This window comes from Morganella sp. BCCO 40_0007, from assembly GCF_032989665.1.
In the GTDB taxonomy this organism is placed as follows: domain Bacteria; phylum Pseudomonadota; class Gammaproteobacteria; order Enterobacterales; family Enterobacteriaceae; genus Morganella; species Morganella sibonii.
On sequence record NZ_JAVBIN010000016.1, the window covers coordinates 1 to 57,671 of the forward strand.

46 protein-coding genes (1 of these 46 running past the window's edge) are annotated in these 57,671 nt (G+C 51.1%); 28 read left to right on the forward strand and 18 right to left on the reverse strand.

Annotated elements, in window-relative coordinates; translation table 11 throughout:
* Window positions 1–221: 221 nt before the first annotated feature.
* Complete coding sequence (metA, locus tag R5268_RS17700) at window positions 222–1,151, forward strand: homoserine O-succinyltransferase MetA (protein ID WP_317420203.1); 930 nt, start codon at window positions 222–224, stop codon at window positions 1,149–1,151.
* Between the two features lie 53 nt (window positions 1,152–1,204).
* Here the strand turns inward: metA and R5268_RS17705 are convergent, their stop codons facing one another.
* Window positions 1,205–1,846, reverse strand: a complete 642-nt coding sequence (locus tag R5268_RS17705) for a bifunctional 4-hydroxy-2-oxoglutarate aldolase/2-dehydro-3-deoxy-phosphogluconate aldolase (protein ID WP_052927737.1) — start codon at window positions 1,844–1,846, stop codon at window positions 1,205–1,207.
* Window positions 1,839–3,698, reverse strand: coding sequence for a phosphogluconate dehydratase (gene edd, locus R5268_RS17710; RefSeq protein WP_317420202.1), 1,860 nt, complete (start codon window positions 3,696–3,698; stop codon window positions 1,839–1,841). The genes R5268_RS17705 and edd overlap by 8 nt, the downstream gene beginning before the upstream one ends.
* 321 nt (window positions 3,699–4,019) lie before the next feature.
* On the opposite strand from edd, the gene metH reads away from it, so the two are divergent.
* Both metH and R5268_RS17720 read left to right on the forward strand, forming a co-directional pair.
* Window positions 4,020–7,700: a methionine synthase gene (gene metH, locus R5268_RS17715; protein ID WP_317420201.1), complete on the forward strand. Its 3,681-nt coding sequence runs from the start codon at window positions 4,020–4,022 to the stop codon at window positions 7,698–7,700.
* A gap of 199 nt (window positions 7,701–7,899) precedes the next feature.
* Window positions 7,900–8,484, forward strand: coding sequence for a hypothetical protein (locus R5268_RS17720; RefSeq protein ID WP_054423567.1), 585 nt, complete (start codon window positions 7,900–7,902; stop codon window positions 8,482–8,484).
* 448 nt (window positions 8,485–8,932) lie between these two features.
* On the opposite strand, the gene lysC is transcribed toward R5268_RS17720, so the two are convergent.
* A complete protein-coding gene (gene lysC / locus R5268_RS17725; protein ID WP_317420199.1) occupies window positions 8,933–10,300 on the reverse strand; it encodes a lysine-sensitive aspartokinase 3 in 1,368 nt (455 codons plus the stop codon).
* 281 nt (window positions 10,301–10,581) lie between these two features.
* On the opposite strand from lysC, the gene pgi reads away from it, so the two are divergent.
* The 5 genes from pgi to R5268_RS17750 all read left to right on the forward strand — a co-directional run bounded on the left by pgi (window position 10,582) and on the right by R5268_RS17750 (window position 16,352).
* Window positions 10,582–12,228: a glucose-6-phosphate isomerase gene (gene pgi, locus R5268_RS17730; RefSeq protein WP_317420198.1), complete on the forward strand. Its 1,647-nt coding sequence runs from the start codon at window positions 10,582–10,584 to the stop codon at window positions 12,226–12,228.
* A gap of 164 nt (window positions 12,229–12,392) precedes the next feature.
* Window positions 12,393–12,893: a chorismate lyase gene (ubiC, locus tag R5268_RS17735; RefSeq protein ID WP_317420196.1), complete on the forward strand. Its 501-nt coding sequence runs from the start codon at window positions 12,393–12,395 to the stop codon at window positions 12,891–12,893.
* Between the two features lie 37 nt (window positions 12,894–12,930).
* Window positions 12,931–13,785, forward strand: a complete 855-nt coding sequence (gene ubiA / locus R5268_RS17740; RefSeq protein WP_054423578.1) for a 4-hydroxybenzoate octaprenyltransferase — start codon at window positions 12,931–12,933, stop codon at window positions 13,783–13,785.
* Between the two features lie 399 nt (window positions 13,786–14,184).
* Window positions 14,185–16,083: a colicin E3/pyocin S6 family cytotoxin gene (locus R5268_RS17745; protein ID WP_317420194.1), complete on the forward strand. Its 1,899-nt coding sequence runs from the start codon at window positions 14,185–14,187 to the stop codon at window positions 16,081–16,083.
* 14 nt (window positions 16,084–16,097) lie between these two features.
* Window positions 16,098–16,352, forward strand: coding sequence for a colicin E3-like toxin immunity protein (locus R5268_RS17750; RefSeq protein WP_107680334.1), 255 nt, complete (start codon window positions 16,098–16,100; stop codon window positions 16,350–16,352).
* A 164-nt stretch (window positions 16,353–16,516) separates the two neighbouring features.
* Here R5268_RS17750 and plsB read toward each other — a convergent pair whose 3' ends face one another.
* Complete coding sequence (gene plsB, locus R5268_RS17755; RefSeq protein WP_230059657.1) at window positions 16,517–18,991, reverse strand: glycerol-3-phosphate 1-O-acyltransferase PlsB; 2,475 nt, start codon at window positions 18,989–18,991, stop codon at window positions 16,517–16,519.
* 138 nt (window positions 18,992–19,129) lie between these two features.
* Here plsB and R5268_RS17760 point away from each other — a divergent pair, with 138 nt between their 5' ends.
* Together R5268_RS17760 and lexA are read left to right on the forward strand one after the other, a co-directional pair.
* Window positions 19,130–19,501 carry a diacylglycerol kinase gene (locus tag R5268_RS17760; protein WP_317420192.1) on the forward strand — a complete coding sequence of 124 codons (372 nt, stop codon included), beginning with the start codon at window positions 19,130–19,132 and terminating at the stop codon, window positions 19,499–19,501.
* A 117-nt stretch (window positions 19,502–19,618) separates the two neighbouring features.
* On the forward strand, window positions 19,619–20,233 hold the full coding sequence (lexA, locus tag R5268_RS17765) for a transcriptional repressor LexA (protein ID WP_025155151.1): 615 nt from the start codon (window positions 19,619–19,621) through the stop codon (window positions 20,231–20,233).
* Window positions 20,234–20,312: 79 nt separating this feature from the next.
* Here the strand turns inward: lexA and zur are convergent, their stop codons facing one another.
* Window positions 20,313–20,831: a zinc uptake transcriptional repressor Zur gene (gene zur, locus R5268_RS17770; protein WP_317420190.1), complete on the reverse strand. Its 519-nt coding sequence runs from the start codon at window positions 20,829–20,831 to the stop codon at window positions 20,313–20,315.
* Window positions 20,832–21,007: 176 nt separating this feature from the next.
* Here zur and R5268_RS17775 point away from each other — a divergent pair, with 176 nt between their 5' ends.
* On the forward strand, window positions 21,008–21,478 hold the full coding sequence (locus R5268_RS17775) for a YbaK/EbsC family protein (RefSeq protein ID WP_166706895.1): 471 nt from the start codon (window positions 21,008–21,010) through the stop codon (window positions 21,476–21,478).
* A 43-nt stretch (window positions 21,479–21,521) separates the two neighbouring features.
* Here R5268_RS17775 and R5268_RS17780 read toward each other — a convergent pair whose 3' ends face one another.
* Both R5268_RS17780 and R5268_RS17785 read right to left on the reverse strand, forming a co-directional pair.
* Window positions 21,522–21,872: a helix-turn-helix domain-containing protein gene (locus R5268_RS17780; protein WP_054423574.1), complete on the reverse strand. Its 351-nt coding sequence runs from the start codon at window positions 21,870–21,872 to the stop codon at window positions 21,522–21,524.
* 55 nt (window positions 21,873–21,927) lie between these two features.
* Window positions 21,928–22,170: a helix-turn-helix domain-containing protein gene (locus tag R5268_RS17785; RefSeq protein ID WP_107680339.1), complete on the reverse strand. Its 243-nt coding sequence runs from the start codon at window positions 22,168–22,170 to the stop codon at window positions 21,928–21,930.
* A 728-nt stretch (window positions 22,171–22,898) separates the two neighbouring features.
* Between R5268_RS17785 and R5268_RS17790 the strand changes: the two genes are divergently transcribed.
* The gene (locus R5268_RS17790; protein WP_182107641.1) at window positions 22,899–24,080 is read left to right on the forward strand and encodes a multidrug effflux MFS transporter; all 1,182 of its coding nucleotides are present in this window, start codon (window positions 22,899–22,901) and stop codon (window positions 24,078–24,080) included.
* A gap of 56 nt (window positions 24,081–24,136) precedes the next feature.
* Here R5268_RS17790 and R5268_RS17795 read toward each other — a convergent pair whose 3' ends face one another.
* Window positions 24,137–26,209 (reverse strand): autotransporter domain-containing protein, encoded by a 2,073-nt coding sequence (locus R5268_RS17795; protein WP_317420188.1) that lies wholly within the window; start codon window positions 26,207–26,209, stop codon window positions 24,137–24,139.
* Between the two features lie 856 nt (window positions 26,210–27,065).
* Between R5268_RS17795 and dusA the strand changes: the two genes are divergently transcribed.
* On the forward strand, window positions 27,066–28,112 hold the full coding sequence (dusA, locus tag R5268_RS17800) for a tRNA dihydrouridine(20/20a) synthase DusA (protein WP_218454949.1): 1,047 nt from the start codon (window positions 27,066–27,068) through the stop codon (window positions 28,110–28,112).
* A 64-nt stretch (window positions 28,113–28,176) separates the two neighbouring features.
* On the opposite strand, the gene R5268_RS17805 is transcribed toward dusA, so the two are convergent.
* Entirely contained in the window at window positions 28,177–29,160 is a 984-nt protein-coding gene (locus R5268_RS17805) for an NADPH:quinone reductase (protein ID WP_317420187.1), read from the reverse strand.
* Between the two features lie 230 nt (window positions 29,161–29,390).
* Here R5268_RS17805 and dnaB point away from each other — a divergent pair, with 230 nt between their 5' ends.
* From dnaB to R5268_RS17820, 3 genes are all read left to right on the forward strand, one after another.
* On the forward strand, window positions 29,391–30,797 hold the full coding sequence (gene dnaB / locus R5268_RS17810) for a replicative DNA helicase (RefSeq protein ID WP_182107610.1): 1,407 nt from the start codon (window positions 29,391–29,393) through the stop codon (window positions 30,795–30,797).
* Window positions 30,798–30,876: 79 nt separating this feature from the next.
* Complete coding sequence (gene alr / locus R5268_RS17815) at window positions 30,877–31,956, forward strand: alanine racemase (protein ID WP_046892739.1); 1,080 nt, start codon at window positions 30,877–30,879, stop codon at window positions 31,954–31,956.
* A gap of 55 nt (window positions 31,957–32,011) precedes the next feature.
* Window positions 32,012–33,208 (forward strand): amino acid aminotransferase, encoded by a 1,197-nt coding sequence (locus R5268_RS17820; protein WP_317420186.1) that lies wholly within the window; start codon window positions 32,012–32,014, stop codon window positions 33,206–33,208.
* A gap of 51 nt (window positions 33,209–33,259) precedes the next feature.
* Here the strand turns inward: R5268_RS17820 and R5268_RS17825 are convergent, their stop codons facing one another.
* Together R5268_RS17825 and uvrA are read right to left on the reverse strand one after the other, a co-directional pair.
* Window positions 33,260–33,526, reverse strand: coding sequence for a DksA/TraR family C4-type zinc finger protein (locus R5268_RS17825; RefSeq protein ID WP_036413658.1), 267 nt, complete (start codon window positions 33,524–33,526; stop codon window positions 33,260–33,262).
* A 130-nt stretch (window positions 33,527–33,656) separates the two neighbouring features.
* Window positions 33,657–36,491 (reverse strand): excinuclease ABC subunit UvrA, encoded by a 2,835-nt coding sequence (gene uvrA, locus R5268_RS17830; protein ID WP_317420183.1) that lies wholly within the window; start codon window positions 36,489–36,491, stop codon window positions 33,657–33,659.
* A gap of 276 nt (window positions 36,492–36,767) precedes the next feature.
* Here uvrA and ssb1 point away from each other — a divergent pair, with 276 nt between their 5' ends.
* The gene (gene ssb1, locus R5268_RS17835) at window positions 36,768–37,289 is read left to right on the forward strand and encodes a single-stranded DNA-binding protein SSB1 (protein ID WP_317420181.1); all 522 of its coding nucleotides are present in this window, start codon (window positions 36,768–36,770) and stop codon (window positions 37,287–37,289) included.
* Between the two features lie 68 nt (window positions 37,290–37,357).
* Here the strand turns inward: ssb1 and R5268_RS17840 are convergent, their stop codons facing one another.
* Both R5268_RS17840 and R5268_RS17845 read right to left on the reverse strand, forming a co-directional pair.
* On the reverse strand, window positions 37,358–38,287 hold the full coding sequence (locus tag R5268_RS17840; RefSeq protein ID WP_317423118.1) for a histone deacetylase: 930 nt from the start codon (window positions 38,285–38,287) through the stop codon (window positions 37,358–37,360).
* Entirely contained in the window at window positions 38,284–38,751 is a 468-nt protein-coding gene (locus R5268_RS17845) for a hypothetical protein (RefSeq protein WP_107680350.1), read from the reverse strand. Before R5268_RS17845 ends, R5268_RS17840 begins: the two co-directional genes overlap by 4 nt.
* Window positions 38,752–40,084: 1,333 nt before the next feature.
* On the opposite strand from R5268_RS17845, the gene ilvB reads away from it, so the two are divergent.
* On the forward strand, window positions 40,085–41,776 hold the full coding sequence (ilvB, locus tag R5268_RS17850; RefSeq protein ID WP_107680351.1) for an acetolactate synthase large subunit: 1,692 nt from the start codon (window positions 40,085–40,087) through the stop codon (window positions 41,774–41,776).
* A 17-nt stretch (window positions 41,777–41,793) separates the two neighbouring features.
* Window positions 41,794–42,078, forward strand: a complete 285-nt coding sequence (ilvN, locus tag R5268_RS17855) for an acetolactate synthase small subunit (protein ID WP_004238249.1) — start codon at window positions 41,794–41,796, stop codon at window positions 42,076–42,078.
* Between the two features lie 42 nt (window positions 42,079–42,120).
* Here ilvN and R5268_RS17860 read toward each other — a convergent pair whose 3' ends face one another.
* A complete protein-coding gene (locus R5268_RS17860; protein ID WP_317420175.1) occupies window positions 42,121–42,678 on the reverse strand; it encodes an XRE family transcriptional regulator in 558 nt (185 codons plus the stop codon).
* 170 nt (window positions 42,679–42,848) lie between these two features.
* Here R5268_RS17860 and R5268_RS17865 point away from each other — a divergent pair, with 170 nt between their 5' ends.
* The gene (locus R5268_RS17865) at window positions 42,849–43,598 is read left to right on the forward strand and encodes a sulfite exporter TauE/SafE family protein (RefSeq protein WP_317420173.1); all 750 of its coding nucleotides are present in this window, start codon (window positions 42,849–42,851) and stop codon (window positions 43,596–43,598) included.
* Window positions 43,599–43,604: 6 nt separating this feature from the next.
* On the opposite strand, the gene R5268_RS17870 is transcribed toward R5268_RS17865, so the two are convergent.
* Window positions 43,605–44,396, reverse strand: coding sequence for a M15 family metallopeptidase (locus R5268_RS17870; RefSeq protein ID WP_317420171.1), 792 nt, complete (start codon window positions 44,394–44,396; stop codon window positions 43,605–43,607).
* 264 nt (window positions 44,397–44,660) lie between these two features.
* On the opposite strand from R5268_RS17870, the gene R5268_RS17875 reads away from it, so the two are divergent.
* From R5268_RS17875 to R5268_RS17885, 3 genes are all read left to right on the forward strand, one after another.
* Window positions 44,661–46,007 carry an NCS2 family permease gene (locus R5268_RS17875; RefSeq protein WP_046892749.1) on the forward strand — a complete coding sequence of 449 codons (1,347 nt, stop codon included), beginning with the start codon at window positions 44,661–44,663 and terminating at the stop codon, window positions 46,005–46,007.
* A 271-nt stretch (window positions 46,008–46,278) separates the two neighbouring features.
* Window positions 46,279–47,928: a Na+/H+ antiporter gene (locus R5268_RS17880; RefSeq protein ID WP_046892750.1), complete on the forward strand. Its 1,650-nt coding sequence runs from the start codon at window positions 46,279–46,281 to the stop codon at window positions 47,926–47,928.
* Between the two features lie 3 nt (window positions 47,929–47,931).
* Window positions 47,932–48,831: a carboxylate/amino acid/amine transporter gene (locus R5268_RS17885; RefSeq protein ID WP_317420170.1), complete on the forward strand. Its 900-nt coding sequence runs from the start codon at window positions 47,932–47,934 to the stop codon at window positions 48,829–48,831.
* Here R5268_RS17885 and metR read toward each other — a convergent pair.
* A complete protein-coding gene (gene metR / locus R5268_RS17890; protein ID WP_054426156.1) occupies window positions 48,716–49,678 on the reverse strand; it encodes an HTH-type transcriptional regulator MetR in 963 nt (320 codons plus the stop codon). The genes R5268_RS17885 and metR overlap by 116 nt on opposite strands.
* A gap of 105 nt (window positions 49,679–49,783) precedes the next feature.
* On the opposite strand from metR, the gene metE reads away from it, so the two are divergent.
* On the forward strand, window positions 49,784–52,069 hold the full coding sequence (metE, locus tag R5268_RS17895) for a 5-methyltetrahydropteroyltriglutamate--homocysteine S-methyltransferase (protein ID WP_317420169.1): 2,286 nt from the start codon (window positions 49,784–49,786) through the stop codon (window positions 52,067–52,069).
* Window positions 52,070–52,134: 65 nt separating this feature from the next.
* Here the strand turns inward: metE and prfH are convergent, their stop codons facing one another.
* Window positions 52,135–52,743 (reverse strand): peptide chain release factor H, encoded by a 609-nt coding sequence (gene prfH, locus R5268_RS17900; protein ID WP_317420167.1) that lies wholly within the window; start codon window positions 52,741–52,743, stop codon window positions 52,135–52,137.
* Window positions 52,743–53,879 (reverse strand): RNA ligase RtcB family protein, encoded by a 1,137-nt coding sequence (locus tag R5268_RS17905; protein ID WP_317420165.1) that lies wholly within the window; start codon window positions 53,877–53,879, stop codon window positions 52,743–52,745. The genes prfH and R5268_RS17905 overlap by 1 nt, the downstream gene beginning before the upstream one ends.
* Before the next feature lie 442 nt (window positions 53,880–54,321).
* Here R5268_RS17905 and udp point away from each other — a divergent pair, with 442 nt between their 5' ends.
* The 4 genes from udp to rmuC form a co-directional block, all read left to right on the forward strand.
* On the forward strand, window positions 54,322–55,077 hold the full coding sequence (gene udp / locus R5268_RS17910; protein ID WP_004238238.1) for a uridine phosphorylase: 756 nt from the start codon (window positions 54,322–54,324) through the stop codon (window positions 55,075–55,077).
* Between the two features lie 132 nt (window positions 55,078–55,209).
* Window positions 55,210–55,992, forward strand: coding sequence for a tyrosine-protein phosphatase (locus R5268_RS17915; RefSeq protein WP_046892756.1), 783 nt, complete (start codon window positions 55,210–55,212; stop codon window positions 55,990–55,992).
* Window positions 55,993–56,015: 23 nt separating this feature from the next.
* Window positions 56,016–56,549, forward strand: coding sequence for a DedA family protein (locus R5268_RS17920; protein ID WP_317420206.1), 534 nt, complete (start codon window positions 56,016–56,018; stop codon window positions 56,547–56,549).
* A 138-nt stretch (window positions 56,550–56,687) separates the two neighbouring features.
* On the forward strand, window positions 56,688–57,671 hold the 5' portion of the coding sequence (gene rmuC / locus R5268_RS17925; protein ID WP_317420162.1) for a DNA recombination protein RmuC. The gene runs 441 nt beyond the window's last position; only the first 984 of its 1,425 coding nucleotides appear in the window; the start codon lies at window positions 56,688–56,690; its stop codon lies off the right edge, out of view.

Genomic DNA, 57,671 nt, shown 5'->3' on the forward strand with positions numbered 1-57,671 from the left:
GCGGTAGTTCAGTTGGTTAGAATACCTGCCTGTCACGCAGGGGGTCGCGGGTTCGAGTCCCGTCCGTTCCGCCAACAAACATTAACCCCGATAGGAAACTATCGGGGTTTTGTTTTTTGTATGAAATAAATTCACCTTGCTGTTTTTTCCTCGACTGCCTCGCTCTTTTTCGTTATTTTTAGATGTCCGGATGTCTAAAATAACAAGGAGAGCCCGCCGCTATGCCAATCCGTATCCCTGATGAACTTCCTGCTGTTACCGATCTGCGTGATGAAAATATCTTTGTGATGACATCATCACGGGCACAATTTCAGGATATACGGCCGCTGAAGGTCCTGTTTTTAAATCTGATGCCTAAAAAGATTGAAACAGAACTGCAATTTCTGCGTTTGCTCTCCAATACACCGCTTCAGGTTGATATTCAGTTACTGCGTATCAGTCATCATGAGTCAAAAAATACACCAAGGGCGCACCTGGATGCCTTCTATTGTGATTTTGATAAGATAAAAGAGCAGAATTTTGATGGTCTGGTGATTACCGGCGCACCACTCGGTCTGGTTGAATTTCAGGATGTGGATTACTGGCCGGAGCTGGATGAAATTATCCGCTGGTCGCAGACGCACGTCACATCAACACTCTTTGTCTGCTGGGCGGTGCAGGCAGGGCTGAATACGCTTTACAATATCCCCAAACAAACGCTGCCGGAAAAAATCTCCGGCGTGTATACCCACAAGACACTGATGCCGCATGCTTTACTGACCCGCGGTTTTGACGGGCAGTTTTCCGCTCCGCACTCGCGCTACGCGGCATTCCCTGAAGCCATGATCCGTGAAAATACTGATCTTGAGATCTTAGCTGCTTCTGAAGAAGCCGGAGCCTATCTGTTTGCCAGTAAAGATAAGCGTCAGGTCTATGTGACCGGACATGCAGAGTATGACGCGGATACGCTGGCAGGAGAATATCAGCGTGATTCGGATGCCGGATTAGACCCTGCTGTCCCGGTGAATTATTTTCCGGATAACGATCCGTCGAAAACGCCGGTATCCAGCTGGCGCGGACATGGCCATCTGCTTTATGCTAACTGGCTGAACTATTGTGTTTATCAGATAACACCGTTTGATCTGAGCATCATGAACCCGACAGCGGACTGATAAAAAAAGCCACCGCGGACGGTGGCAAAAGGCAGACTTAATGCATGGTGTCTTTATGCTGCGGCACCGGCAACAGCCTGTGCTGCCAGTGTGGTAATACGATCATAGTCACCGTCACGGAGTGCATCCTCCGGCACCAGCCATGAACCGCCGACACAGGAAACACTGCTGAGAGCAAGATAATCCCGGTAGTTATTCAGGGAAATCCCGCCGGTCGGGCAGAAACGGATATCCGGGAAAGGACCGGAGATGGCTTTCAGTGCTTTCACACCACCATTTGCTTCTGCCGGGAAGAATTTAAAGTTTGTCAGTCCGTGAGCCATACCAGCCATCAGTTCAGAAACAGTGGCGATCCCCGGGATCAGCGGGACAGAGCCCTGATCGGCTGCCTGTAACAGTGATTCTGTCAGACCCGGGCTGATAGCAAACTGTGCACCGGCATCAGTCACAGCTTTCAGTTGTTCCGGATTAATCACGGTGCCGGCACCGACAATCGCCTCCGGTACTTCTTCTGCAATGGCGCGGATTGCTTCTATTGCGCACTCAGTACGCAGTGTGACTTCCAGCACACGGATTCCGCCCGCGACCAGTGCACGGGCCAGCGGGACTGCCTGATGCAGTTCACGGATAACAATGACAGGCACAACCGGCCCTGCATTTAAAACGGATTGCGCATCTAATTTCTGATCATTCATCGCCATTCTCACCTTTATAAAAACGAATACAGCAGGCACCTTCTTCCGCACCTGAGAGTTGCGTGCGTAACGCACTGAATAGTTCACGACCGGAGCCGTCCCGCTCTGCACTGAGGTCAGGGATGATACTCTGACGTTCCGTCAGAACGGCCTCATCAACAAGCAGTGTCAGCTCACCGGTCTGTCCGTTCACCCGGATCATATCGCCGTCACGGACTTTGGTCAGCAGCCCGCCGGTGTATGCCTCCGGAGTAACGTGGATAGCGGAAGGCACCTTGCCGGATGCACCGGATAAACGACCGTCGGTGACCAGTGCCACGCGGTAGCCTTTATCCATCAGCACACCCAGCGGCGGCATCAGTTTGTGAAGTTCCGGCATGCCGTTAGCCTGCGGCCCCTGAAAACGCACCACCACAATACAATCTTTGTTCAGTTTTCCGGCCTCAAAGGCGGGCACGATATCATGCTGACTGTTGAACACGATGGCCGGTGCCTCAATAATCTGGTTCTCCGCAGGTACTGCTGACGTCTTCATCACCGCACGTCCGAGATTTCCGGTCAGCACTTTGGTGCCGCCGTGAGAGGAGAACGGTGTATTTCCGGATGCAATCACGCTGTCATCAAGAGAGCTGAGTGCTCCCTCCCGCCATTTCAGTTCACCGTTATCCAGCCATGGCTCCTGTGTATAGCGCGATAAGCCGAAACCGGCGACCGTATGCACATCTTCATGCAGCAGCCCCAGGCTGAGCAGTTCACGGATAATCAGCTGTAACCCGCCGGCGGCATGGAACTGGTTGATATCTGCGGGTCCGTTCGGATAGATGCGGCTGAGCAGCGGAATAATATCGGACAGCTCAGAAAAATCATCCCAGTTGATGATGATACCTGCGGCAGCGGCCATGGCGATAAGATGCATGGTGAGGTTAGTCGAACCACCGGTGGCCAGCAAACCGACAATGCCGTTCACAATGACTTTCTCATCCACCAGTTGCCCGACCGGCAGGTAATTGCCGCTGTTTTCGGTAAAGCGGACCACCTGGCGGGCTGCGGCATCTGTCAGAGCAGTGCGCAGTGGTGTATCAGGATGGACAAAAGACGCTCCCGGCAAATGCAGCCCCATGATTTCCATCACCATCTGGTTGGAATTCGCGGTACCGTAAAAGGTACAGGTTCCGGCAGCATGATAAGACGCGGCCTCTGCATCCAGTAATGCGCGGCGATCAACTTTCCCTTCAGCAAATAACTGACGGACATGTACTTTTTCTTTATTTGGCAGGCCGCTGGTCATTGGCCCCGCCGGAATAAAAATTGATGGCAGGTGTCCGAAAGAGAGTGCCGCCATCATCATCCCGGGAACGATTTTATCGCAGATCCCGAGGTAGAGCGCACCATCAAACATATTATGAGAAAGCCCGACCGCGGCTGACATTGCAATAACATCGCGGCTCAGCAGAGATAATTCCATACCATCCTGCCCCTGGGTCACGCCGTCACACATGGCCGGAACGCCTCCGGCAACCTGGCCGATGGCACCTACGCTGTGCAGTGCCGCTTTAATCTGTTCAGGATAGTATTCATAAGGCTTATGGGCCGACAACATATCATTGTAAGCCGTAATAATCGCAATATCGTTATGCGCCATATTACGCAACTGCTGTTTCTCATCCGGCTGGCAGGCGGCAAAACCGTGAGCCAGGTTACCGCAGGCCAGCTGAGCGCGATGAACGGTTTTACTGCGTGCGGCGCTGATTTTTTCAAGATACCGGGCGCGGGATACACGGGAGCGCGCTGCAATGCGGGCGGTAATGTCTGAAAGTCGCGGATGAACCGGCGGGTACGCAGAATGTGTCATAGTCATAGCTCCGTGCTGATAATCGGCCTGTTGCAGTATCAAAATCTTATTTTGTTACCGGTAACATTGGCATAGATCAGCCGCGGATTGCAACTTTTATGAGCAATTCTCTTTCCTGAATATGATCCACCTCAAATTTAGCTGAAACGAGAAAGCTTTCGGTGCGGATCGAATAATCAGAAAAAGAGGGTTGAGTACCAGTGCGGATCACATCAACATGAAAAACGCTCAGGTTGCGCTTTAATGCACTCAGGGAAAGTTGTGGTAGTATAGACGTTCAGACGGCTATTTAAACAGGCATTGTAGAGCGGAGTCAGATAAATGGATAATAAAATCAGTGTATTAAAAGAAGCGCTTAATCAACGGATTTTGATTCTTGATGGTGCAATGGGAACAATGATCCAGCGCTATGCACTGAATGAAAAGGAATATCGCGGTGAGCGTTTCGCTGACTGGCCGGTCGATCTGAAGGGAAATAACGACCTGTTATCCATTACTCAGCCGGCGATTATCCGTGAAATTCATCATGCCTATCTGGAAGCTGGTGCGGATATTATTGAAACCAACAGCTTTAACTCCACGGTCATTTCCATGGCGGATTATCAGATGGAATCACTGTCTGATGAAATTAATGAGGCTGCAGCAAAACTGGCGCGTGAGTGTGCTGATGAGTGGACACGCAAAACACCGGAAAAACCCCGCTATGTGGCCGGAATTCTGGGGCCGACCAACCGGACAGCATCTATTTCCCCTGATGTGAATGATCCTGCTTACCGCAATGTCTCTTATGACGCACTGGTTGAGGCTTACCGCAGCTCCGTGCGGGCATTGATCCGTGGTGGTGCGGATATCATTATGATCGAAACTATTTTCGATACGCTGAATGCCAAGGCGGCGATTTATGCCGTCGAAACTGAATTTGAGGCGCTGGGTGTTAAATTACCGGTCATGCTCTCCGGCACCATCACGGATGCCTCCGGCCGGACACTGACCGGCCAGACGACCGAAGCCTTTTATAACTCCATGCGCCACATCCGCCCGATCTCTTTCGGGCTGAACTGTGCCCTCGGGCCTGCTGAACTGCGTCAGTATGTCGCGGAGCTGTCCCGTGTGGCAGATTGCTGTGTCAGCACCCATCCGAACGCCGGCCTGCCGAATGCGTTCGGCGGTTATGATCTGGATGCGGCCAATATGGCGGATTATATCCGCGAGTGGGCGCAATCCGGTTTGCTGAATATTGTCGGCGGCTGCTGTGGTACCACGCCGGATCATATCCGCGCGATAGCTCAGGCCGTGGCGGATATTCCGCCGCGTGTCATTCCTGAACGCCCGGTCGCCTGCCGTCTGGCGGGGCTGGAGCCGCTGACCATCGACGAAAACTCCCTGTTCGTCAACGTGGGGGAGAGAACCAATATCACCGGCTCAGCCCGGTTTAAACGGCTGATTAAAGAGGGTAATTACCAGGAGGCGCTTGATATTGCCCGCAACCAGGTGGAAAACGGCGCCCAGATCATTGATATCAATATGGATGAGGGCATGCTGGATTCACAGGCCGCCATGGTGCGCTTCCTGAATATGATATCCGGTGAGCCGGATATCGCCCGCGTACCCATTATGATTGACTCCTCAAAATGGGAGGTGATCGAAGCCGGGCTGAAATGCATCCAGGGTAAAGGTATTGTGAACTCGATTTCCCTGAAGGAGGGAGAGGCTGCCTTTATCGATCATGCCAAAAAAGTGCTGCGTTACGGCGCTGCCGTGATTGTGATGGCCTTCGATGAAACCGGCCAGGCGGATACCCGGCAGCGCAAGACAGAAATCTGTCAGCGGGCTTACCGTATCCTGACCGAACAGGTGGGTTTCCCGCCGGAAGATATTATTTTTGATCCGAATATTTTTGCTGTCGCAACCGGGATTGCGGAACATAACAACTATGCGGTTGATTTTATTGAAGCCTGTAAGGATATTAAGGCGACACTCCCGCATGCGCTGATCTCCGGCGGGGTATCTAACGTCTCTTTCTCATTCCGGGGAAATGATCCGGTACGCGAAGCCATTCACGCTGTTTTCCTCTATTACGCCATCCGTAACGGTATGGATATGGGAATTGTGAATGCCGGGCAACTGGCCATTTATGATGATTTGCCGTCGGTACTGCGTGATGCGGTGGAGGATGTCATTCTGAACCGGCGTGAGGATGCCACAGACCGGCTGCTGGTGCTGGCGGAAGAATATCGCGGCAGCAAAGGGGAAAATGATCAGCAGCAGCTCGCGGAATGGCGGGGCTGGGATGTTGAAAAGCGTCTGGAATACGCACTGGTAAAAGGGATCACCGAATTTATTATTGAAGATACCGAAGCGGCACGTTTGCGTGCGGATATCCCGATTGAAGTGATCGAAGGCCCGCTGATGAACGGTATGAATGTGGTCGGAGACCTGTTCAGCGAGGGTAAAATGTTTCTGCCGCAGGTGGTGAAATCCGCGCGGGTAATGAAACAGGCGGTGGCGTATCTGGAACCCTATATTCAGGCTGCGAAAGCCAGCGGCACCAGTGCCGGGAAAGTCCTGCTGGCGACAGTCAAAGGCGATGTGCATGATATCGGCAAGAATATTGTCGGTGTGGTGCTGCAATGTAATAACTATGAAATTATTGATCTCGGGGTGATGGTACCCTGTGAAACTATCCTGCGGACAGCGATTGAGGAAAAAGTGGATATTATCGGGCTGTCCGGGCTTATCACGCCATCGCTGGATGAAATGGTGCATGTGGCCAAAGAGATGGAACGGCAGGGGTTTTCTCTGCCGCTGCTGATCGGCGGTGCCACCACATCCAAAGCACATACGGCAGTGAAAATTGAACCGAACTACAGCGGGCCGGTGACGTATGTACAAAATGCATCGCGGACGGTCGGGGTGGTGGCGGCATTACTGTCAGATAAGCAGCGGGATGAATTTGTCGCCCGCACCCGCAAAGAATATGAGGTTGTCCGCGACCAGTTTGCCCGCCGTCAGCCGCGTTCAGCCCCGGTGACACTCGCACAGGCGCGGGCAAACGCCTTTACACCTGATTGGGATAACTACACACCGCCGCGCCCGGCGTTTACCGGGGTGAAAACAGTCAGCGCACCGATTTCGGTATTGCGCCGTTATATTGACTGGACACCTTTCTTTATGACCTGGTCGCTGGCCGGTAAATACCCGCGCATTCTGGAAGATGATGTTGTCGGTGAAGAGGCCCGCCGCCTATTTAAGGATGCAAATGCGATGCTGGATGAGCTGGATAAAACCGGTACGCTGACACCGCGCGGTGTGGCCGGTATCTTCCCGGCTAACCGGATCGGTGATGATATTGCGGTTTACCGTGATGAATCCCGTGAAGAAATCCTGTTATACAGTCATCACCTGCGTCAGCAGACACAGAAAAAAGATAATTTCCCGAATGCCTGTCTGGCGGATTTTGTCGCCCCGCCGGGTATTCCGGATTATCTCGGGGCATTCGCGGTCACCGGCGGGCTTGAGGAGGATACTCTGGCTGCACAGTTTGAGGCGAAACATGATGATTACAATAAAATCATGGTAAAAGCACTTTCTGACCGGCTGGCGGAAGGCTTTGCGGAGTATCTGCATGAACAGGTGCGCAAAACGGTCTGGGGCTACAGCCCGGATGAAGACCTGGATAATGATTTGCTGATCCGTGAAAACTATCAGGGTATCCGCCCGGCGCCGGGTTATCCTGCCTGTCCGGAACATACGGAGAAAAGCAAAATCTGGGAATTGCTGGATGTGGAAAGCCATACCGGTATGCGTCTGACAGAATCCTATGCCATGTGGCCGGGGGCATCGGTCTCCGGCTGGTATTTCAGTCATCCTCAGAGCCGCTATTTTGCAGTGGCTCAGATTCAGAAAGATCAGATGGAGGATTATGCCGCCCGTAAAGGCATGCCGGTGAAAGAGCTTGAGCGCTGGCTGGCACCCAATCTGGGGTATGACCCGGAAGACTGAGTGCCACGGTATAATCATTTTTATCCCGGCCACATTAACCGGCTGGGCTTTTGTCTTCAATTATCATCTGATGTGACAGCCCGCTCTTGTCATTGTTTTTTTCATCCCCATTTATAGAGAAGCAATTATCCCGTACTATGGCTGTCAACAGCCGTGACCGGGCATATCCGATTCAGTCATAAAAGGGAGTGATGAGACAATGTACCGTTTCTATATTCAGGATACTTTACCTGCCGGGTGCCTGCCCGCGTATTCGCTGCCGAAAGCAGATCAGCCTCATTATTATGAGTTGGACGAGAGTATTCTCAATGCTGCACTGAATATCATGCAGATCACCGATGTGCTGGATACCGACAACATACCGGATGATGACTGTTTTAACCGTATCTGGCTGAAAAGCGAACTGACTCCCGCCCGGGCATCAGAAGTGTATCACTTCTTATATCAGCAGCAATTGCCGGAACCGGTACCGTCACCGGATGAAATCGCCGCATTTAAACAGGCGAGAGCGGATGAGCTGGCATTACTGAGCCGGCGCAGCCCGAAAGAGGGATATGTGCCTGTCCACAAATTTGCCACACAGGATGCCTGGCGGATCATGCCGGAAGAATGTCTTATTATTGCCGGTGTTCTGACTGATCACATGCTGGAAGATAATAACCTGGTGGTCAATAACATCGCATCACTGTGTAAGATCAGTCACAAAACACTGGAGTATGCGCTGAGAGGCTGGCGGGAATTTAATTTATTCGCAGCAAAACATGGCGGATATCAGGTTTGCTGATGGTCTGGTCATATTTCAGGCAAAGTAACCAGTCAGACAGATGATGTTACTTTGTGTCATCAGCAAATAAAATTAATTCATCGGGAAGTAATAATACATAGATAGTAATCGTAATCAGCATAATTAATTCCCGCCACTATTGATTAAAAATATTTATGTTGTTTTTGTGGCGACATTAATTTTGTTAATGTTAAAACCCGGGATACACCGTATAATTTTTTGTGAGGGGCAGAGATAATACTGATAAATAATTCATTGTTATTTATGTTTTCTCCCATGATCGTCTTACTCTTCTTTATATGCAGGAGCGCTCAACATTGTGATACAGCGGACAGTATACGGTATGTAAGTACCCGTCCTTGTGTTTCATGTTGACCCCCGTTTCGTGTGATTTGATCGCCTGACGCTGACCGCGTCAGGCGTTTTTTTTATCCGCAATGAAAAGCGCTCAGAACAGATCGCGGTGAAGCGCGCGGATGATGTTTTCGGCATCATTACCCGGAACCAGCAGACACATGTTGTGTCCGCTTGCACCATAACTGATCATGCGGATGTTAAACGGCTCAAGGGCGCTGAAAATCGTTTTACCCAGCCCGTGTGCACGGGTCAGCTCATTACCGATAACGGCGACCAGTGCCAGATCCTGCTCCACTTCTATGCGGCACAGGGCTGATAACTCAGCGGTCAGTTCATCACTGAGCAATGTACCGTTGGTGTGTGTGGAACCGACGGTATCCAGCGTCAGGGCAATGCTGACTTCTGATGTGGTAATGACATCCACGGAAATATTATGGCGGGAGAGGATAGTAAAAATTTCCGCCAGAAAGCCGCGGGCATGCAGCATTTTCAGGCTGTGCAGTGTCAGCAGAGTCTGCTGGCGGCGTAATGTCAGGGCACGGAACAGCGGCGGGTTCGGATCATTGTCACACACCAGGGTGCCGCCCGCGCCACTCTCTTTGCTGGAGCCGACAAACACCGGGATACCGCTGCGCACAGCAGGCAGCAGCGTGGCCGGATGCAGAATTTTCGCCCCGAAGTTCGCCATTTCCGCCGCTTCATCAAAGGTAATATGATCAATCGGATAAGCGTCCGGCACAATGCGCGGGTCTGTTGTGTAGATCCCCGGCACATCTGTCCAGATATCCACACGCTGGCAACCGAGAGCCTCTGCCAGCAGTGCCGCCGTGTAATCACTGCCGCCGCGTCCGAGTGTGGTGGTGCGCCCGGTTGCTTCACGACCGATAAATCCCTGTGTGATCACCGTGCCCTGTGACAGACGCGGGGCAAGCAGCTGATCACAGCGCGTGCGCAGCACTTCGGTATCCGGCTCTGCCCGGCCGAAACAGTCATCTGTCTGCATGACCTCACGGACATCAAACCATTGCGCCGGTGCGCCCTGTTCCCGCAGCACTTCGGTAAACAGCAGCGTCGACATAATTTCACCATGACTGACTATTTCGTCCACCAGCGCGCTGGATGTTGCCAGTGCGGCTGCATCGGACAATGTGGTGATATTACCCAGCAGACGGTCAATCTCATTCTGTACTGCTGCGTTTTCCGGCAGGTGAGACAGGATTTCATATTGCGTATCGCGTATCTGTTTCAGACATTTTTCACGCTGCGCGCGCGGGCATCCCTGAGCTAATTCGATTAATGCATTGGTGATCCCGGCTGAGGCGGACAACACCACCAGTGCCACACCGGGGGTCTGCAGAACGACCCCGGCACTTTTCCGCATGGCGTCATAATTTGCCACACTGGTACCACCGAATTTTGCAATGACCTGCTGAGCAGGCGCGGAAGATGCTGACGCCATAATGAATTCCTTATCCCGTAAAGTGAAAAATGTGAGCTGTGTTACACTGATAGAATTATAGGGATTGCCGGAATGAGTCAATATTGATTAACGGATAATCAATATCTTTCATAATGACAGGCAAATTATCGTTTTTTGCAATATTCCGTTTCTGCTCTGGTTTTGTTTCTGTTTTTTGAGCAACATCACGGAATGACAGATGCATAACGTCTTTATCGTCAGGACAGAGTACACTTTGTTGACACGATTCAGTTTTGGTTTTCAATGAAAAGAGAGCTGCAATGAAAAATATTAACCCCACTGATACTGCGGCCTGGAAGGCGCTGGAACAGCATTACAACACAATGAAAACTGTGCATCTCCGTGACTTATTTGCGCAGGATAACGACCGGTTCAGCCGTTTTTCTGCCACATTCGGCGAAGATATGCTGGTGGATTATTCCAAAAACCGTATCACACAGGAAACGCTTGATAAGCTGCTGGCACTGGCTGATGAGTGTGATGTGCGTGGGGCTGTCCGCAGTATGTTTTCCGGTGAGAAAATCAACCGGACAGAAAACCGTGCGGTTCTGCACTCGGCGCTGCGTCACCGTGATAACACGCCGGTGATGACTGACGGGCAGGATGTGATGCCTGAGGTTCGTGCGGTGCTGGAAAAAATGCGCGTGTTCAGTGAGCGGATTATCAGCGGGGAGTGGAAAGGTTATACCGGCAAAGCAATTACTGATGTGGTAAATATCGGTATCGGCGGCTCTGACCTCGGCCCTTATATGGTGACAGAAGCACTGCGCCCGTATAAAAATCATCTGGAAATGCATTTTGTCTCCAATGTTGACGGCACACATATTGCCGAAACACTGAAACACCTGAACCCGGAAACCACGCTGTTTCTCATCGCATCCAAAACCTTTACCACCCAGGAAACCATGACCAACGCTCACTCCGCTCGTGACTGGTTCCTGGCTGCCGCTGAAGATCCGGCACAGGTGGCGAAACACTTTGCGGCGCTGTCCACGAATGCGGATGCGGTAGCAGAGTTTGGTATTGATACCGCAAATATGTTTGAGTTCTGGGACTGGGTCGGCGGACGTTATTCCCTGTGGTCAGCCATTGGCTTGTCTATCGTGCTCTCTGTCGGTTATGACAACTTCAGCGCACTGCTCGATGGCGCATACGCCATGGACAAACACTTTACCGAAACAGAATTCTCACAGAATATCCCGGTGCTGCTGGCGCTGATCGGTCTGTGGTATAACAATTTCTTCGGCGCGGAAACAGAGGCGATTCTGCCTTACGACCAGTATATGCACCGCTTTGCAGCCTATTTCCAGCAGGGCAATATGGAGTCCAACGGGAAATATGTTGATCGTAATGGCAAGGTGGTTTCTCATCAGACCGGGCCGGTTATCTGGGGTGAGCCGGGCACCAACGGACAGCACGCGTTTTATCAGCTGATCCACCAGGGCACCAAACTGATTCCGTGTGATTTTATCGCACCGGCGCAGAGTCATAATCCGCTGGGGGATCATCACAGCAAGCTGCTGTCGAATTTCTTTGCGCAGACAGAAGCGCTGGCCTTCGGCAAAACCCGCGAACAGGTGGATGCGGAATTTGCCGCACAGGGTAAAAATCCGGCAGATATGGATTATGTCGCACCGTTCAAAGTCTTTGAAGGTAACCGCCCGACAAACTCCATCCTGCTGAGATCGATTACCCCGTTCAGCCTCGGGGCTCTGATCGCGATGTATGAGCATAAGATTTTTGTGCAGGGCGTGATTATGAATATCTATACGTTTGATCAGTGGGGCGTCGAACTGGGCAAACAGCTGGCAAACCGGATTCTGCCGGAACTGGCGGATGACAAGCCGGTTGAGAGCCACGACAGCTCAACCAACGGCCTGATTAACCGGTTTAAAAACTGGCGTTAGTGCTCAATTCGCTTTAACCGCGCGTTTTATAAACAAAGCCGCCCTGCATTGCGCAGAGCGGCTTTATTTTTAACAAAAAAATGTCAGTAACCCGCTCATTTCACGCCGGGTTTTGTTAAAGTGTATCAGAATACATATCATGCCCCTGATAACCGGATATATTCATGCCAAAAACAGTGATAACACCTCCCGTCCGCTGGTTTGATAATGCGGAGACGATCCCCGCAATGGTGCTGGACTGGTTATCAGAATTAGGGTCGATGACGCGGCGCTTTGAACAGCACTGCAATGAAGTGACGGTCAAACCGTCTTGTGAAAAATATATCTCCCGTGAAGCGCTGACTGAAGAAGAGCGGATGCATCTGCCCGGCAGTTCACGCTATTGGTTACGGGAGGTGGTGTTATATGGTGACGGGGTTCCCTGGCTGACCGGCCGGACGGTGGTGCCGGAGGAGACGCTGACAGGGGAAGAGCAGCAGTTACTGAAAATGGGAAATGTGCCGCTCGGGCGCTATCTCTTTACCAGCGGCTGCCTGACGCGGGACTATATCCGCTTCGGGCTATCAGGCACTGACTGGGCCCGCTGTTCGCGGTTGTGCCTGGCCGGTAAACCGCTGCTGCTGACTGAGGTTTTTCTGCCGGCCTCTCCGGCATACCCCGCATAAAATGAATATCTCGGAGAAGAATAACGTGGAACGAAGCATGGTACGCAGCAAGTGGCAGGCATACAGCCGTCTGATGCGGACAGACCGCCCGATTGGCTCACTGTTACTGCTCTGGCCGACCTACTGGGCGTTATGGATAGCGGCCAGAGGTATCCCGGACTGGCACATTCTGATTATCTTTACCATTGGTGTGTTCAGCATGCGCGCCGCCGGATGTGTGATTAATGATTTCGCGGACCGCAAATTTGACGGCTCGGTGGAGCGGACGAAAAACCGGCCGCTGCCGCGTGGTGATGTTACAGAAAAAGAAGCGAAAATTCTGTTTGCCGTACTGGTACTGGTGTCATTCGGGCTGGTGCTGACACTCAATACGATGACCATCTGGCTGTCCGTCGCCGGGCTGGCACTGGCCTGGATTTATCCGTTTGTTAAACGGGTCAGCCATCTGCCGCAGGTGGTGCTCGGTGCGGCATTCGGCTGGTCGATTCCGATGGCGTTTGCGGCCGTCAGTGAATCACTGCCCGCAGTGTGCTGGTTACTGTTTGCGGTCAATATTATCTGGTCTGTGATTTATGACACTCAGTACGCGATGGTGGATCGCAACGATGACCTGAAAATCGGCGTAAAGTCCACGGCTATCCTGTTCGGGCGCTTTGATAAAATCATTATCGGCGTATTACAGCTGGTGATGATTCTGATGCTGTTATGGACCGGCATGATGGCGAATCTGTCCGGGATCTTTTACTGGTCGCTGCTGCTGGCCGGTGCGCTATTTGTCTATCAGCAGCGCCTGATGGCTGATCGTGAGCGTGACCCGTGTTTCCAGGCCTTTATGAATAATAACTATGTCGGATTTATTCTGTTTCTCGGCATGCTGGTCAGCTATCTGTAAATCCGGATAAGCATGTAATAAAGAAAAATCAGTTAACAATTAAGGAATTACATCGGTTTGACGATAAAAACCGAACGAAATAAGGAATATTAAAAGCGGCACCGAACGTGACAGAAATCGTTATAAACGTTCAGGATAGATTTGTGTCACTGAAGGGGGTTGGTGTGTATCCGGACCCCCTGCCGTTTTCCTGTTCTCCCTGCCAGTCTCCAAACCTGTTCCCCTTGCCTGTCCTGCCTGCTCAGACATCTTATCTTTTTTGTTAATCTATTAATTTTAAATAGAAAAGTATTTTCACCGAAAGACTTTTAACATTCTGTACTGTGAGACTTGCAGTCATTTCACTGTGTACATAAACAGTTTTTCGGGCTGGCTTTTTAAGCAAAAAAGGATTTTACGATGGGTAAAAATAACAGCGGCGGTTATGACGGCAGTAACCTGGGCGGTCATACCACTGACCACGGTAACGGCTGGTCAACTACCTCGGATAACCGTGGTGACATTGGTCACCATACAGATAACGGCAGCAGTAAAGGGGAGCATGGCTGGAGCCGTGGTGACGGGGGAAGCGGTAGTGGTTCCTCATCCTCCCGTAATAACGATCAGAAAACACTGAATTACACTGATACTCCGGGAACACCGGTAACGGTGTATGCCGGCGGGGATACACTGAGCCTGGGGCTGGGAGCCACACTGTTTGCTCTCAGTCAGTTACAAAAAGAAGCGCTGATGGCACTTCTTGCCGATGTAACGGTTATCAGCGGACGTGTATTCGGTCTTTTGGGGTTGTTTTATCCCAGCCAGATAGCGCCTGACCCTAAGGTTCACATTCATGTTAAAGATTTTGATATTGATAATCCTCACGTCTTAGTCACATTACCGGCGGAGCAGATGACCCGTGTTCCGGTTGAGGATATTCCTGAACATACGAGTATTCCGGCCGGCATAATAGCGCAGGCAGTAATTGATGATCTGACGAAAGCCCGGCCGGTGGTCTTTACCCCGGTAAAATCCACACCGGTTCCGGTCGTCAGAGCACAGAAAACCGACAAACCGGATGTGTATACCGCTCAGGTGATTCCGGGTATGAAGCCGTTGCGTATCACCGTTGATAATTCCAAACAGGTAAAACCCGCTGCGGCTCAAACGGGGTCACTGCCTGTATCGAAACAGTATCTGTCCGCCCCGGAAGAAAAAGACAATATATCCCATCATGCGGTGATTGATTTCGGCAGTGACCATGCACCACTTTATATTTCGGTTACGAAACAGGTGACGCCTGAGGAGGCCACAAAGCAGGCGGAAAAAGCGAGGGATGCGTGGGTGGCTGATAATCCGGCCGGTGTGAGCCGGTTTCTGGCAGAGATTAACACACAGATCGCTGAGAAGGAGAAGTTGCTGGCAGAAAAGCAGCAGGTACTGAAAAGTAAACAGGCGGAGTTTCAGCCATTCCTGAATAAATATCAGCATAAAGAGCGCATTATTAAAAAAGCAGTTAAGTTTGATGAAAAAGTCCGCGAGTTTAAGTCCGTCACCGGTCAGCTTACCGCCGATATCAGCAGTATTCAGAAAGAACTGGCGGATGCAGTTGGGAATAAAGTACTGAATGAAAAAACACTGGCTGAACTGAAAGAGCAGAATCAGGTTAAAACACCGGATGATGCTGTGAGGGATCTGGCTGCAGCGAATACGACGTTGACCAACGCCCGCTCACTGGTGACGGAAAAGGAAAAACAGTTAGCTGATAAACGTCAGGTACTGCAAAATAAACGGGCGGAGTTCCGGCCGTTCCTGGATAAATACCAGCATAAAGGACGCTTTATTAAAAAAGCGGTTGAGTTTGATGAAAAGGTCCGGGAGTTTACAACCGTCACCAGTCAGCTTTCCACCGAAATAGGTCAGCTGGAAAAAGCCTTGTCGGATGCGATGGAAAGTCGTAAAAAGGCGGAAGACAAGAAAAAAGCCGCTGAGGATAAGGTTAAGGCTGAGCAGGATAAAAAACGACAGGGCGTTAAGGATAAAGGCCATAGTTACCACCCTGAACCAGATGTTGAAGAAATTAAAGGGTTGGGGGAGTTAAAACCAAGCAAAAAGAAAACGCCTAAACAAGGTGGCGCAGGTAAACGTGCACGTTGGGTCGGGGATAAAGGCCGTAAAATCTACGAATGGGACTCTCAGCACGGTGAGCTGGAGGGGTATAGAGCTAGTGACGGAGAGCATCTTGGTGCATTTGATCCGAAAACCGGCAATCAACTGAAACCGGCAGATCCGAAACGCAATATCAAAAAATATTTATAAGGAGAGAACCAATCATGGGATTGAAAGTACATTTACAATGGTTTGATAAAAAGACAGAAGACTTTATTGATAAAGAATATTCAGTAGATTTAGGGGATGACGACATTGTGATTGCTCAGACAGTCAACCCTAAAGAAAATATAATTAATAACGGTTGGTTTGATGTTATTTCTGAGTGGGTTCCTTATCTTCAGAAGCACCTTAAACATAAAATTGACCTGGATGAACACGATTACCAGGTGGCCTTTGCTTATCGCGACAAGTGGTAACTCATTGCTGTCAGGCGCGAATCCCCGTTGCTTACAGATGAATGACGGATATTCCGTTTGATGGCAGACCGATAATACCTGCATATTTTCTGCGTGTTAACCGGCAATAAAAAAGGAGATTGGCTGCCCAATCTCCTTTTTTTTGTACTCAGCACTTACCGCTGTCAGTCAGCCGGATTACTGTCATCACTTTCCGCCGGTACAGATTCTTCCGGCTCCAGACTGACACTTTCGATAGTCAGACGGACTTCCGGAGACATCAGTTCTGCCAGCACGTTATAGAATTCACCGGCGTTGGCTTCAATCACATCATCATTGTCATTGATGTAGCCCTCTTCGCGCAGTGTGCTTACCAGGGTGGCAAATACCGCTTTATCGAAGAATTCCGGTGCGTTGATACCGTGCAGAACGGACAGACGCTGTGCCAGCATCCGGCTCTCTTTTTCCAGTGCGGAACGGCTGATTTCCGGAGTGGCATTCAGCAGCGACAGGGTGATCGCATAACGCTGTAATGTTTCACGGACTCCGGCCGCCAGCAGCTGTAACGGACGGATACGGGCCGGGTTGATCACCAGCATATTATCGTCACGGCGGCAGATCAGTTTCTGACTGCACAGCTCATCAATGATGGTATCGAGGATCGCCGGCAGCTCTTCCTGACTGTAACGCATAAACAGCTCGGCTTTCAGCAGCGGGTAGATCATCCCGATATGCGCACGCAGCGTTTCTGTACTGATACGACGGTGGTGGATCAGGAAACTGGTTACCAGGGATGGCAGTACCAGCATATGCAGAATGTTATTCCGGTAATACGTCATCAGAACCGCATTTTCACGCGGCAGAATGATGATGTCTCCGAGGCTGTCTTTCTCGACCTCGAACTTATTCATCTGTAATGCGTGTTCCAGCAGCTCTTCCGCACTTTTCGCCGGGGTGGTGCTGTCCGGTGAGTACGGTACATTGCGCAGGAGGCTGAGATAGCAGTCAAGCTGCTCGATCAGCTGTTCACGGGTCAGAGAGCGCTGCCGGGATGCCAGCAGTGCGGTGGTGCACAGGTTGATAGCATTGGCGGCAGCAGCATTATTGATGCTCACCATAATGTTATCAGCCAGTGATGTTGCGGTCGGCGTCAGCCAGGACGGACGTTGCGGTTCGATTGGGTCGATTGCTTCACGCCATTCCGGTACCTGTTTTGTCAGGTATTGTGACAGCGGAATCGGTTGTCCGAAGTTCACATAACCCTGACCGAGGTTGCGCAGTTTGCGCAGGCCGCGCACCATCTGCATAAACCCTTCTTTCTGCTTGGTGGCACCGCGCAGTTCTTTGGCGTAAGTACCCACTTCCATCACATGCTCATAGCCGATATACACCGGCACCAGGGTGATAGGCCGCGAGTCACCGCGCAGCATAGCCTGAAGTGTCATCGACAGTGTGCCGGTTTTCGGTTCCAGCAGACGGCCGGTACGGGAACGGCCACCTTCGACAAAGTATTCGATGGAATAACCGCGTGAGAACAGTTCACTCAGGTACTCACGGAAAACGGTGGAGTACAGCTTGTTGCCTTTGAAACTGCGGCGGATAAAGAACGCGCCGAGGCGGCGGAAAATCGGTCCCGCCGGCCAGAAATTGAGGTTAATCCCGGCCGCAATGTGCGGCGGAACCAGCCCCTGATGATAGAGCACATAAGAGAGCAGCAGGTAGTCCATATGGCTGCGGTGGCAGGGCACATATACTATCTCGTGGCCGTCCTGTGCCAGCTGACGTACCCGCTCGGCATTATGGACATTCAGTCCCTGATACAGACGGTTCCAGGTCCAGCTGAGGACACGGTCGGCCACACGCAGGGCATCATAAGTAAAGTTAGCAGCCACTTCGTTCATCATTGAAACGGCATTCTGACGTGCCTTTTCAATGGTGATTTTTTTGGCTTTAGCCTCATCTTCAACCGCTTTTTCAATCGCTTTGGATTTCAGCAGTTTACTGAACAATTCCTGGCGTACCGGCAGTTTCGGGCCGATAGCGGCCATGCGCTGGCGGGAGAAGTGAATACGCGCGACACGGGCCAGTTTATTGGCGATAATAGTGTCAGTACCGTGTTCAGAGGCCATTGCACCCATGGACACCGGCTGTGAGAACCGGACAAAACTGTCACGTCCCAGCCAGAGCACGGCGAAAAATTTCTGGATCCCGTTTAACAGACGTAAATGCGGAACACCGTGGTGCCCTTCGCGGCCCGGTGAGCGTCCGAACATCACGGAAACCGGCAGCATCTGAATATCCAGTGACGGATTATTGCGGTGCAAATCCAGGTAGGCGTGGAAAATATTGACGGAATCTTTACGCGGATTCAGGGAGTAATAACTGAACACCCGCGGGCCGTCATCAATAAAGACATAGCCCGGTAATGTGGTATTACCGATGACATTATCTTCCAGCGGGTCAGGCATTCCCTGTGCGAGACACTGGCGGCGCAGTGTCAGCAGATCCGCCTTAGAGTGATAAGGAAGAACATAGAGTGTCGGACGTTGTGTATCCAGCCCCAGTTCACTGACCGGATCCGTCGGGATCGGCTTGCTTTTTACCAATAGTTTTAATGGTAAATTCAATACGTTATAGTATATTTTACGCCAAAGTGACATAAATGTATGAAGCCTCTTGTTGACAATTCGTCTTCAGCATACCAGAAAGGCGAAGCCAGATCTGTGTTGCGTCAGCAATAAAATCACGGAAAAACGGCGGCAGTCAGCCAGATAATCAGATTATTAACAGTGACGGAAATGAAGAAAAATACCGGATTTACACGATTAATTAAAGCGGCAGGTTATTCAAAAAAGGGACTCACAGCAGCATGGAAAAATGAAGCAGCTATCCGCCAGGAGTTACTGACGCTGATCCCGGCCGTCATTATTGCGTTTGCTTTCTCTTTTACGGCGGTTGAGCGGGTTCTGCTGATCGGTTCGGTGGTGCTGGTGGTGGTCATTGAACTCATCAACAGCGCGATTGAGGCGGTGGTTGACCGCATCGGCACGGAATATCACGAACTGTCCGGGCGCGCGAAAGATATGGGCTCCGCGGCGGTACTGGTTGCCACATTACTGGGGCTGTTTATCTGGATTATGCTGTTTGTCAGCTGGTTCTCCCGCCTCTGATAGACGATTTTTTGTGAAACCTGCGGCGTAACACGTATTTTCCTCATGTTGTGGTTTCCAATCCCGGAATACCTGTATATACTCACAGTCTGACTGTATAAACAAACAGGGGGCGAAATGAAAGCACTGACGGCACGGCAGCAACAGGTCTATGACCTTGTTCGTGACCATATTTCGCAGACGGGCATGCCACCGACGCGTGCAGAAATTGCGGCACGCCTGGGTTTTCGTTCTCCGAATGCGGCGGAAGAGCATCTGAAAGCCCTGGCGCGTAAAGGCGTCATTGAGATTGTTTCCGGGGCATCCCGGGGCATCCGTCTGCTTCTGGAAGAAGAAGAGGATGAAGGTTTACCATTAATCGGCCGTGTGGCTGCGGGTGAGCCTTTATTAGCACAGGAACATATCGAAAGTCATTACCGGGTTGACCCGATGCTGTTTAAACCCAGCGCAGATTTTCTGCTGCGGGTAAATGGTATGTCAATGAAAGATATCGGTATTATGGACGGTGACTTACTTGCGGTGCATAAAACCCAGGACGTACATAACGGCCAGGTGGTGGTTGCCCGTATTGAAGATGAAGTCACGGTCAAACGGTTTAAGAAAGTGGGCAGCAAGATTGAGCTGCATGCTGAAAACGAGGAATTCAGCCCGATCGTGGTGGATTTACGGGAACAAAACTTTACTGTCGAAGGTCTGGCGGTGGGTGTGATCCGTAATAACGACTGGCACTGATTTCCGGGATATCCGTCTGAAAACGGTATCCGCTTAAAAACCACAGTATACCGGAGACGGTTACTGTGGTTTTTGTTTTTCAGCGCCCGCGTTTGCGCGGCTCATCATGTTTATGGTCATGCAGACATTTATCTCTGCGGGTACAGGATTCGATATCATAACAAGGACGGCAGTACCCGTGTGCCTCAATCACACTGTGGCGGATATGAAACTGTGCGGCATCCGCCAGCTGACTGATTTGTGAATCAATCGCCTCACCATCCCGCTCTGTCACACTATTACAGCGATCGCAGATAAACAGTACGGAAGTATGGCTGGGTTTATCAAAATGCGGGCACATCACAAAGCTGTTTGTGGACTCAATTTTATGAATAAACCCCTGCTCCAGCAGAAACTCCAGACCGCGGTAGATTGTCGGCGGTTTTGCCTGTGGTTCTGTTTCGCGCAGCAGATCCAGCAGTTCATAAGCGCTGATAGCACCGGGCTGACCGGCAATCAGTTGCAGAATGGATTTTCGCTGAGAAGTCATGCGTACACTGCGTGACAGACACAGCGCCTCTGCTTTTTTTAATACAGTTTGAATATCAACAGGTTGCATGACATCACCTTCCGCTAATCAATAAATATATGAACAGCCCACTCTAACATGAATTCCGGCAGAATAACTGTTATCCGCGCTATTTTGTCAAAAAAGGGGTGCCAATTCAGGGCAAATTATGGTGAATTGTTGGTGCGAACACATAAAGAGCACATGATAATAAAACGGAGTCCTGAATGAGTATCGAAACGGTTCGTGCCTGGTTTGGCACGCATGCCCCGGATGTCACGATTATTGAAACTGCACAGCCGACCGCGACGGTCACCCAGGCTGCGGAAGTTCACGGTGTCCGCCCCGGCCAGATCTGTAAAACACTGTCTTTTAAGCTGACGGATGATAACGCTATTCTGATTGTAATGGCGGGGGATGCCCGGCTGGATAATAAAAAATTCAAAACACAATTCGGCTGTAAGGCCAAAATGCTGAATGCGGAAGAGGTGATGCACTTTACCGGCCATCCGGTCGGCGGCGTCTGTCCGTTCGGGTTATCTGTACCACTGACGGTTTATGCGGATCATTCACTTCGTGAGTATGACACGGTATTACCGGCTGCGGGTTCGGCTAATTCTGCTGTCCGGCTGACACCCGAGCGGCTGGCGGAGCTGACAAACGCGCAGTGGCTGGATGTCACGACGCTGCCGGTATAAACCAGACCGGCATGCAGCGCCACATCAGCGGCGCTGCATCATGTCAGTGTTCAGGCGGACGGAAATCCGGTTCTGTATTCACACCGGCGTCGGTACTGCCGGTGTGCCCGTTCTCATCAGGCAGATGGTGGCGGGTAAAGAAAAGCAGGCTGTCTTCTATAAAGTAATAAGGTGAGACACCGAAGACCTGAGAGATCCTCAGTATGATTTCCAGTGAAATTTTAGTGCTGCCGATTTCATAGCGGGAGATTTGCTGTTGTGATACACCAATCAGGTTACCCAGTTCTGTCGATGTGACACCGGTGATCCTGCGTATTTTCCGGATTTGCCCGCCGATGATCTTGTACATTTCGTTAATGCTGGTGTTCAGGTTACTATCTGTTTTATTGCTCATTATCATCTGTCAGTCTGGTTAAACAATAACATATTAATGTTTGTCAAATTAAAATTTATTCTTCATCACAACCAATTTCATCAAAAAAATAATTAACATTAATATTCAGTATGTCCGCGAGCATTAATAGTTTATCCAGAGGAATTAAGCTCGCTCCCGTTTCATAGCGGGATAATTGCTGTTGTGAGATATTAATTTTTATTGAAAGCTCTTTACCTGTCAGACAGTTTTTTAGCCTCTGACATTTTATTCTGCCGCCAATAAACATTGCCAACTCATATTTATCATATATTGTCATAAATTATGAAGATAAATGGTTGTCATTAATAATATTGAAATTTAACTTGACGTATTTGTTTCCTCAAATGGTTTCTTTAAAAAGTATAATCGATACCCTTTTAATATGTAATAGATACAAAAAATCAACAAACACGAAACAATAAGAACGAAAATACGATATGGAAGCACGATAACCTCAGCTATTTCATATTGTTATAAAGAATACCCGGTTTTTAACATCTTACATGAATGATGAGTAAGGGGAATATTCTGATATTTAGTCGGGATTATACCTAATATAAAGATATTGATGCTGGTTTTGAGTTGAAAATGGTTAAATTAACTGCCTTTTCATACTTTGGCGGAATGGCAGACAGGGCGTAAGTGTGATTGCGGTCTTACAACATTGCAGGTGATAGTTTGTTAAATTCCCGGACGGCATTATGAGAAAAGAAAAAGACAAAAATATCTGAATGTTTCTGTAAAATACATAAATCAGGCTGGTAATTCTTGTCAGTAATTGTATTAATGTGTAATTTTATATTTACTTATAAAATAAGTAACGTCCGGGTTACTGACCGCCTTATTTAATAATAAAATGACGTTTGATTATAATTTCATTGTATAACGAAATATATAACATTATTTTTCTTTTAATTCACGGGGTTAGTTATTGATGGTAGTTGTAAAAAACAACAATAACGTGTATTTTTTGCTGTCGGAAGATGATGAGTGAAGTTCAACGATATGCGGAATTTATTGTTTTTGTTGTTAGTTATTGTGTTATTAGGGCCGTTGGGTATTGATCTTTATTTACCGGCTATTCCGGCTATTGCAAAAGGGCTGGGCAGCAGTGAGTCATTGATTCAGTCAACTATCTCGTTGTTTATCCTTATATTAGGTGCGGGTCAGCTGATTTCCGGTTATCTTGCGGATAAATTCGGCCGCAGACCGATGGCGATGGCGGGGATGGTATTGTATATCGCCGGTTCCCTGACCGCGGCATTTGCCGTTACTCCGGCGATGTTTATTGCTTCCCGGTTAATCCAGGGGGCGGGGGTCTGCTGTACCTCGGTGGTGGCGTTTACCTGTGTCCGGGACTGCTTTAACGGCAATGAAGCAGCGCGTGCATTTGGCTTTTTAAACGGCACCCTGAATATTGTACCGGCGCTGGCGCCACTGCTGGGCGGTATTATGGCGGAGTATTACGGCTGGCGGGTTCCTTTTGGTTTTCTGGCTCTCTATGCCTTTATTCTGCTGATTCTGACGGCAAAATATCTGCCGGAAACCCGGCCCGAAGGCAGTTTGCAGCATAAAGCTAATCCGCTGAAGAGCCTTGCTTCCGTATTATTTAATAAGCGGTTTTTAATATTTTCACTGGTGAATGCCGGGACGATGGGGATGGTATTAACCTATGTCTCGCTTGCACCGGCGGTGCTGATGGGGGATGCGGCACTCAGCCCGTTGCAGTTTTCGGTTGTGTTCGGCGCTAACGGCTTCTGGATCATGGGGATCAGTATGATCGCCAACCGGGTGATACGTAAAGCCGGGCGTCCGGTTTGTCTGGTATCCGGCGGCGTTCTGATGGCTCTGGGGTGTGCTGCTCTGGCACTGAGCCCGGTGCTGTTCTCCGCACAAATACAGAGTCACTGGCTGATTTACATGCTGCCGGTGGCCGCGGCCTGCGCAGGGCTGGCATTTATTATGGGTCCGGCTACCAGTTATGCTCTGGAACCTTATTCTGATAATGCCGGTGTCGCCTCTTCACTGGTCGGTTTTATGCAGATGGCGGGTGGTGCGGTGCTGACGCTGGTTGCTATCGCATCTCCGCTGCCACCGAAAACAGCGCTTGCCGTCACTATGCTGTGCGGTGCCCTGCTGGCATGGAATGCGTACCGGGTGAGTAAAAACGAGAGTCACGATTCATAACATCAGTCCCCGGCCAATATTCCCCGGAACAGTCTTCCGGGGAGTATTTTTTCGTTTTACCAATGATAAGAATAATTCAGACCAGCCTGAGCTGCGTCATTAGTATAATCTGTCTGATGCCAGCCGATATTTATACCTATTGCAGAGTTTGCCGTCACATTCACATTAACTTCAGCATAAGCATAAGCATACGGTTTCACATTGCGTGAATCGCCGTTATCAAATGCATAAGTCCCGAGGTAATTTACCCGGCTGGTAAATGCATCACGCTGATTACTGAGGTTAATATCAATTCCGGCACCGCCATAGAGATAAATATCCGGTGTCAAAGCCTGCCGTATATCGATACCGGTACGTAAATCGGTACTTTTATTTCCCATCCGGCCATATGTTGCAGCCAGATTGGTATTGCTGTTTTCGGTATAGCCGTCACGGGTTACATTATGGTGACTGATTGCGGCATTCGGAATCAGCTGTGTTGTTTCACTGAGATTAACACCATAATTAACGGCAGCTTTAAAGCGATAGGCTTTTATTGATGAATCACCGCGGCCGGCTTCTGTATTTTTCAGATGATTACGGGTAATGGTGACATCCTGATTTAAGAATGCACCGGATAACTCTGTACCGAACCCGCTATTATCTTTGTTTTTCTGATAGCGGATATAAGCGCCCACGCCCGGGTTATTACTGCCGCGGGTATCATATCCGTCGGTCAGGCGGGTATTATTGGCGAAGTTCAGTGAAGCACCCGCGATCCAGTTTTCTGCCGGGAAGCGGAAAGCACCAAATAACCCGGTGGCAACCCGGTGATTACTGCGGACATTATCAAACTGTGAAAATGCCCCGACGCAATAATTACTATCGCCAATCTGACAGCGGCTTTCTGACAGGGAATATAATGCGCTCTGATACAGGTCTAATACAGAAAATGCGGTTTTACCCGTTTCCGCAATGGCATCTCCGGTCTTACCTTCGTCTATAATAACTTCTTCTTCTGTAACCTTATCGCGGACCCATAAAACCGCCCGCCGGAATTCGGTATCAGACTGCGCAATACCGGCAATCACTTTGCCGTCAGCAGATACCCGGTTTGCTTCAGAACGGCCGGTATTATCTGAGCGCAATGTGCCGAGACCGGTCATTTTCTGATCGCCCTGATAATGCACGAAGGCTTGTTCATCACCATTATCTGTTTCGGCTTTACCGACGACGATACGGCCGTCAGGTGATATCGCAAGTGCATCAGAATCACCGCTGTTATCGCTGCGTAATGTCCCGAGTGAGATCATTTTCGTGTCATTCTCACTGAACCGGTAGGCCTGGCGTGAACGGTTATCGGTATCTGCCGCTCCTGCAATCACTTTTCCGTCAGAAGACATTGCCCGTCCGTAGGAATTACCGCTGTTATCCTGACGTAATGTACCGAGTGATGTCATTCCCGTCCGGCCTTCAGTATGGCGGAAGGCCTGAATATCGTCATTTTCAGTGGTGGCGTAGCCTGTAATCGTACGTCCGTCAGCACTGACAGCCATTGCCCATGAGTTACCTTCACCATCTGCCCGCAAAGTACCGAGTGCTGTCATTTTTGTATCACCGTCGTTATGACGGAATGCCCGGATAATATCACTGCCGTCAACGTTGGAATCACCGGCAATCACCCTGCCATCGGCAGAGATTAATCTGGCATCAGAAGAGCCGGAATTATCACTGCGCAGTGTGCCGAGCCCGGTAATACCGGCATCCCCCTCTTTATAGCGGAATGCCTGTCCTGAAGCTGAGGCATCTGTCTGAGACATACCGGCGATAACCCGTCCGTCAGCACTGGCGGCACGGACATAAGAATTACCGGTATTACCGGTGCGTAATGTACCGAGCCGGGTCATTTTGCCTTCGGCATGGCGGAAATGGAATGCCTGCACCGCACCGTCATCGGTTTCAGCGGAACCGGTAATAACACGGCCATCAGCAGATATTCCGGATGTTATCGTCATACCGCCTTTATCACTGCGGAAAGAATCGATAGCTATCTTTTTTGAACTGTCAGTGTCGTAATAAAATCCATGAGGTAAATCATAATCGATTTCAGAACTGGTATTACCCGTGATAATACGCCCGTCAGCAGACATACCCGTTGTATATGACGAGCCTTCATTCCCGGGATGAAATGTTCCTAAATCATGTATTTTTAAATCACCTGGTGTTTTTTCGTTAACGACAGAAGAACCCGCCGCACTAAATGACAACAATATTGTCGCAGCAGTAATAGCATATATTTTCATTATGTTTATATATCCATTATTTATAATCCGGTATTCCGGTGTGAAAAATTTTAAATCCCGCTGATGTTATTCAGACATAAATATAATAGAAAATGTTATTGCTGCGGTCACTGGCAATAATATGATATGTAATACATTTGATTTTTTTATCCGTAAAACCCGAAAAATGACGGGTGATATTACTGATTGTTGTGATTTTTCGGTTCGTGATGGGATTAACTAAAATACAATAAATATTATTGATGTAATATGTTTTTTCACTGAATAAAAGCAGCGTCATGAGATAATAAGATATATTTTGAAATATCATGCTGTGTTTCTCTGTTGAATTCCAATGTTTTTTTATGTATTTTTGTGAAATTTGTTTTTTACAGAATGATTTTGTCAGCGACGTTATTTAATTCACAAAATTAACCTGACTGAAAAATAAAAGAGACGACACTCTTATTTTTCAGGGTGAAATAATGATGAAGTATTGAGCTGTTAATATCATCAGGTAAGAGAATATACTTATATGACGTTAAATATAAATGTGCTCTGCTGACCTGCCTTCTTGCGTGTACTAAGGTCATACACAGCGGTTTACTATCTGCTCTCTGTGGTATAATGCCGGGCCATTCCGCTTCCCGTCATTCAGGACCCCAAAAATCAGGGGTACTGGCTGGGGTGCCGGTAAAGAAAAAACACACTAAAAAGACCAAATATGCACCAAAATACGCCAACAGAAAAAACCACTGAAACCCGGCAATTACGCGCTGTGAGCGGCTATAAGAACCTTAACCGCTTTTCCGTTGCACCGATGCTGGACTGGACTGACCGCCATTGCCGCTATTTTCACCGCAAACTCAGCCGCCATGCGCTGCTGTATACCGAAATGGTGACAACCGGGGCGATTCTGTTCGGGAAAGGGGATTATCTGGCGTATAACGAGGCGGAGCATCCGGTTGCATTGCAGCTCGGCGGCAGTGACCCGGCGGCACTGGCGAAGTGTGCGAAGATCGCGCAGGAACGGGGCTATGATGAAATCAATCTGAATGTCGGTTGTCCTTCTGACCGCGTGCAGAACGGGATGTTCGGTGCCTGTCTGATGGGCAATGCGTCACTGGTGGCGGATTGTGTCGCAGCGATGCGGAATGTGACAGATATTCCTGTTACCGTCAAAACCCGGATCGGGATTGATGATCAGGACAGTTACGAATTTTTGTGTGATTTTGTCGGTACCGTGGCGGAGCGCGGCGGTTGTGAGATGTTTGTCATCCATGCCCGTAAAGCCTGGCTCTCCGGTCTGAGCCCGAAAGAGAACCGCGAAATTCCGCCGCTGGATTACCCGCGTGTATATCAATTGAAAAAAGATTTCCCTCACCTGATTATGGCACTTAACGGTGGCATCAAAACATTGGAAGAGGCGAAAACCCATCTGCAGTATATGGATGGTGTGATGGTCGGTCGTGAGGCATATCAGAACCCGTCAATCCTGGCACAGGTCGATAATGCGCTGTTTGATGCGGCGCTGCCGGTGACCGATACCGTCGCGGCGGTGGAAGCCATGTATCCGTATATTGAAGCGGAACTGGCGAAAGGAACGTATCTCGGCCACATCACCCGTCATATGCTGGGGATTTTCCAGGGGATTCCGGGCGCGCGTCAGTGGCGGCGTCATCTGAGTGAAAATGCCCATAAAGCCGGGTCAGACCTGCGTGTGATTGAAGCGGCACTGGAATTTGTCACGCGGAAAAATACAGCGGAATAATCAATCAGTGATAAAAATGCCCGCCGTTTCTCAGAACCGGCGGGCATTTTACATTCTGCGTCGATTACGGGATCAGAATGCTGGAGCCGGTTGTTGCACGGCTTTCCAGGCGCTTGTGCGCCAGGGCGGCATCTTTCAGCGGATAAACCTGGTCCGCAGGGATAGAAATAGTCAGTTGACCGCTCAGGATCAGATCAAAAATTGCTTTGCTGGCTTCGTTAAGTTCTTCGCGGTTGGTGATATAACCGAAGACGGAAGGGCGGGTTACATACAGTGAGCCTTTCTTATTTAAGATCCCCAGATCGACACCGGTCACCGGGCCGGAGGCATTACCGTAACTGACCATCAGGCCGCGGCGTTTCAGGCAGTCCAGTGACGGCAGCCAGGTGTCTTTACCGACGGAGTCATACACCACACCGACTTTTTCACCATTAGTGAGTGCCAGCACCCGCTCAGCAATATCTTCTTTATTGTAGTTGATGGTTTCCCAGGCACCGGCGGCTTTGGCTTTCTGCGCCTTTTCATCTGAACCGACAGTGCCGATCATTTTCGCACCCAGTGCTTTGGCCCACTGGCAGGCGATTTGCCCGACACCGCCTGCGGCAGCATGGAACAGGAAAATTTCCCCGGCTTTTACTTCATACGTCTTGCGCAGCAGGTAAAACGCGGTCAGACCTTTCATAAAGCAGGCGGCGGCAGTTTCAAAGCTGATGCCGTCCGGCAGAATAGCGAGTTTTTCTTCCGGAACATTATGGATTTCGCTGTACGCACCCAGCGGTGACTGTCCGTAAACCACGCGGTCGCCGACGTTAATGTGTTTTACATCAGCACCGATTTTTACCACCACACCCGCTGCTTCAGAGCCGACACCGGAAGGGGATACCGGTGCAGGGTACAGGCCGCTGCGGAAATAGGTATCAATATAGTTCACGCCGATTGCTTTGTTTTCCACCTGAACTTCACCCGGCGCCGGATCTGCCGGCGTAAAGTCACGATAAACCAGCACATCGGTGCCGCCGGGTGCATCAAATTCAATACGTTTAGCCATGGAGGGAACCTCATTCGGAAAAAAGAGTGACCACTTACCTGCGAACAGCGCAGAAACAGTAAGCGGGACAGTTAATCATGTGATTTATTGTATTTGGCATAATTGCATGTCACTGAAAATTACTCAAGCTTCGTGCAATCAGCGGCAAAGGAGGGCTATACTACCCGCTCTGTCCCGTTCAGGGACGCAGGTATTCTCCCCGGCGACGCACTGATAAGTAAGAGAGTTTCATGGCCAAATATCCCAAGGACACCAAGACCGATAAACCCCGTGACCATCAGATGGAAGGGCTGAAATTACCGCCGCATTCCCTGGAAGCCGAACAGTCTGTTCTCGGCGGACTGATGCTGGATAACGAGCGTTGGGATAATGTTTCTGAGCGCGTGACCGGCGAGGACTTTTTCAGCCGTCCGCACCGGACGATTTTCGGCCAGATGCAGCGCCTGCTGGAGCAGGGACGGCCGATTGACCTGATCACCCTGTCCGAAGCACTGGAAACCGGCGGAGAGCTGGAAAATGTCGGCGGGTTTGCCTACCTGGCAGAACTCTCGAAAAACACGCCAAGTGCGGCGAATATTAATGCGTATGCTGATATCGTCCGTGAACGTGCGGTGATCCGCGACATGATTTCGGTCGCCAATGAGATCGCCGATGCCGGTTATGATCCGCAGGGGCGTTCCAGTGAAGATCTGCTCGATCTGGCGGAATCCCGCGTGTTCCAGATCGCCGAAAACCGTGCCAATAAAGATGAAGGGCCGAAGGGGATCGAGGCGATTCTGGAAGAAACCGTCGAGAAGATCGAAAAGCTGTATGCCCAGCCGCACGACGGGGTAACCGGGGTATCGTCCGGTTATCAGGATCTGGATAAAAAGACCGCCGGTCTGCAACCCTCTGATTTAATTATTGTTGCAGCACGTCCGTCCATGGGGAAAACGACATTCGCCATGAACCTGTGCGAAAACGCCGCTATGACCGAAGAAAAACCGGTTCTGATTTTCAGTCTTGAGATGCCCGGCAACCAGATCATGATGCGTATGCTGGCTTCCCTTTCCCGTGTTGACCAGACCCGTATCCGTACCGGTCAGCTCGATGATGAGGACTGGGCGCGTATCTCCAGCACCATGGGTATTCTGCTGGAAAAGCGCAATATGTATATTGATGACTCGTCCGGCCTGACGCCGACCGAAGTCCGCTCCCGCGCACGGCGGATTTTCCGCGAACACGGCGGTTTAAGTCTGATTATGATCGACTACCTGCAATTAATGCGCGTACCGTCCCTCTCCGATAACCGTACTCTGGAAATCGCCGAGATTTCCCGCTCACTCAAGGCGCTGGCCAAAGAGTTGCAGGTGCCGGTGGTCGCACTGTCCCAGTTAAACCGTAGTCTGGAACAACGTGCTGATAAACGCCCGGTAAACTCCGACCTGCGTGAATCCGGATCTATCGAGCAGGATGCCGACCTTATTATGTTTATTTATCGTGATGAGGTGTATCACGAAAATAGTGATTTAAAAGGCGTGGCAGAAATCATTATCGGTAAACAGCGTAACGGCCCTATCGGAAGCGTCCGTCTGACCTTCAACGGTCAGTGGTCGCGTTTTGATAACTATGCAGGGCCGAGTTATGACGATGAATAAACCGCCTGAATATAACGCAGGCGGCATAATAACCCTGATAACAAACCTGACATCAACAACCCATAACCAAGGAACCCCTATGAAAGCGGCAACAGCCGTCATTGACCGTGGTGCGCTTCGCCACAACTGGCAGCAGATCCGGGCGCTTGCGCCGGACAGCCGTCATGTTGCGGTGGTCAAAGCAAACGCTTACGGCCACGGATTAGTCGAAATCGCCCGTGAACTCAATGAGGCGGATGCGTTTGCGGTGGCGCGTCTGAGTGAAGCGCACGCGCTGCGCGCCGGGGGTATTGTCAAACCTATCATCCTGCTGGAAGGTTTTTTTGATGCGACCGATTTACCGGTCATTGTTGCCAGTCGTCTGGAAGTCGCGGTTCATTTTGAAGAGCAGTTAATGGCGCTGGAGCAGGCGGAGTTATCTGATCCGGTTAAAGTCTGGATGAAAATTGATACCGGTATGCACCGTCTCGGCGTGCGGCCGGAAGAAGCGGAAGCATTTTATCAGCGGCTGTGTAACTGCAAAAATGTGCAGCAGCCGGTGAATATCATCAGCCATTTCAGCCGTGCCGATGAAGATGACGCACAGCCGACAGAAGCGCAGATCGCCCGCTTTATGGCATTTGCCGCCGGTAAACCGGGGGAAAAATCAATTTCCGCATCCGGTGGTATTCTTTACTGGCCTCAGGCGCACCTCGACTGGGTTCGTCCGGGGATCATTCTGTACGGTGTGTCGCCGAAAAGCGGCACCGAAGCCGGTGATTACGGCCTGAAACCGGTGATGACCCTCAAATCCCGTCTGATTGCCGTGCGCAAACACAAAGCCGGGGAAGCGGTTGGTTACGGCGGTACATGGGTCAGTGATCGCGATACCTGCCTGGGGGTGATCGCGGTCGGTTACGGTGACGGCTATCCGCGCAGTGCACCATCGGGCACGCCGGTGGTGATTAACGGACGCCGTGTTCCCATTGCCGGGCGTGTTTCTATGGATATGATAACTATCGACCTGGGGCCGGATTGCAGTGATAAAGCGGGCGATGAAGTCATTTTATGGGGCGATTCACTGCCGGTGGAGCAAATTGCAGAAGCCAGTGGTATCAGTGCTTATGAACTGATCACCAAGCTGACCTCCCGCGTGGCGATGGAATATCTGGACGAATAAAATGTGACGCGATATGTTCTGATAGTGAGAAAAATAACAATCAGGAGTATCGCTTGTGTTCGAACATGTAGACGCCTACGGCGGCGACCCGATCTTAACGCTCGTTGAGCATTTCAAACAGGATCCCCGGAAGGAGAAGGTCAATCTCAGCATTGGCCTCTATTACGACGATTCCGGGGTGACTCCGCAACTGAACAGCATCACACAGGCGAAACAGCGCTATAACGCGCAGGATACCGGAGCCTCACTGTATCTGCCGATGGAAGGTTTCGCCCCTTACCGCAGTGCGGTACAAACGCTGCTGCTGGGTGATGACAGCGGGCTTATCCGCGAAGGGCGCGTGGCGACGATCCAGACACTGGGTGGTTCCGGCGCACTGAAGATCGGCGCGGATTTCCTGCACCGCTGGTTCCCGGGATCGGATGTCTGGCTCAGTGATCCGACATGGGAAAACCATCAGGCGATCTTTGCCGGTGCCGGATTTAAAACCCATTATTATCCGTATTTCGATCCGCAGACCAAAGGCGTCAGATTTGATGAGATGCTGGCAACATTTGAGACGTTACCGGCAAAAAGCGTCATTTTACTGCATCCGTGCTGTCATAACCCGACCGGCTCTGATCTGACACCGGAACAGTGGGATAAGGTTGTTGCGGTAGTGAAAAAGCGCGAACTGATCCCGTTCCTGGATATTGCTTATCAGGGATTCGGCGGCGGAATGGAAGAGGATGCTTATGCTATCCGCGCCATGGCGGCGGCAGAAGTTCCGTGCTTTATCAGTAACTCGTTCTCAAAAATCCTCTCACTGTACGGTGAGCGCGTCGGCGGGTTGTCAGTCCTCTGTCCGTCACAGCAGGAAGCAGAGCGGGTGCTGGGCCAGCTGAAAGCGGGCGTGCGCCGTGTCTATTCCAGCGCACCGTCTTACGGTGCAAAACTGGTATCTGAAGTGCTGAACGATACCGGACTGAAAGCACAATGGCTGGCGGAAGTGGAAACCATGCGCAGCCGGATCGCGGATATGCGCACGGTGCTGGTGGATACCCTGAAAAATACACTGCCGGAGAAGAATTTTGATCATCTGCTGCATCAGCGCGGGATGTTCAGTTATACCGGGTTCAGTTCGGAGCAGGTCACGGCACTGCGTGAGCAGCATGCGGTGTATCTGGTCGGTTCCGGGCGTGTCTGCATGGCGGGAGTGAACCGTCATAATGTGGATGCGATTGCGCGGGCTTTTGCGGCGGTCAGCCGTTAATCCTCAGTAATGAAATGATGATGCGCGGAATAATTCTGTTCCGCGCCTGTTTCAGCGTAGCTGACTGTCTTTACTGCCGCGCCGGTTATAGCCGCTGAATGCGGCCTGTTTTTTATCTGCTTCTGCCTGACAGTTCACACACAGCTGTACGCCGGGTATCGCGTCACGCCGCGCCTGCGGGATCGGGTCACCGCACTCCTCACAAAACAGCGCACTTTCTCCTGTCGCCAGCTGGCTGCGCACCCGAGCGACCGCATCATCCAGTGTGGCATCAATCTGCTCCTGAACAGCAGAATCACTTGCCCATCCGCTTGCCATTTTCGCCTCCTGTTTCCGGTGGTTGCCCGATACTCTATTTTATCACGGGTTGCTTATTATTTCACCAGAACGGAAAGCGGATAAAAAAATACCGCAGCGGGTGCTGCGGTATTTTCAGAGGCGGGGAAGATTAATATCCTCTTTTCAGAATCGGCTTCAGGAAGCGGGCTGTGTGTGAGCGTTCACATGCTGCCACTTCTTCCGGGGTACCGGCGATAAGGATTTCACCGCCGCCGCTGCCGCCTTCCGGGCCTAAATCCACAATCCAGTCTGCGGTTTTAATCACATCCAGGTTATGTTCGATAACCACAATACTGTTACCCTGGTCGCGCAGCTGATGCAGCACTGCCAGCAGTTGTTCGATATCCGCGAAGTGCAGACCGGTAGTCGGTTCATCGAGGATATAGAGTGTCTGCCCGGTGCCGCGTTTGGACAGTTCCTTCGCCAGTTTCACCCGCTGCGCTTCACCGCCGGAGAGGGTTGTTGCCGACTGCCCGAGGCGGATATAAGAGAGGCCGACATCCATCAGTGTCTGTAATTTACGCGCCAGCGCCGGAACCACATCGAAAAACTCACGGGCTTCCTCGATAGTCATATCCAGCACTTCGTGGATATTTTTCCCTTTGTATTTCACTTCCAGGGTTTCGCGGTTATAGCGTTTGCCTTTGCACTGATCGCACGGCACATACACATCCGGCAGGAAGTGCATTTCCACTTTCAGCACGCCGTCACCCTGACAGGCTTCACAGCGCCCGCCCTTGACGTTGAAACTGAACCGCCCCGGTGTGTAGCCGCGTGAGCGGGATTCCGGTACGCCGGCGAACAGTTCGCGGACAGGGGTGAACACGCCGGTATAGGTTGCCGGGTTTGAACGCGGTGTCCGGCCGATAGGGCTCTGGTCGATATCGATCACTTTATCGAAATGTTCCAGACCTTCGACTGATTTATACGGCGCCGGGGTGACGGTAGTCGCACCGTTGAGCTGTGTCTGGGCAATCGGGAACAGTGTGTCATTGATCAGGGTGGATTTCCCTGAACCGGAAACCCCGGTGATGCAGGTAAACAGCCCGACCGGCAGATTCAGTGTCACATTCTTCAGGTTGTTGCCGCTGGCACCGGTAATGGTCAGCATTTTGGCCGGATCTGCCGCATTGCGTTTTTCGGGGATGGTGATCCGCCGTTCGCCGCTGAGGAACTTCCCGGTCAGGGACTCCGGTGTGCCGATAATATCGTCCAGCGATCCCTGAGCAACAATTTCCCCGCCGTGGACACCCGCGCCCGGGCCGATATCGATAATATGATCAGCGGCACGGATAGCATCTTCATCATGTTCAACCACAATCACGGTATTGCCGAGATCACGCAGGTGAACCAGGGTTTCCAGCAAACGGTCATTATCGCGCTGATGCAGCCCGATAGACGGTTCATCCAGCACATACATCACGCCGACCAGACCGGCGCCGATCTGACTGGCAAGACGGATACGCTGTGCCTCACCGCCGGACAGCGTTTCTGCGGAGCGGGAGAGGGTCAGGTAATTCAGACCGACGTTAACCAGGAATTTCAGGCGATCCTGAATCTCTTTCAGTACTTTTTCGGCGATTTTCGCGCGCTGGCCGCTGAATTTCAGGTTATTAAAGAAGTCCATCGCATGGCCGATGCTGAAATCAGAAATCTGCGGCAGTGTGGTGTCATCGACAAACACAAAGCGGGCTTCTTTTTTCAGACGGGTGCCGCCACAGGAAATACACGGGCGGTTACTGATATATTTGGCCAGTTCTTCGCGTACCGCCATGGATTCCGTCTCTTTATAACGGCGTTCCATATTGTGCAGCACACCTTCGAACGGATGATGACGGACTGTCACATCACCCCGGTCATTGGAATATTTAAATTCAATGGATTCACGACCTGAACCATTGAGGATCACTTTCTGAATTTTGGCCGGTAATTCTGAGTACGGGGATTCAATATCAAACTTATAATGATCCGCCAGGGACATCAGCATCTGATAATAATAGAAATTACGGCGATCCCAGCCGCGGATAGCCCCACCGCCGAGTGACAGATTCGGGTTCTGCACCACGCGATCCGGATCGAAAAACTGCTGTACACCCAGACCGTCACAGGTCGGGCAGGCACCAGCCGGGTTATTGAAGGAGAACAGGCGCGGCTCCAGCTCACTCATGCTGTATCCGCAGACCGGACAGGCAAAGTTCGCTGAAAATACCAGCTCTTCGGCACTGTTATCTTCCATATCGGCGATAACAGCGGTACCGCCGGACAGTGTCAGTGCCGTTTCAAAGGATTCCGCCAGGCGCTGTGTCAGATCATCCCGTACTTTGAAACGGTCAACCACCACTTCGATGGTGTGTTTGATCTGTAATTCCAGTTTCGGCGGATCAGAGAGATCACAAATTTCCCCGTCGATCCGTGCACGGATATAGCCCTGTGCCGCCAGGTTATCGAGCAGTTTGGTGTGTTCGCCTTTACGCTCTTTAACGACCGGTGCCAGCAGCATCAGTCGTTTGCCTTCCGGCAGGGTCAGAACATTATCCACCATCTGGCTGACCGTCTGTGCCGTCAGTGGAATATCGTGATCCGGACAGCGCGGCTCACCCACTCGGGCAAACAACAGACGCAGATAGTCATGGATCTCAGTAATGGTGCCCACGGTGGAACGCGGGTTATGGGAAGTGGATTTTTGCTCGATGGAAATTGCCGGGGAAAGCCCTTCAATATGATCCACATCCGGTTTTTCCATCAGCGACAGGAACTGACGCGCATACGCGGACAGGGATTCCACATAGCGGCGCTGCCCCTCGGCATAGAGTGTATCAAAGGCGAGGGACGACTTCCCGGAGCCGGATAACCCCGTGATAACAATCAGTTTATCACGCGGAATAATGAGGTTGATATTCTTCAGATTGTGGGTGCGGGCGCCCCGTATATCGATATTATCCATGTACCACTTCCCGGGAGTTTCAGATAGCGACCAATTTATTCAGCCTGATATTATTGCACATAATTTACTGAATGGATATCCAGTATCAGAAGAAATCTGTGTATAATCTCAGCAGCATTTGCCTGACAGCTGATGACATTTTGCGCAGCAGATTTTAGAGAAGACACGCAAATATGAAAAGCCGATCGCGGCAAAAGATTACCGATTCAAAAAAGTCACCCAGACGTGTTAGACTAGATCCTTATATGTTTTAAACAATTTCATCGGGAGCATTTCATGGCCAGCAGAGGCGTCAACAAAGTCATTCTTATCGGGAACCTGGGTCAGGATCCGGAAGTGCGTTACATGCCTAACGGCGGTGCGGTTACCAACATCACACTGGCGACATCAGAATCATGGCGTGATAAACAAACCGGCGAAATGAAAGAGAAAACCGAATGGCACCGTGTGGTGATCTTCGGCAAACTGGCAGAAATTGCCGGTGAATATCTGAAAAAAGGTTCACAGGTTTATATCGAAGGCTCACTCCAGACCCGTAAATGGCAGGATCAGAGCGGCCAGGAACGCTACACCACGGAAGTCGTGGTCAATATCGGCGGCAGCATGCAGATGCTGGGCGGCCGCAGCGGTGGCGGTGATAATGCATCACAGGGCGGTGGCTGGGGACAACCACAGCAGCCGCAACAATCCCAGCAGTTCAGCGGCGGCGGTAACCCGCGCCCGGCACAACAACCGGCAGCACCTGCACCGCAAAGCAATGAACCGCCAATGGATTTCGATGACGATATTCCGTTCTGATCTGAATATCTGTTATTTCATATAAAAAATCCCGCGTTGGCGGGATTTTTTATATCTGTGATCTGCAATCAGTCCGCAGTGTCGGTGATAATACCGTTAATGGCGCGCGTGACACAGGTTGCACTGAGTTTTGAGTAACCACCTCCGCCAAGAAAAACAGCGGGAAATTGTTTCTCTGACAGGAACTGCCAGGTTGTTTTGTCTCTTTCTGCAATATCACCGATTGTCAGTGAAAGGCCGCCGAGTTTATCTGCTTCAAGCGGATCTGTGCCGGTAATGACAAATGCTATTTTATAGTTACCGTTTATCTTATTTAAGGCATCACGGTATTGTCTCAGATAATGATTACCACGGGTTTTTTCCGGAAGCGGAACAGGGATATCAACACGTTCACGTGTATATTTTGACTGCGGATAAATATCCTGATTATAAATATCAAGGATCGTCACTCTGTTGTTATCCATAAAATCGACAGCATTACCATTGCCGTGATGTGCATCCGTATCAATAATTAATATTCTGTCATCCGCGGACAGGATATTTCTCCGGCGTAATTCCTGATAGCAAATCGTGATGTCATTATAGATACAGAATCCCTCCATATTCTGGTGAGATGCGTGATGATAGCCACCGGCAAGATTCCAGAAAATGGTGTTCTCCTGTATCGCTTTTTGTGCTCCCAGCAATGTGCCGGCGATACCAAAACGCATGGGAGTTAATACATGCTTATCCAGATATGAATAGCTGAGGAAGGGGGCCGGAGGGAACTCAAGTGCTCTCAGGATACCCTTTTTATTTTTGACTCTGTATTTCATTATCCCGGAAAGATAATCTTCTGTGATCTGCTCATCTATAGCGGAATCAGGCATGTGAAACCGGATTTTACTGTTATTTTTCAAATCATTAAAAATAGATTTGAATTTCATCCCGTAAAACGGATGAAAGTAACTCAACAGTCCGATGTCAAAATTATAATTCTCACTATAGATTACATTCATACTATATTTACCGAGAGTTCCTGTGCATACCGTAAGATATCATGAGGTGTCCAGATCCCTCTACCCAGAGTTGAACCTAAATATTTGGAATAATTACTGGCTGATGGGGTAAAGCCGGGTTTTTTATCACAGGCAACAGCCAGGCATTCAGCAACAATATGAGAGCAGTTATTGCGGGCCAGCTGATATCTCGGTGTGTTACTCATCAGTTCTGCGATATGAAATGCAAGTTTTTCTTCATTGATTTCATTAATAGTGACAACCCGGGGTTGCCTGTTGCCTTCATTTTCAATATCTTCCTTTAACGCGCCCATAAAGGCACCGGGATGACTATTGGATTTAATTTTAAGATCTTTTTTTCCTGCACTGTCTTTTGGCCAGAAACTGACGTAGTTTCCCTGAAACGAAAGAGATGCATGTCCGATATATTTTCCTTCCGGCAACCAGATATAAACTTTTAACATGTAACACTCCTTGTTTTTAACTGAGTGCTAAATGTATTTTTTTATCCGTAAAGCGAAATAATGATTAGTCTTAATCTTATTTTTTCATGCATATCGTCTGCATATGAAACATGAAATGTACTTTGCTGAAATATCACAGATGAAAATAAGGTGTTATCAGCTCAGAATAAATAAGAAAAAAATTACTTTTCTGCGTAGTTCTGCATAGTCAGCGGCAAAAAAATACCCCTTACGTCGGGTGACAGTAAGGGGTGATGTCTCATGCCGTTGGATGAACACATGAGATTGCCCGGGGTTAACAGGCAGTACAGCTTATGTTTTTATAAGTCCTGTTTTTATCCTGTTTGTCTGATTTTTTATCAGAACGGGTATTTTTATTATAAATATCTGTCGTAACCGGATGTGTGTTTGCTCTTTTTAAAGAAAAAACCCAATGAAACCATTGGGTATCAATGCGTTATATACTCAATTTTTATTAAAATATGATAAGAGGCTTAAAGAGCATGTGTCGGATTACGTTTTATCTGTAAACCTGAAACGTGACAATCACAGCAGTAATTATATGTGATCAATATCACGTAAAAACACCTGTTTTAGCTGTATTTGTAATTTCGATGTAACTTGTCAGATTATTTTTAACCAAATAATCACATTTTAACGTATTCTGTTAATCGGCCCGGTAATTGAATAAATCCTGTTTTTTATTGCACTGAGCAATAAAACTGATAAAAAAATGATTTTTAGTGACTGACAGCGATAATGTGAACAGGCGCTGTTTTCAGTGATCTCCCTGCGATATATTCCGCTGTGATTTTCGTTCCATGGTTTGTATAGCTCCGGATAATTGTTTCTTTTCCCTTTTTTATCGCTGTTTTTTAGCGGAAACAGTACTGTTTCCCGCTGTAACAGTAAATTGAGTATTTTGATATTTTATTTTAAATCAATAGGTTAGTTATTTTTGATTTTTATGGTAGTGATTTATTAGTGATAATGATCACAATTCAGCGGCTGAATAAAAAATAAATGAAAAAAGGCTTGTACAGATTTCATTCTTATGTTTTTTTAAAGTACGAACCGAATTTATTCATACACAATTTACTGTTGAGAGATACCCCGTGAAACCATTCACCCGTCCGCAAAACGTACTACTAACAACCGCGCTATCAGACGCGGTTGTCGTCGTGCGTGTGGTAGTGGTGGTGGTCGTCGGCAGCGCGCCGTAACGGGCTGGGATCAGCAACAGGATCACTAACCCCGCCGGCGTAAACCGAGCGGGGTTTTTTTATGTCAGGCTCCGCGAAACTGAACCGGTTGTTAAGAAAAGGATGATGTTATGGGAGCTTCACAGCAGACTCAGGCAAAAACCCGGATGACGGGGGCGGAATTAATTATCCGCATGTTAGAACAGCACGGGATCACTTCTGTCTCCGGGATTCCGGGCGGGGCGGCTCTGCCGCTGTATGATGCGCTAGGCAAAAGCCGCATCCGCCATATCCTCGCCCGTCACGAACAGGGGGCCGGGTTTATCGCGCAGGGTATTGCCCGCACAACCGGCAAAGCGGCGGTATGTATCTCCTCCAGCGGGCCGGGTGCGACCAATCTGATGACCGCGATTGCGGATGCCAAACTGGATTCGGTTCCGCTGGTTTGTATCACCGCCCAGGTCTCTTCGCCGATGATCGGTACTGATGCCTTCCAGGAAGTGGACACTTACGGCATGTCTATCCCTATCACCAAGCATAATTATCTGGTACGCAACGTTCAGGATCTGCCGGGTATTATTGCGGATGCATTCCGTATTGCGGAATCCGGCCGTCCGGGACCGGTCTGGGTGGATGTGCCGAAAGATGTTCAGGCAGCCATCATTGAGATTGATGAATTGCCGCCAATCATGCCAAAAGATTCGTTACCACTGTTTGATGCCGAAAAAGTCAGCGAAGCGGCCGCCATGATTAATCAGGCGAAGCGCCCGATCCTGTATATCGGCGGAGGTATTGTGGCTTCACAGTCACAGCAGCTGGTGCAGAGTTTTGCCGAACGTGCCGGGTTACCGACCACCATGACCCTGATGGGGTTAGGTACCATTCCGCAGCAGCATCCGCTCTATCTGGGGATGTTAGGGATGCACGGCGCCCGCTATACCAACATGATTTTGCAGGAATCTGATTTGCTGATTGTGATCGGGGCGCGTTTTGACGACCGGGCCATCGGCAAAGCCGAGCAGTTCTGCCCGGATGCCAAAATTATTCATGTGGATATCGACCGTGCGGAGATCAGCAAGATCAAGCAGCCGGATATCGCGATCAACGCGGACGCCGGACAGGTTCTCGCCATGCTGCTGCCGCAGATTGAGGTGAATACGCGTCAGGCGTGGAATGATCATATCACGCAGATCAAGCAGGAATTCCCTCTGGAGCAGATCAACAAGAGCAATCCGTTAAGTCACTTCGGGCTGATCGCTGCGGTGGCGGATGCGGTGGATAACGATGCCATTATCACCACGGATGTCGGTCAGCACCAGATGTGGGTGGCGCAGGCGTATCCGTTATGCCGTCCGCGCCAGTGGCTGACCTCCGGCGGGCTGGGAACCATGGGCTTTGGTTTACCGGCGGCGATTGGTGCCGCACTGGCGGAGCCGTCACGCAAAATTATCTGCTTTACCGGTGACGGCAGTATTATGATGAATATCCAGGAGATGGCGACAGCCGCAGAGCATAATCTGGATATCAAAATTATTCTGATGAATAACCAGGCGCTGGGGATGGTTCACCAGCAGCAGACGCTGATGTTCGATGAGCATATTGTGGCATCTGCCTATCCGTATCAGACTGATTTTGTGACGATTGCCAAAGGTTTCGGATTGCATACCTGTGATCTGAATAAAGAGAGTGATCCGCATGCTGCATTGCAGGCGGCGATTGACCATCCCGGGCCGTGTCTGATCCACGCATTAATCGATGTCAGTGAAAAAGTGTGGCCGATGGTATTGCCGGGTGATGCCAATATCGATATGGTCACAGCCTGATGACAGAGGACAGAATCATGGAAAAAAATAATCAGCCTATCGCTCTGGAACTGGTCGTCCGTAACCACCCCGGTGTTATGACGCACATTTGCGGTCTGTTTGCCCGCCGGGCGTTTAACGTGGACGGTATTCTGTGCCTGCCGCTGCCGGGACAGGATCACAGCCATATCTGGCTGCTGGTGAAATCGGATGATCGACTAAGCCAGATGGTCAGTCAGGTGGAAAAACTGGAAGACGTGCAGGACGTGAAGTACAACGAAGATATCAGTATCTTTGAACAACTGAATAAATACATTCAGTAGAGTGATAAAACCGGGCTGATAAGCCCGGTTTTTTGTCCGGAATTACGGCGATGTCTGGCCGATATGGGAATAAGACATAATCAGCGTACCGCTCAGCTCACCTTCCATGCAGATATAAGAGTGGGGAATATCACAGGAGAACGCATAGAAATCCCCCGTTTCCAGCAGTACTGTCTGATCTTCATTAAAGCGCATCATCAGCGTACCCTGATGGATAAGAATATGTTCATGGGTACCGGTACTGTGCGCGGGACTGTTAATAATCGCACCGCGGATCATCTTCAGGTGCCAGATCTCCGAAATATTCCCCATACCGACACGGAATTTAAAATCTTCCGCATATTCCCCTTTAAAGACTTTATTTTTTTCGTAACGGGGATAACCTTCATTACTGGCGGTAAACAGATCGCCCAGCGGAAAACGCAGTGCAACGGCAATGGCCTCCAGTGTATCGATACGCGGATTGGAATCACCGGATTCCAGTTTGGACAGCGCGGCTTTCGAGATGCCGGAGAGTTTTGAAAGATCATTGAGCGACAGGTTACGCGCCTGGCGCAGCAGTTTGACTTTCTGGCCGATGTGGGCACTGGTTTTAAGCATAATGTAATTGATACCAATGAAATTTGCAGGGAAACCCTGTTAGTATTGCACACTTGTTGTACAACAGTAAGCCGTGATTTTCCGGAAAGACAGGTCTGATAAATGATGTTATCAGATGAAAGCGTCCGGCATGGTGATAATTAACATATGTCATTAAACGGGTGCTCACCATGATCTACACCCTGCCATGGGCAGATTTTTTCATCTGTTTTACCGTGCTCTTCGCCGGTTATCTGGTCTTCGGGATGGTCGGATTCGGATCTGCGCTGATCGCAAGTCCGGTGCTGGCTTTCTTTATTCCGGTTTCGCACATTGTGCCGATGCTGGCACTGATGGATCTGGGCGCGGCGGTGATTAACATTACCCGCGACGGGCGCAAAGCCGATTTTGCCGAGCTGAAATGGATGGTGCCGCTGATGATCGGCGGCAGTCTGATTGGTGCGGCGATTCTGCTGAAAACACATCCTGATTTGCTGGCGGTGCTCCTCGGAGCGTTTATTGTTCTCTATGCGCTTTATTCTCTCTTTATTAAGAAGACGGCACGGCATTATCCGCAGAAATACATTATTCCGTTTGGTATCGGCGGCGGTATTCTGAGTGCGCTGTTCGGGGCGGGCGGGTTTGTGTATGCCATCTATTTTGCCGGGCGGATTGAGGACAGAAACCGGTTCCGTATCACGCAGACCACGCTGATTGGCTTCAGTACATTAACCCGCGTGATTATTTTTCTGATCATGGGCATCTATTGGAACAGCGAAATCGCTATTACTGCGCTGCTGTTTCTGCCTGCGATGGTGGCGGGGATTGTCCTCGGGCGGCATATCACCATGCGTATTCCGAAAGAGGCCTTTTTCCGTTTCCTGAATATGGTGATCCTGCTGGCCGGGCTGACGCTGCTGATCAGTAACCTGGTGCACTGACGGCGGTCAGCGCAGGATTTTTTTAGCGCATTGCCGGGCGCGCAACAGCTCATCACCGGTTTTGCTTTTACGGAAACAGTCGCGGTAGCGGGCGGCATAGGCACGGTATTCTGCCTGTGCGTCCGGCAGCGGCAGTGACAGCAGATGATTAATAAAGGTAAAACTGCCGATCTCCGCATGCTGAAAATCCACCGGATTTTTCCATTCCCCGCCCCAGCGGAGAAAACCGTGGCTGAAAACCAGCGGCAGCACCGTTTCCATTTTTCCGTTACGAATGTTTTCTCTGTTGGTCAGCGCCGTGGCGGATTGCGGCGGGCTGATGGTCACACGGCCGTTTTTATCGCGGAAGCGGTAAGGGTTTTGCTGCGGATTAATATCGATCGCCATGCCGTAAGCGTGTTTTGACCAGGCTTTCTGACTTGCCTGACGACGGCCGTTAAATGCCGACGTATTATTGGCGGCCATGGATGCCTCATCATCACCGCCGAAATCCTCTATCGGCAGCACACTGTGCAGCGGAAATTTCTGCCGGTACAACTCACCGAACAGCGCTTCCGTTTCAGGGGCAATAATATCGGCGACAGTAATGGTGCCGGTGCGGGTTTCACCCTCAAAGGTGATAAACCGGACATCCACATTCACCAGCCGTTCACAGGGCACCGGGTTTTCCGGTGTGATAATGCCAAGTGCGGTCATAGCGCGGCAGGTGTCCGGGCTGAGCGGGGTGATCGCGGCATGTGCCGCCGGTAAAACAGCGCAGAACAGGCTCACGGGGAGGAGATAAGCAGTCAGTTTCATTACAGATTCCGTCATCAGGCACCGGGACGGATGATGATAACCCGTCTGTGCGGCAGATGTGAAAAAATTCCCGGATTTGGCCTTGATTATCAGGATTTTTCCTAAGATAATCGTTTGCCTCAAAAAATCACATCTTTTCTCTGTTGAAAGCCAAACGTTTGCGTCGTGTGTATCCGGTTTTTTTACCCGGAAACCGGCAGATTTTTTCTGAAAACGCAATCGTTTACGTGATGTGACACAAAATTCATTAACACAGGTGATGACATGTCTGCGACACAGCCGCAAAGCGGGTGCAAATTAGACCAATTTTTTAAACTGACTGAGCGCGGAACGACTGTCCGCCGTGAAGTTCTCGCCGGACTGACCACATTCCTGGCGATGGTGTACTCCGTGATTGTTGTGCCGGGTATGCTCGGCCAGGCGGGTTTCCCGCATACGGCAGTTTTTATCGCCACCTGTCTGGTTGCCGGGTTCGGCTCTCTGCTGATGGGGCTGTGGGCGAATCTGCCGATGGCGATCGGCTGTGCGATCTCCCTGACAGCCTTTACGGCATTCAGCATGGTGCTTGGTCAGAATATCCCGATTCCGGTCGTACTGGGCGCGGTCTTCCTGATGGGAGTTCTGTTTACCCTGATCTCCGTAACCGGTATCCGGACATGGATCCTGCGTAATATTCCGATGGGGATTGCACACGGTACCGGTATCGGTATCGGCCTGTTCCTGCTGCTGATCGCCGCCACCAATATCGATCTTGTGATTAAAAACCCGAACGCAGGTATGCCGGTGGTGCTGGGGGATTTCACCTCTTTCCCTGTGATGATTGCACTGGCCGGTCTGGCGGTGATTTTCGGCCTGGAACGTCTGAAAGTCCCGGGTGCGGTACTGCTGGTTATTATTGCGATTTCCGTTATCGGGCTGATTTTTGACCCGAATGTGAAATATCAGGGCTTTTTCAAATTACCATCTCTTGGTGATGACGGACTGTCACTCTTTTTCAGCATGGATATTATGGGCGCACTGAAGCCGCTGGTGTTGCCGACAGTCCTGGCACTGGTGATGACGGCGGTGTTTGATGCGACAGGTACGATCCGCGCGGTTGCCGGTCAGGCAAATCTGCTGGATAAAGATAATCAGATCATTAACGGCGGCAAAGCACTGACAACTGACTCAGTCAGCAGTATTGTGGCCGGTGTTGTCGGCGCGGCACCTGCTGCGGTGTATATCGAATCTGCGGCCGGTGCTGCTGCGGGTGGCCGTACCGGTCTGACCGCGACGGTAGTCGGTGTGCTGTTCCTGCTGATCCTGTTCCTCTCTCCGCTCTCTTATCTGGTTCCGGCCTATGCCACGGCACCGGCACTGATGTATGTCGGCCTGCTGATGCTGAGTAATGTCAGTAAACTGGATTTCGGTGACTTTGTCGGTTCGATGTCCGGTTTACTGTGTGCGGTGTTTATTGTGCTGACCGGTAACATTGTAACCGGGATTATGCTGGGCTTTGCTTCACTGGTTATCGGCCGTATCGCCGGGGGTGAATGGCGTAAGCTGAATATCGGCACTGTTCTTATCGCAGCGGCACTGGTGGCGTTTTATGCTGGCGGCTGGGCAATTTAAGTAATAAATCACCACTTAACGGAAGTTGGTGGTGACGATACGCTTTATTTATACGATTTGTCTCAAAATACTAATTAATTGCCCGAATTAATGGCATGAGAAGATAAAATAGCAGTGGCGGATAACGCATCCGCCGCTGCTTTTTTTGTATGATAGTGGCAACCGGCGGTAATTTTTTCTCTTCCGGGGTCTTATTACGGTTTTTTTGCCGTTATTAACAGTGTCTTCTTTGTCAGCGGGCTGATTAAGCCCTAAGTTCAGTAAGGGTAATATGGAAATATTCTTTACGATTCTTATTTTGATTCTGGTCGTGTCGGTGTCCGGTGTTCTCACCAAAATGATTCCGTATCGTATTCCGTTACCTATTATTCAGATCGCAATGGGGGCACTGCTTGCCTTCCCGCAGTTTGGTCTGCATGTCACGTTCGACCCTGAACTGTTTCTTGTCCTGCTGATACCGCCGTTGCTGTTTGTTGACGGCTGGAAAACCCCGACCCGGGAATTTATGCAGAAAGGGCGGGAAATCTTCATTCTGGTGCTGTTCCTGGTGCTGGTCACCGTTATTGGTATCGGGTATCTGATCTACTGGCTGATGCCGGGGATTGAGCTGATTCCGGCCTTTGCTCTTGCTGCGGTACTGTCACCTACAGATGCCGTGGCGCTGTCGTCGATTGTCGGCAAAGGGCGCATTCCGAAACAGATGATGGGCATTCTGGAAGGCGAGGCGCTGATGAACGACGCCTCCGGTCTGGTCGCGCTGAAATTTGCCGTGGCAATTGTCATGGGCACGATGATTTTCTCGGTCACCGGGGTCACGCTGGAATTCTTCAAAGTCGCTATCGGCGGTCTGCTGGCGGGGGTGGCGGTCACCTGGCTGTACAGTAAATCGCTGCGTCTGATGAGCCGCTGGAGCGGGGATGACCCGGCCACGCAAATCGTCTTTATGTTGCTCCTGCCGTTTGCTTCTTATCTGATTGCGGAACATATCGGTGTGTCCGGTATCCTGGCGGCCGTGGCAGCAGGGATGACTATCAGCAAATCCGGCGTGATCCGCAATGCGCCGCTGGCGATGCGTCTGCGGGCAGATAACGTCTGGGGGATGCTGGAATTCGTCTTTAACGGTCTGGTCTTTATTATGCTCGGCCTGCAACTGCCGGGGATCTGGCAGGTGTCCGTTATTGAGGCGGAACTGGACCCGACAGTAGAAACATGGATGCTGTTTACCGCGGTTATCGTGATCTATTTTGCCCTGCTGGTACTGCGTTTCTGCTGGCTGTGGATGATGAAAACCGTCAGCCGCCTGACCTTAAAACGCAAACCGCTGGACTTTACATTCTACACCACCCGTGACCTGTGGCTGGCGTCATTTGCCGGGGTGCGCGGGGCGATAACACTGGCGGGTGTGCTGTCCATCCCGCTGTTCCTGCCGGACGGCACGCCGTTCCCGGCCCGTTATCAGATGGTGTTTATCGCCGCCGGGGTGATTATCTTCTCGCTCTTTATGGGGGTGGTATCACTGCCGTTCCTGCTCAAGGGCATGAATGTCGGGGATAAACAGGCAGATGCCAATGAAATCCGCGCGGCGAAAGCGGCGATGGCGGAAGTGGCGATTGTCAGTATCGGCAAGATGGAAGAGCGTTTGTCCGCCAGTTCGGACGAGGCGCTGGATGCGGAAGCTATCAGCGAGGTGGCTTCGCGGGTTGCCGGACACCTCAGGCGGCGTACCGCCGGGGGGGATGAGATGGAATACAATCTCCAGGTGGAAGATCTGGAACGCCGTTTCCGTCTGACGGCACTGCGTGCCGAGCGCGGGGAGCTGTATCACCAGCGTGCGACCCGTAATATCAGCAATGAAACCCTGCAACTGCTGCTGCATGATCTGGATCTGCTGGAAGCCCTGCTGGTTGAGAAAGAAACATAACCGATGCCGTTACTGATTATTACCACGATTTTATGGGCCGCATCATTCAGCCTGATTGGCGAGTATCTCGCCGGTCAGGTGGACAGCTGGTTCTCTGTATTAGTCCGGGTGTCGCTGGCGGCACTGGTTTTCCTGCCGTTTCTGCGCTGGCGCGGGATCGCCACAAAAGTCATTCTGATGTATATGGCGGTGGGTGCCTGTCAGCTCGGCATTATGTATCTCTTTGTTTTCCATGCCTACAACTACCTGACTGTCGCGGAATTTCTGCTGTTCACCGTGCTGACGCCGCTTTATGTGACACTGATTTATGATCTGCTGGAGCGGCGCGGGTTGCGGTGGGGATATGTGTTCAGTTCGCTGCTGGCGGTGATTGGTGCGGCGGTGATCCGCTATGACCATCTCAGTGATTCTTTCTGGACAGGGCTGATTCTGGTGCAGCTGGCGAATATCTTCTTTGCCATCGGCCAGGTGGGTTACAAGCGGCTGATGGAAGTGCATCCGCTGGTGCAGCGCACGGCATTCTCCTGGTTCTACCTCGGTGCCTGTGTGGTGGCGCTGGCGGGCTGGCTGCTGTTCGGTAATTTCGCCAAAATGCCGTCCACGCAGTTACAGTGGGGCGTCCTGCTGTGGCTGGGGATTGGTGCTTCCGGGATCGGCTACTTTATGTGGAACTACGGTGCCACACAGGTGGACGCCGGAACACTCGCGATCATGAACAACATGATGGTTCCGGCGGGGTTACTGGTGAACTTCGCCATCTGGCAGCAGCATCCGGACTGGCTCACGTTCAGCATTGGCGCAACCCTGATTGTTGCATCGCTGTGGGTGCACCGGGTATGGATACTGAAGCCGTCTTTACAAAAGGCAGATTGTCCACCGCGTGCTGACGCGTCGCACGAATAAACGACTCAACAGCCGGCTGACGCTGTTCCCCGCTGCGGTTTGCGGCATACAGCCGGCTCCACAATCCTTCCCCTAAGGTTTTGGTCACCACCATTCCCTGTCTTTCGAAATTCTCCACCGCCCAGTGCGGCAGTGCGGCGATCCCCATACGGGCAGCCACCATCTGGATCATCAGCAGGGTGTTATCCACGGTTTTTATCTGCGGGGAAACACCGGCCGGTTGCAGGAAACGCCGCCAGATATCAAAGCGCTGACGTTGCACCGGATAAATCAGCAGGGTTTCTGCTGTCAGATCCTGCGGCTGAATATGCAGACGGCGGGCCAGCGGATGATCCGGTGCCACCACCAGTTTCACCTCATAATCAAACAGTGGTGTATACGTCAGCTTCCCGTTGTGCTGCTCATCAATGTCGGATGTCAGCACCACATCGAGTTCGCGTTTCAGCAGTTCCGGCTGCGGATCAAAACTGACGCCGGAAGTGAAATCGACATTAATCTGCGGCCAGCTTTCGCGGAAATGCGCCAGTGCGGGGGTCAGCCACTGAATGCAGCTGTGGCACTCAATCGCCACGCGCAGCGCGGTCAGCCCCGGCTCATTACACTCACGGATAGCATCTTTCACCAGCGGCAGTACCTGCTCTGCCAGTTGCAGCAGCACCTGTCCCTGCGGAGTGAATTGCAGCGGCTGGGTTTTGCGGATAAAAATCCGGTAGCCGAGCCGGTGTTCCAGTTCACTGAACTGATGGGAAAGGGCGGATTGTGTCTGATGTAACGCACCTGCTGCTCCCGCGAGCGACCCTGACTGATTCAGTGCCTGAATCGTTTTTAAATGTTTTATTTCTATCATGAGGAACCTTCAGGTTAGCGATGAAGAATTTGCGCTTGTTTCTTATACAGTACCCGTTGATTATGGATGTGTAAACATCTGGATGGCTAAATGATAGGATTTTTTATGACGACACATAATCACACTCTGGGTTTTCCGCGTATCGGTCTGAAAAGAGAACTGAAAAAAGCGCTTGAAGGTTACTGGGCAGGGCAGATTTCGCAGGATGAGCTGCGCGATACCGGCCGTGAATTACGCCGCCGCCACTGGCAGCTGCAAAAAGAGGCCGGGGTTGAATTATTGCCGGTCGGGGATTTCGCCTGGTACGATCATGTTCTCGGCACCAGTCTGCTGTTTGGTAATGTGCCGCCGCGTCATGCCGGTGCTGACGGGGATATTGACCTCGATACGCTGTTCCGTATCGCCCGTGGCCGTGCGCCTTCCGGTGAACCGGCCGCAGCAGCGGAAATGACAAAATGGTTTAACACCAACTATCACTATATTGTGCCGGAGTTTCAGCGCGGGCAAACCTTCAGCGTGAGCTGGCCGCAGCTGTTTGACGAGGTGGATGAGGCGCTGGAGCAGGGCTTTGCGGTGAAACCGGTACTGCTCGGGCCGGTCACGTATCTGTGGCTCGGCAAAGTGAAAGGCGCTCAGTTTGATCGCTTATCATTACTGCCGTCACTGCTGGCAGCCTATAAAACCGTGCTGGAAAAACTGGCGGAGCGCGGTATTGAGTGGATTCAGATTGATGAACCGGCACTGGTACTGGATTTACCACCGGAATGGCAGTCCGCTTACCGTACCGCGTATGATGCTTTGCAGGGGCATACCAAACTGCTGCTGACCACCTATTTTGACAGCGTGGGCCACCATCTGCCGCTTATCTGTGAACTACCGGTGCAGGGGCTGCATGTTGATTTTGTCGCAGGCAGCGATGATATTCAGGCTATTCATGAAGCCTTACCGGCAGACTGGCTGCTCTCCGCCGGTCTGATTAACGGGCGCAATGTCTGGCGTGCCGACCTGCGGCAAAAATATGATGTGATAGCACCACTGGCCGGAAAACGTGATCTGTGGATTGGCACATCCTGCTCGCTGCTGCACAGTCCGATTGACCTGCGTGACGAAACCAAGCTGGATGAGGAAGTCAAAAGCTGGTTTGCTTTTGCGCAGCAGAAATGTGAAGAACTGGCATTGCTGACCCGTGCGGTCAACAGCGGCTCGGCGGGTGATATTGCCGCGCTGGAGAAATACAGTGCCCCTATCACGCTGCGCCGCCACTCTTCCCGCGTGCATAACGCCGCAGTCGCGGCCCGGCTGGCGGCGGTAACCGCCCGCGACAGTGAACGTGCCGCGCCGTACGCTGAGCGTGCAGAGGCACAACGCAGTCGTTTTAATCTGCCGCTGTGGCCGACCACCACAATCGGTTCTTTCCCGCAAACGACGGAAATCCGCGGGTTACGTCTGAACTTCAAAAAAGGAAATATCGATAAAGCGTTCTACCGTACCAATATCTCTGAACATATTAAGCAGGCGATTAATGAGCAGGAACGGCTCGGACTGGATGTGCTGGTTCACGGTGAAGCGGAACGTAATGACATGGTGGAGTATTTCGGCGAGCATCTCGACGGTTATGTCTTTACGCAGAACGGCTGGGTGCAGAGTTACGGCTCCCGCTGTGTGAAACCGCCGGTGATCATCGGTGACATCAGCCGTCCGGAACCTATCACGGTTGACTGGGCGACGTACGCACAATCCCTCACCAGCAAACCGGTGAAAGGCATGCTGACCGGGCCGGTGACCATTCTCTGCTGGTCATTCCCGCGCGAGGATGTCAGCCGCGAAACTATTGCCAAACAGATTGCTCTGGCACTGCGTGATGAAGTGGACGATCTACAGAAAGCCGGGATCGGTATTATCCAGATCGATGAACCGGCACTGCGTGAAGGGCTGCCGCTGCGCCGCGAAGAGTGGGCGGAGTATCTCACCTGGGCGGTGGATGCCTTCCGGCTCAATGCCGCAGTCGCAGAGAATGACACTCAGATCCACACCCATATGTGTTACTGCGAATTCAATGACATCATGGATTCCATCGCGGCGCTGGATGCGGATGTGATCACCATTGAAACATCACGCTCGGATATGGAACTGCTGGAAGCATTCGAAGATTTTGATTATCCGAATGAAATCGGGCCGGGTGTTTATGATATTCACTCACCGAATGTACCGGAAGTGGAGTGGATTGAAGCCCTGCTGCGCAAAGCGGCGGATAAGATCGCCGTGGAGCGTCTGTGGGTTAACCCGGACTGCGGCCTGAAAACCCGCGGCTGGGATGAAACCCGCAAAGCTCTGGCAAACATGGTGGAAGCGGCGCGCCGTCTGCGGGAAAATCCGCTGACATCCCGCTGAGGAAATCTGCCTTATATAAGAAGAGAAAAGCCGGTCAGTGATGATCGGCTTTGTGTTATGTGCCGTCAGCTGACCGGACGGAAATCCGGCCCGCTGAAGCAGCGTGTTGCCCGGCCGCGTTCGATCTGGTGATGTGACCGGTGGCGCTCGCCGTTCAGTGATGCGGACTGCTGTTGCTGATACTGGCTGAGATGCCATTCAATCAGGCGGCAGGCCAGTTTTTTGTTGGCGTGCTGACTGCGTTCAGACTGCACTTTGACCGTAATACCGGTGGCAATGTGCGTGGCCCGGACAGCGGATTCTGTCTTATTCACATGCTGACCGCCCGGCCCCTGTGATTTAAGACGTTCAAAGACAATCTCGCTGTCTGATACTGCCTGCGGCGCAGTAAAACGGCGGATACCGATAAACCAGTTTTTACGCCGGTGTGTCGGGCGGAACGGGCTGGCACACTGCCACTGCAATGTCCCGCACCAGCGATCCGCCAGCGTATCCGCAAACTCTCCGTCCAGTGACAACAATGCGGAATGCAGTCCGTGCTGTGACGGCATTTCCTCCGCAATGGTCACGGTGACCGGCGACTGTGCGGCCTCCTGCAAAAAGAGACGCAGCGCATGCTTCACTGCCAGGCAGCACTCTTCCGGGCCGTGAGCTGCAGAAAACTGTAATAACATCAGCAGCACTCCCCGCTCGTTTTGTAGGTCAGCAACGGTTTCAGTCGTGCCACTACGGTAATCAGTCCGGCACCGCACAGACTGTCTATCACTGTCTCAATAGATTTATAGGATTGCGGCGCTTCCTCATAAATCAGTTGTTTATTGGCGCAGATAACCCGGCTGCCGAGATCAGTCCGGGATAACTGTGCCGGCGTATAACGGTGAGAAAGACGTCCTTTACACTCGGTACGCATCCATTTACGCCCTGCGCCGTGTGCGAGAGAGTAAAGGCTGTCAGCGGTTGCATGCGGTTTCACCAGATAACTGTAATCCCCCCGTGAACCGGGGATCACCACATAATCATGATTTACCGGGGTTGCCCCTTTCCGGTGCAGCCAGCCGTCACGTCCGTTGATCGTACAGGCCTCCACCAGGTTGTGATTGATATCGAGTACCGCGTCACCCCCGGTACGCAGTTGCTGCATCATCCGCAGCGCAATCAGCGCCCGGTTATGCTGTGCAAAATCCAGTGCCTGCTGATGTGCCGCCAGATATTCAGCCGCTTCCGGTGTGTTTTCTGTCAGTCCGCCGTGGCTGAACTGCTCAACATGATGACGCAGAACCATCTGCCCCAGCCCGCGTGAACCGCTGTGAACCAGCAGTATTACACGCTGTTTATCCAGCCCGGACGCGGCAAACAGCCCGTCATCACAGATCTTATCGATCTGCTGAAACTCAGCGAAATGATTTCCGCCGCCGACAGAAGACAGAGACGCCGCAAACGGATGTGATGCGAAATGATCGCTCACGTGCTCTGTCAGCCAGTCTGCATCTGCATGGTCATGCATGCTGCGCAGTTGTTTTTCTGCCTTGTCAGCATTGAGTTTGCTGACTTTCAGCTCAGTCTGGTACAGCGCCATACCACAGCCGATATCGTTACCGACCAGCGCGGGATAAAAACGGCCTTCAGAGAAAAATGCCGCACCCACCGGATAGCCTCTGCCGGGATGCAGATCCGGCATACCGGCAACAGCCGTCATACCCGGTAATTGTGCGGTGGTGATCAGTTGCTGAATCGCGTTACTTTCGATCCACGTCGCATCCGAGGCGATATAAGAGACGCCCGGCGCGACAAAATGCATATAATTGCCCATAATCCATTCCGGAAAATAGTGAAAATTCGGGTTTACGGCGGGCAGTCAGGAAGAAACAGACAGGAAACAGGGACGGGTAATACGGAGAAATAACGCTGTAATACCGGTGTGATAATCAGTTCTGCAAGAGCCCGCAAAGAGTACACAGTAATGTTGTCATATGAACCTCCTTACGTTCTGAAAGTGACAGGTCAGCACGGACAGCGTGCCGGAATGGTGCGGATAGTAGAGTGAGGCGGACAAAAAATCAACCTGTGTTTTGCTTTTTCAGAGAGCAGTCCGGTGACATTTTCAGCACAAATCACTGTTTATGTGATTTGAGTCTCATTTTTATGTAATTGATTCATTTGTTAGTATCAATGAAGTGATAATAATCACTAAATTTTGTGCGTCGACACGTTAGAGTGTCCTCAATAATCACTTTTTCGCAAAGGAGTTCAGGATGGCTGATGTATTTCATTTAGGTTTGACTAAAGCAGATTTACAGGGTGCGACACTGGCTATCGTGCCGGGCGATCCGAACCGGGTCGAAAAAATTGCCCGCCTGATGGATAACCCTGTTCATCTCGCGTCTCTGCGTGAATTCACTTCATGGCGCGGTGAACTGGACGGCAAAGCGGTCATCGTCTGCTCAACCGGTATCGGCGGCCCGTCCACTTCTATCGCGGTGGAAGAACTGGCGCAGCTGGGTATCCGCACGTTCCTGCGTATCGGTACCACCGGCGCGATTCAGGAAAATATTAATGTCGGTGATGTCCTTGTGACCACGGCTGCGGTACGCCTGGATGGTGCAAGTCTGCACTTTGCGCCGATGGAATTCCCGGCCGTGGCTGACTTTGAATGTACCACCGCGCTGGTAAATGCAGCGAAAGCAGCCAAAGCTACCGTCCATATTGGTGTGACCGCTTCTTCTGATACTTTCTATCCGGGCCAGGAACGTTATGATACGTTCAGCGGCCGTGTGACCCGCCGGTTCAAAGGATCAATGAAAGAGTGGCAGGAAATGGGCGTGATGAACTTTGAAATGGAATCCGCCACACTGCTGACCATGTGCGCCAGCCAGGGGCTGCGTGCCGGGATGGTTGCCGGGGTTATTGTTAACCGCACCCAGCAGGAAATTCCTGATGAAGCGAAGATGAAGAAAACAGAATCCAATACCCTGGATATTGTGGTGGAAGCCGCCCGTCATCTCATCTGATCGTTACCGGTTTCATGAATCAGCCGTATCACCGGATTTTCCGGTGGTGCGGTTTTTTTTTAATCATTCATTCTGTAAATCTGATACAGTGATCGTGCCGAACATACTGATAATAATGATAAAGAGGTATCAATGACCAGACAGCCATTACCACATCCTTCCGTGCTGCCGCTTGACGGCGGGATCAATTTCCGGGACCTGGGAAACAAAGTACTGCCGGACGGCAGTAAAATCAAACCCGGCCTGCTGTTCCGTGCCGGGGCGCTGGATCGCCTGAGCGACAACGACTTAACCCGCCTGACAGAGCAGAATCTGTTTCAGATCCTGGATTACCGCGACAGCGGCGAAATTGCCGATAAACCGGATCGCCTGTGGAATGGTGCGCTGTACACGAACGCACCGGCAAATCCGATGTCAAAAGAAGTGGACGCCAATCTTGAGAAGCTCGGCAATGAGGCACTGACAGAGTTTGACCCGAAAGCCTTTATGCTGCGTCTTTATGAACTGCTGCCGCTGGGCAACCCGGCGTATCATGCACTCGGAGATATGCTGCGTAACCCGGAAAAAGGCGGCATTGTACAGCACTGTGCGGTCGGGAAAGACCGGACCGGTGTGGGCTCGGCACTGGTGCTGTTTGCGCTCGGCGCGGATACCGATATGGTGATGGAAGATTACCTGCTGACCAACGACACCCTGGCACCTTACCGCCATGAACTGCTGGCGGAACACGCGAAAACTATGCCGGAAGCGGTGGTGGAAAAATTTGCCTATGTGTATTCCGTACAGTCTGATTTCCTGAATACTGCACTGAAAAGTATTCACTCACATTATGGCAGTATTGATACCTGGCTGGCGAAAGATATCGGGCTGACTACTGCTGTCCGCGATAAAATCCGCAACCATTTCCTTGAGTAATATCAGACAGTAAGGGGGATTCTCTGGCACCGGCAGATATTATTACCACCGTCACCGCGTTTGTCCGTGAACATGAGTTCTGGGCATTGCCGATTATTTTTGTGCTGGCATTCGGTGAATCTCTCGCATTTCTTTCCCTGTTGTTTCCGGCGACAGTGATTCTGCTCGGGGTCGGGGCACTGATCGGGGAAGGCGGACTGAATTTTCTGCCGGTTTTCCTCGTGGCGGCCACCGGTGCCTTTTTCGGCGACTGGGTTTCCTATTACATCGGCTACTACTACAAAGACAATGTCCGTCATATGTGGCCGATTTCCCGATCCCCGCAAACCCTGGTCAGAGGGCATCAGTTCTTTGAAAAGTGGGGGATATGGGGTGTTTTTCTCGGGCGCTTTTTCGGGCCGTTCCGGGCGGTGGTGCCGCTGGTGGCTGGGATCTGTGCGATGCCGCAGCGCCATTTTCAGCTGGCCAATCTGTTTTCTGCCGTGATCTGGGCATTTGGTCTGCTGGCCCCCGGCACATTCGGGCTGAAATGGATGGCCGGGCTGATGGGCGGATAGCACCGCATTTTCACCGGATTACATTGGTTTTTGCGTGACGCGCCGAAAAAAACGGCGGACAGTAAAAAGACAGTGGACATCTGTACAGTGCTATTTTACCGTAAGCGGCGTAAGTGACTCGCGGAGGAGACAGCCATCGTGGATATTCAGTGGCTTTATGGTTTTATCGGCATTCTGAGCGGTATTCTGCTGGGCGGCGGTGTGGTCTGGTTCAGCCTGCAACAGCGGCTGGCGGACAAAAACCGGCTGTTACAGGACAATATTGCACAACTTGCCCTGCTGGATGAAACACGGCGCCAGGCTGCGTACTGGCAACAGGCCAGAGAACAGAGTGAACAATCACTGGAAAATGCCCGTCATATCAGCGCACAGCAGGAAGCTGAAATCCGTGAGCTGACCACCCGGCTGGAAGAGAGCCGCCTGGCCGCCGAAGAAAAACAGCGGCTGCTGCTCAACAGTGAGCAACGCCTGAATACCCAGTTTGAAAACCTGGCTTCCCGCATCTTTGAACAGAGCGGCCGCCGGACGGATGAACTCAACCGCCAGAGCCTGTCTATGCTGCTGCGCCCGTTCCGTGAACAGTTAGATAACTTTAACCGGCAGGTTCAGGAAAGTTACAGCCAGGAAAGCCGTGAACGGCACACCCTGACACATGAAATTCAGCGTCTGCAGCAGCTCAATCTGCGGATGGCACAGGAAGCGGTCAATCTCACCAATGCCCTGAAAGGTGATAACAAAATGCAGGGTAACTGGGGGGAAACGATTCTTGCCCGTATCCTGGAAGCCTCCGGTCTGCGGGAAGGCCATGAATTCGCCACTCAGGTCAGCCTGAAAAATGAACAACAAAGCCGTTATCAGCCGGATGTGGTGATTTACCTGCCGCAGAACAAACAGGTCATTGTTGACGCCAAAGTCTCGCTGGTGGCCTATGAGCGTTACTTCAACAGTGAAACCCCGGAAGCACAGCAGGCGGCACTGACCGAACATATCAGCTCTGTGCGTCAGCATATCCGCGGACTGAGCCGCAAAGCGTATCAGGATCTCAGCGGAGTCAACTCACTGGATTATGTGCTGATGTTTATCCCGGTCGAGCCGGCGTTTCTGGCGGCAATCGGGCAGGAA

Coding starts and splice junctions, on each gene's coding strand:
- metR (WP_054426156.1), bottom strand. CDS start 49,678: ATGATAGAAATAAAACATTTAAAAACGATTCAGGCACTGAATCAGTCA.
- R5268_RS17775 (WP_166706895.1), top strand. CDS start 21,008: ATGAGTATCGAAACGGTTCGTGCCTGGTTTGGCACGCATGCCCCGGAT.
- R5268_RS17705 (WP_052927737.1), bottom strand. CDS start 1,846: ATGAATGATCAGAAATTAGATGCGCAATCCGTTTTAAATGCAGGGCCG.
- pgi (WP_317420198.1), top strand. CDS start 10,582: ATGAAAAATATTAACCCCACTGATACTGCGGCCTGGAAGGCGCTGGAA.
- dnaB (WP_182107610.1), top strand. CDS start 29,391: ATGGCCAAATATCCCAAGGACACCAAGACCGATAAACCCCGTGACCAT.
- R5268_RS17790 (WP_182107641.1), top strand. CDS start 22,899: ATGCGGAATTTATTGTTTTTGTTGTTAGTTATTGTGTTATTAGGGCCG.
- R5268_RS17785 (WP_107680339.1), bottom strand. CDS start 22,170: ATGACAATATATGATAAATATGAGTTGGCAATGTTTATTGGCGGCAGA.
- udp (WP_004238238.1), top strand. CDS start 54,322: ATGGCTGATGTATTTCATTTAGGTTTGACTAAAGCAGATTTACAGGGT.
- ubiC (WP_317420196.1), top strand. CDS start 12,393: ATGCCAAAAACAGTGATAACACCTCCCGTCCGCTGGTTTGATAATGCG.
- metH (WP_317420201.1), top strand. CDS start 4,020: ATGGATAATAAAATCAGTGTATTAAAAGAAGCGCTTAATCAACGGATT.
- ilvN (WP_004238249.1), top strand. CDS start 41,794: ATGGAAAAAAATAATCAGCCTATCGCTCTGGAACTGGTCGTCCGTAAC.
- R5268_RS17845 (WP_107680350.1), bottom strand. CDS start 38,751: ATGTTAAAAGTTTATATCTGGTTGCCGGAAGGAAAATATATCGGACAT.
- lysC (WP_317420199.1), bottom strand. CDS start 10,300: ATGGCGTCAGCATCTTCCGCGCCTGCTCAGCAGGTCATTGCAAAATTC.
- R5268_RS17780 (WP_054423574.1), bottom strand. CDS start 21,872: ATGAGCAATAAAACAGATAGTAACCTGAACACCAGCATTAACGAAATG.
- metA (WP_317420203.1), top strand. CDS start 222: ATGCCAATCCGTATCCCTGATGAACTTCCTGCTGTTACCGATCTGCGT.
- lexA (WP_025155151.1), top strand. CDS start 19,619: ATGAAAGCACTGACGGCACGGCAGCAACAGGTCTATGACCTTGTTCGT.
- plsB (WP_230059657.1), bottom strand. CDS start 18,991: ATGTCACTTTGGCGTAAAATATACTATAACGTATTGAATTTACCATTA.
- R5268_RS17760 (WP_317420192.1), top strand. CDS start 19,130: ATGAAGAAAAATACCGGATTTACACGATTAATTAAAGCGGCAGGTTAT.
- R5268_RS17865 (WP_317420173.1), top strand. CDS start 42,849: ATGATCTACACCCTGCCATGGGCAGATTTTTTCATCTGTTTTACCGTG.
- R5268_RS17915 (WP_046892756.1), top strand. CDS start 55,210: ATGACCAGACAGCCATTACCACATCCTTCCGTGCTGCCGCTTGACGGC.
- R5268_RS17795 (WP_317420188.1), bottom strand. CDS start 26,209: ATGTCTGCTGACGGGCGTATTATCACGGGTAATACCAGTTCTGAAATC.
- alr (WP_046892739.1), top strand. CDS start 30,877: ATGAAAGCGGCAACAGCCGTCATTGACCGTGGTGCGCTTCGCCACAAC.
- dusA (WP_218454949.1), top strand. CDS start 27,066: ATGCACCAAAATACGCCAACAGAAAAAACCACTGAAACCCGGCAATTA.
- zur (WP_317420190.1), bottom strand. CDS start 20,831: ATGCAACCTGTTGATATTCAAACTGTATTAAAAAAAGCAGAGGCGCTG.
- R5268_RS17860 (WP_317420175.1), bottom strand. CDS start 42,678: ATGCTTAAAACCAGTGCCCACATCGGCCAGAAAGTCAAACTGCTGCGC.
- R5268_RS17840 (WP_317423118.1), bottom strand. CDS start 38,287: ATGAATGTAATCTATAGTGAGAATTATAATTTTGACATCGGACTGTTG.
- R5268_RS17745 (WP_317420194.1), top strand. CDS start 14,185: ATGGGTAAAAATAACAGCGGCGGTTATGACGGCAGTAACCTGGGCGGT.
- ilvB (WP_107680351.1), top strand. CDS start 40,085: ATGGGAGCTTCACAGCAGACTCAGGCAAAAACCCGGATGACGGGGGCG.
- ssb1 (WP_317420181.1), top strand. CDS start 36,768: ATGGCCAGCAGAGGCGTCAACAAAGTCATTCTTATCGGGAACCTGGGT.
- R5268_RS17805 (WP_317420187.1), bottom strand. CDS start 29,160: ATGGCTAAACGTATTGAATTTGATGCACCCGGCGGCACCGATGTGCTG.
- R5268_RS17885 (WP_317420170.1), top strand. CDS start 47,932: ATGCCGTTACTGATTATTACCACGATTTTATGGGCCGCATCATTCAGC.
- R5268_RS17870 (WP_317420171.1), bottom strand. CDS start 44,396: ATGAAACTGACTGCTTATCTCCTCCCCGTGAGCCTGTTCTGCGCTGTT.
- R5268_RS17720 (WP_054423567.1), top strand. CDS start 7,900: ATGTACCGTTTCTATATTCAGGATACTTTACCTGCCGGGTGCCTGCCC.
- R5268_RS17880 (WP_046892750.1), top strand. CDS start 46,279: ATGGAAATATTCTTTACGATTCTTATTTTGATTCTGGTCGTGTCGGTG.
- R5268_RS17875 (WP_046892749.1), top strand. CDS start 44,661: ATGTCTGCGACACAGCCGCAAAGCGGGTGCAAATTAGACCAATTTTTT.
- R5268_RS17825 (WP_036413658.1), bottom strand. CDS start 33,526: ATGGCAAGCGGATGGGCAAGTGATTCTGCTGTTCAGGAGCAGATTGAT.
- ubiA (WP_054423578.1), top strand. CDS start 12,931: ATGGTACGCAGCAAGTGGCAGGCATACAGCCGTCTGATGCGGACAGAC.
- prfH (WP_317420167.1), bottom strand. CDS start 52,743: ATGTTATTACAGTTTTCTGCAGCTCACGGCCCGGAAGAGTGCTGCCTG.
- uvrA (WP_317420183.1), bottom strand. CDS start 36,491: ATGGATAATATCGATATACGGGGCGCCCGCACCCACAATCTGAAGAAT.
- metE (WP_317420169.1), top strand. CDS start 49,784: ATGACGACACATAATCACACTCTGGGTTTTCCGCGTATCGGTCTGAAA.
- R5268_RS17750 (WP_107680334.1), top strand. CDS start 16,098: ATGGGATTGAAAGTACATTTACAATGGTTTGATAAAAAGACAGAAGAC.
- edd (WP_317420202.1), bottom strand. CDS start 3,698: ATGACACATTCTGCGTACCCGCCGGTTCATCCGCGACTTTCAGACATT.
- R5268_RS17905 (WP_317420165.1), bottom strand. CDS start 53,879: ATGGGCAATTATATGCATTTTGTCGCGCCGGGCGTCTCTTATATCGCC.